This is a genomic window from Pseudoalteromonas sp. RWi3 (assembly GCF_054960735.1).
Genome location: NZ_JBHNYL010000019.1, coordinates 1 through 48403 on the forward strand (window position 1 = coordinate 1; position 48403 = coordinate 48403).

Genomic DNA, 48403 nt, shown 5'->3' on the forward strand with positions numbered 1-48403 from the left:
TTATGGTCAGTACAATTATATGTTTTTTATTTATTTTCAGTTTATTTCCCCCAAATAAGTTCGTCTATTTCATTCCTTGTATACTATAATTTTTTGCATTTAATTGTTGGGTTTCGTTGCACTCAACCCAACCTACGAATAATCTGGCTTACGGCTTACGGCTTACGGCTTACGGCTTACGGCTTACGGCTTACGGCTTACGGCTTACGGCTTACGGCTTACGGCTTATCGCTATCCCGACAACCCCCATTAACACCACAACGGCCCACACTGGCCAGTTACCATATTGGCTATAGATACTATTTCCTTGAATGAGTTTAACATCGGCTTTTAATATGTCGGCTTCAAACTGTGGCATGTTGACTTGTGTTTGATTGATAGGGTCGTAGACACCACTGATACCGTTGTTTGTTACGCGAATAAGCGGGCGTTGTAATTCAAGGGCGCGCATGCGGGCCATTTGCATATGCTGGTGGGGTCCATGTGAGTCGCCAAACCAGGCGTCATTACTTACCGTAAACAAGATATCAGAGTCGCTGCGGTAGTTACCACGTACTAAATTAGCAAAAGCAATTTCGAAGCAAATAGCAGGGAGAATATTTAAGCCGTTCGCACGTAAATTGCTTTGCACTTCATCACCACGTGAGAATGATGACATAGGTAAATCAAACAGGGGGGCGATAGGGCGTAAAATATCTTCAAATGGCACAAACTCACCAATAGGGAGTAATTGATGTTTTTGAAAGCGGTTTTTGCCTAGGTATTGATAGTGGCCGTGCTCGTCGTCACGCTCTTTATTACCCAGCACTATCAGTGTGTTGAAGATAGTTTTAGTATCAAGCTGATAGTCGACAATACCCGTAATAAGGGCGGTTTTATTAAATGAGGCTGCGCTATCAAGGCCGGCTAAAAAGTTGTCAGCAAGGGCTTCTATTTCAGGCACCGCAGCTTCGGGCCATACGACCAAGTCAACGTCCCAGTGGGGCCGTGTCATGTCTTGGTACTTACTCATAGTGGTCCAAAACTCACTGGGTTCAAACCGTAGGTTTTGCTTTATATTACCTTGCACTAGTAAAGTGCTGATGGTTTTATCGTTATAGTGAGGGCTTTGACTTAAATTGCTAACCAGCGAAATGAGCGCTATTAAAGACGTCGTTGCGATCGCGCTCTTTAAACTACGCTTAAATAGTAATTGGTAAAGTGAGAATGCAATGGCAATACAGATTAAGGTTAAACCAAACTCACCGATAATGGGTGTGAGGTAATTAAGTGGGCTATCTGTTTGAGTATAACCAAAACTGAGCCATGGGAAACCCGTCAAAACAACACCACGTAAATACTCAGTGATAGCAAAGCCAGTCAACAATAATAGGCCATAGCTATTAGGACCGCTTGCAAAGCGTGTAGCAAACATAAATGCAAGAGCAGGGTAAATAGCTAGATAAACGCATAGTATCGCCATTAAGAGTAATGAGGCTAATAGCGGCATACCACCAAAGGTCGCAATAGACACATGCACCCAACTGATACCAGCTCCAAACCAACCTAAGCCAAAAATAAAGCCATAAATGGCCGCTTTTTTACTGGCTTGCTTACCATATTGATGAGTATGTGTAGTGTAAATAGCCAGCGCAATACTGGCAAAAGTGAGAGGCCAAATTTCAAATGGGGAATAACTAAAAGTTAAAAGGAGGCCCGCAACCAGTGCGAGCCATGCTTTTTTATCTTTTGCTAAGTTTAGGCAATTAGTCAGTATTTTCTTCACTATCGCTGTCATCAGCCTTAGGTACAGTAACTTGTATTTGCAACAAACGGCGGCTGTCTGCATTGGTTACTTTAAATTGTAGGCCATCAATATCGATGGTTTCTCCACGCCCTGGCATATGACCAAACGCATGTAACACAGTGCCGCCAATAGTATCAGCGTCTTGTGTGCTGTAGCCTGTTTTAAACTTTTCGTTAAAATCATCAACCGGCGTAAGCGCTTGGACTACGTAAACATGCTTGGCTAGTTGACGAATATCTTGCAGTTCTTCTTCTTCATCGTGCTCATCTTCAATTTCACCTACGATGATCTCTAAGATATCTTCAATGGTGACTAAGCCTGAGACACCGCCATATTCATCAATAACAATCGCCATGTGATAGCGCTGTTGGCGAAACTCATTCAATAATGTATCGACACGTTTACTTTCAGGCACAACAACTGCTGGGCGTAAGTAATCGCGCAGGGACGGAAGTTGATCGTCTTTATTTAGTATTAACGGCAGTAAATCTTTCGCTAGCAAAATTCCTTCAACATGGTCTTTGTCTTCACATACCACTGGGAATCGTGAATGCGTCGAATCAACCATCATTGGGATTAACTCTTCTAGCTTTGCATCAACCTCAAGTGTGATCATCTGTGAGCGCGGGATCATGATGTCGCGCACTTTAAGCTCAGATACACCGAGCACACCTTCAATCATTTCTTTGGTTTCAGGGTCTATGACATCCCGTTCTTGCGCATCGGCAATTACTTCAACCAGCTCTTCTCTATTCTGGGGTTCCCCTTGCAACATTTGGGTAATTTTACCCAACCAGTTCTTGCTTGAAGAACCCTGGCTAGTCTGCGAGTTATCGTCGCTCATTGCGTCTATCTGCTCCGTTAGTTTAAATATCGTCCCGATATGGGTCTGCTATGCCTAGATCAGCAAGTAACTGCTTTTCTATGCTTTCCATCTCATTCGCATCTTCTTCCTTTATATGGTCAAATCCAAGTAAATGCAAGCATCCGTGAATCACCATATGGGCAAAATGGTCGTGAAAGGTCTTTTCTTGTTCATTTGCTTCGGCTAAAACAATCGCTGGACAAATTATCAAATCACCTACAAGAGGGAGTTCAATCCCCGGTGGCGCCTCAAACTCAAATGATAGTACGTTTGTTGGCTTATTCTTACCACGGTAATCATTATTAAGTTGCTGACTTTGTTCTTCATCAGCAATAACGATGGTGAGCTCAGATTCATCACGATACTGACTCAATACTTTATTAGCCCAAACAGCAAATTGTTCAAGGCTAGGTAAGTTGTCAAACTCGCAGGCAATTTGTAAGTCAAGTTCTGTTGTCAAAGGTTTACTCATTATTATCAGTGGCCGCTTGCTCAGAATTTGCTAGCAAATCTTTCGCTCGTTGTTTTTCTGCGCGTTTAAGTCTATCTGCTTCATCATTACGTTCGTAAGCTTCAACAATGCGGGCTACAACTGGGTGGCGAACAACGTCGTGCGATTGGAAAAAGTTAAAACTAACTTCTTCAACATCACTGAGTACATTGATGGCATGTCGAAGACCAGAGCGAGCGCCGCGCGGTAAATCAACTTGGGTGATATCACCAGTTATAACTGCTTTAGAATTAAAACCGATACGTGTTAAGAACATTTTCATTTGTTCTACGGTTGTATTTTGGCTTTCATCTAAAATAATAAAGGCGTCATTAAGCGTGCGTCCACGCATAAAAGCAAGAGGTGCTACTTCAATAACGTTTTGCTCAAGCAGCTTTTCAACCTTTTCAAAACCCAGCATTTCAAATAATGCGTCGTATAATGGACGTAAGTATGGGTCAATTTTTTGGCTTAAATCACCAGGTAAAAAGCCTAACCTTTCACCAGCTTCAACAGCAGGGCGTGTAAGCAATATGCGGCGTATTTCTTGACGCTCTAAGGCATCAACAGCCGCTGCGACTGCGAGGTACGTTTTACCTGTACCAGCAGGTCCAATACCAAAGGTAATATCATGACGAAAAATATTTGATACGTAATGACCTTGGTTATCGTTGCGCGGTTTAATTACGCCACGACGAGTTTTAATCACCACTTCTTTACCGTATTCGTTAAGTTCGTCTTGTTCAAGAGCGGTTGATTCAGAAATAGCTAAGTGAACAGTATTAGGTTCAATCTCCTTAACCACACCACGCACAGGTTGTGTTTCAACATACAAATCTTTGACGATTTCCATAGCAGCGAAAGCACTGGTGGTTTTACCTGTTATTTTAAAGTAGTTATCGCGATGAGTGATTTCAACGCCCAAACGGCGTTCAATTTGTTTGATATTTTCATCAAACGGTCCGCATAAAGATGTAAGGCGTTTATTGTCGGAGGGTTCTAAATAAATCTCTAATTTTTTTAACTGATTACTCAAAATGGCTTCCTGTTGTGGTGTGCCAGCCGTTGCTGGCACTGTCATTGTCGCCTACGGAACGAATGTAGTAACACCAATTTCATTAGGTGTTGCTTGAGGTTCAGGCTGCGCTGCTTTACTAAGAATGTCAGCAGGGGCGATATCACGGCGTAAATTCATTTCTGATTCTGTACGAATCAGGTCACCACGTAAAGAATTAGGTAGTGCTTCTGTTATACGTACATCAACAAATTGACCGATCACATTGTGTGGCCCTACAAAGTTTACTACGCGGTTATTTTCAGTACGGCCACGCAGTTCCATTGGGTTTTTCTTTGATGGACCTTCAACGAGTATACGTTGCTCGGTATCAAACATTTGGCGGCTGATTTGCTGTGCCATTTGCGTAATACGATTTTGTAATAAGTATAAACGCTCTTTTTTCTCTTGCTCAGAAACGTCATCTGGTAAGTCTGCAGCAGGCGTACCAGGGCGCGCACTGTAGATAAAGCTAAAGCTCATATCAAAACCAATATCATTGATAAGGTTCATGGTTGCTTCAAAGTCAGCGTTGCTTTCACCTGGGAAACCAATAATGAAATCAGACGACATGCTTAAGTTCGGGCGAATTTTACGTAATTTACGAATAGTTGATTTGTATTCAAGTGCTGTATGGCCGCGCTTCATTAAGTTTAAAATTCGGTCAGAACCACTTTGTACTGGTAGGTGTAAGTGATCAACAAGCTCAGGTACATCTGCGTAAGCGTCAATAATATCCGGTGTAAATTCTACTGGGTGCGATGTGGTATAACGAATACGGTCAATACCATCAATCGCTGCTACATAACGGATTAAATCTGAGAAGTAACAAATTTCGCCATCGTAAGTCTCACCACGGTAGGCGTTAACGTTCTGACCAAGTAGGTTTACTTCACGTACGCCTTGCTCTGCAAGTTGAGCAACTTCAAGTAATACATCATCTAGTGGGCGGCTTACTTCTTCACCACGTGTATAAGGTACTACGCAGAAAGTACAGTATTTAGAACAGCCTTCCATAATTGATACAAATGCACTTGGGCCTTCAGCTTTTGGCTCAGGTAAGCGATCGAACTTTTCAATCTCAGGGAATGAAATGTCAACTACAGAGCTACCTTTATTGCCTTGCACTTGCTTGATCATCTCAGGCAAACGGTGCAAAGTTTGTGGGCCAAAAATGACATCAACAAAAGGAGCACGCTGACGAATAGAGTCACCTTCTTGAGAGGCAACACAGCCACCAACACCAATAATCAAGTCAGGTTTGTCATCTTTTAGTAACTTCCAACGACCCAGTTGATGAAACACTTTTTCTTGTGCCTTCTCACGAATTGAACACGTATTGAGTAGAATGACATCTGCTTCACCAGCTTCTTCAGTTAACTGATAGCCGTTGGTTGCATCGAGGAGATCCGCCATTTTCTGAGAGTCGTACTCATTCATCTGACAACCCCAAGTTTTAATATGCAGCTTTTTACTCATTGAAATATAGCCTCGTTTTCAATTCGGTAGTGGCACTAAAATGTGCTAGAAACAGGAGTTAAGTAATGTGAGCTTTAAATGCCCGCTAACTTAAAGGACGCGTATTTTATCTGGATACCCGCCCAGATCCAAGTATAGATTTGATCTTTGTGATTTGAAATCAAACAAACTGCGCAATAGTGCCCCAGAGCATTAAAGCAACTCGCATTTTTTTAACTAAGTACGCTACAATCAACGCCATAGTTAATGACCTAAGTTGTGATCAAAAATATGCACAAAAACAAAGTTATCGTTGTCGGTGGCGGCATGGTTGGCGCCGCAATGGCAGTAAAGTTAGCAAAGCAAGGTTGTGATGTTCGTGTAATAGAGCAACGACCTATCAATGCTGAGCAAGTACTGCAAAGCGAGACTATCGACATTCGCGTATCAGCTATTAACCGATTTTCTGAAAAGCTTCTTGATGAACTTGGTGCAATGCCGTTGTTACGAGAGTCACGCTTGGCGCCATATCAACAACTAGAAGCGTTTGAACGTGTTGGTGATAACCTCTTGTTTGACTGTAATGATATTAACACCTCGCATTTAGGCCACTTAATCGAAAATAAATTAATTCAAGCCAGTTTATGGCAGCAATTTAAACAACATAAAATCGATGTGCTCACTATCAAGTCACCGATTTGTGCTATCGAACAAACCGCGCAAGATATTAGCTTAATTTATGGTGAAGAGCGTTTAAGTGCCGATTTAGTCATTGCAGCGGACGGTGGTCAATCGCAATTACGCGCAAAAGCTAATATAGGTGTAACTGGCTGGCAGTACCAACAACACTGTATGGGGATTTTAATAAAACTTGATGCCCCGCAGCAAATTAAAACATGGCAACAGTTTAAACCTTCAGGTCCTGTTGCATTTTTACCTATGCAGGCACCTTACGCTAATTTAATTTGGTACGACGACGCAGCGAAGTTACAAAATTTAAATAAATTAACCAAAGAGCAGTTAAAACAACAAATAATTGAAAATTTTGCGCCACTAGCAGGTGATTTTGAAATTGTTAATCAAGCGGTATTCCCACTTGCTCGCCAACACGCTAATAAATATTCAGCAGGGCGCTTGGTGTTAGTTGGAGATGCAGCACATACAATAAACCCATTAGCTGGGCAGGGGGTTAATCTAGGCTTTCAAGATGTAGCGGCTCTTGGCGATATTTTAGCAACTGCAGACGACCTTGGTGCTGGGACACATCTTAAACACTACGAGCAAACCCGTCGTAAAGCAAACTTACTGATGATGAGTATGATGGATGCCTGTTATTTTGGTTTTTCAAATCAACTCACACCGCTACAATGGGCGCGTAATCGCTTTTTAAAGATGGCTAATAATACCGGTCCAGTAAAAAACTGGGTTTTGAAATATGCGATTAGTGGTGAATTGAAGTAACTAAATTACATCTGGAGTGGGTGAAAGCTCACTCAAATAATTTTGATTAAAGATTAAAGATTAAAGATTAAAGATTAAAGATTAAAGATTAAAGATTAAAGATTAAAGATTAAAGATTAAAGATTAAAGATTAAAGATTAAAGAGTGGAGTAGTAGGAAATTGGCTGGGATACCAGGATTTGAACCTGGGAATGCCAGGATCAAAACCTGGTGCCTTACCGCTTGGCGATATCCCAACTCTAAATTTGGATGAGTTTTAGTTCTAATTAAGAACATGGTGCGGAAGGAGAGACTTGAACTCTCACATCCTAAGATACTGGAACCTAAATCCAGCGCGTCTACCAATTCCGCCACTCCCGCAGTTCTATATTCTTAAACAACATTTCTTTGGTAGAAGAAGTTGGCTGGGATACCAGGATTTGAACCTGGGAATGCCAGGATCAAAACCTGGTGCCTTACCGCTTGGCGATATCCCAACTAAGAATTATTTGATAGTTTTAGTTCTTATCAAGAACATGGTGCGGAAGGAGAGACTTGAACTCTCACAACCGAAGTTACTGGAACCTAAATCCAGCGCGTCTACCAATTCCGCCACTCCCGCATCGAGCATATACAGGTCATACTGTTTTGGAACCTAAATCCAGCGTCTAATTCAAGACAACTGCCAATTCCGCCACTCCCGCATACAATTTTATATTTTTACTCTTAACAGAGTTTTCTTAATGCAACATTCTTTGGTAAAAGAAGTTGGCTGGGATACCAGGATTTGAACCTGGGAATGCCAGGATCAAAACCTGGTGCCTTACCGCTTGGCGATATCCCAACTAAGAATTGTTTGATAGTTTTAGTTCTTATCAAGAACATGGTGCGGAAGGAGAGACTTGAACTCTCACATCCTAAGATACTGGAACCTAAATCCAGCGCGTCTACCAATTCCGCCACTCCCGCATATTTGTGTAATAAAACACGTGGTAGTTATTTTAAACTCTTCATTGAGTGCAATTTAACTCTTGCAGAGCCACTTCTAAAGGAAGAAATGGTGGCTAAGACGGGATTTGAACCTGTGACCCCATCATTATGAGTGATGTGCTCTAACCAGCTGAGCTACTTAGCCATTGTTGGCTGGGATACCAGGATTTGAACCTGGGAATGCCAGGATCAAAACCTGGTGCCTTACCGCTTGGCGATATCCCAACAGAAAACAATTGATAATTTTAATTCTTATCAAGAATATGGTGCGGAAGGAGAGACTTGAACTCTCACATCCTAAGATACTGGAACCTAAATCCAGCGCGTCTACCAATTCCGCCACTCCCGCATTTCAAATTTTGATAAATCAAAATTGAGGTAGTTATTTTAAACTCTTCATTGAGTACAAAAAAGAATGGTGGCTAAGACGGGATTTGAACCTGTGACCCCATCATTATGAGTGATGTGCTCTAACCAGCTGAGCTACTTAGCCATCTTTTTTGTTAGCACTTCATCGCTGAGTGCGGGGCGTATTATGCTGATATGACCCAAATCCGTCAACACCTTTTTTGCAAAAAAACACTTATCAGGGTTTGTTTGCAGGAAAATTAAGCTAAGCGGCTATTTTTTATTAAAAATGGTGTTTTTTTAACAAGTCTGAAAGCAAAAATCTTCGCGTTACTATTATTCGATAATAGCACAAAAACAAAAAAGGCTCGTAAATACGAGCCTTTAAAATCATTGCCACACTTTATATGGCGAAATAATAACTATACGTTGAACAAGAAGTTCATTACATCGCCATCTTTAACGATATATTCTTTGCCTTCTTGGCGCATTTTACCTGCTTCTTTTGCACCACTTTCACCTTTAAAGGCAATATAGTCATCATAAGCAATAGTTTGTGCGCGGATAAAGCCACGTTCAAAGTCAGTATGAATCTTACCAGCAGCTTGTGGTGCAGTTGCACCTACAGGGATAGTCCATGCACGCACTTCTTTTACACCCGCTGTAAAATAAGTTTGTAGATGAAGTAATTCATAGCCACCGCGGATAACGAGGTTTAGACCTGGCTCTTCTAAACCAAGATCGGCCATAAACTCAAGTTTATCTTCATCATCAAGCTCTGACAGTTCAGACTCAATTGCTGCACACACAGGAACAACAACAGCATCTTCTGCGGCTGCAATTTCACGTACACGGTCTAGGAATGGGTTATTCTCAAAGCCGTCTTCAGCTACGTTAGCAATATACATAGTTGGCTTGATAGTTAAAAAGTTGATAGAAGCAATGGCTGCTTTTTCTTCTTTAGTTAGTTCTAAAGAACGTAAAGTTAAGCCTTCATCAAGGTGTACTTTTACTTTTTCAAGTACTGCGTTCTGTTCTTTCGCGTCTTTATCACCGCCTTTGGCTTTTTTAGCATTACGGAATAAGGCTTTTTCAGCACTGTCCATATCAGCAAGCACAAGTTCAGTATTAATTACGTCGATATCGTCAGCTGGATCAATAGTACCTGCAACGTGGATGACGTTTTCGTCTTCAAAGCAACGTACAACATGGCCAATTGCATCCGTTTCACGAATATTTGCTAGGAATTGGTTACCTAGGCCTTCACCTTTTGATGCGCCTTTCACTAACCCTGCAATATCTACAAATTCCATACTAGTTGGAAGAATACGCTGAGGATTAACTATTTTAGCAAGTTCGTCTAAGCGAGCGTCAGGAACCGGAACCACACCTGTGTTTGGTTCGATGGTACAAAAAGGGAAGTTAGCGGCTTCAATGCCCGCTTTGGTTAATGCATTAAATAGTGTAGATTTACCAACATTTGGTAAACCAACGATACCACATTTAAAACCCATAGTAAGATACCTTGTTTAGATCCGTTTAACCGATTTAATAACTATGTTACTAGGGTTTAAACGAATGAAGTCTGTTTTGTGCTTTTAACACACCGTCTTTTGCAAGTATTTCCATACAACGAACTGCTTCATCTACAGCTGCATCCATTTTCACTTGGTCTTCTTTGGCTGCTTTTCCAAGCACCCAACCGGTGACCATTTCACGATGTCCTGGATGACCGATACCAACGCGTAAACGCATAAAATCTTTTTGATTTGCCATTTTTGCAATAATGTCTTTTAAACCATTATGACCGCCATGTCCGCCGCCTTTTTTTAATTTAGCAACGCCTGGGTCTAAATCCATTTCATCATGTGCAACTAAGATGTTTTCAATAGGGATTTTGAAAAAATTGGCTAAACTACTGACCGCCTTACCACTTAAATTCATGTAGGTGGTGGGGATCAATAATTTGAATTCTTGGCCTTGAATGATCACTTTGCCGGTTAGGCCGTGATATTTAGGATCGTGTTTAAGCGTACAGTTGTAGCGTGCTGCGAGTTGCTCGATGAACCAAGCACCTGCATTGTGGCGTGTGTTTGCGTATTCGGGGCCTGGATTAGCCAGGCCCACAAGCATTTGAATAGAATTCAAGGTGCAAGACCTTAAATATTATTCTGCAGCGTCTGAAGCTTCGTCTTCAGTTGGAGCTGCTTTGTTAGCTTTAACAGTAACTACTGACTGATCATGGCCTTCACCTTTAGCAAGTTCAACTGATTGAACGCCAGCAGGAAGTTTAAGCTCAGAAAGGTGGATTGAATCACCAGCTACTAGATCAGAAACGTTAACTTCAACGAATTCTGGAAGTGCTTTTGGAAGACATGTGATTTCAACTTCAGTTAACTGGTGAACAACAGTAGCACCAAGTTTAGTTACTTTATCTTCGCCGATGAAGTGAAGAGGAACTTTAGTATGAAGTTTATGAGTAGCGTCAACACGTTGGAAATCAAGGTGAGTAAGCTTAGGCTTGAATGGGTGACGTTGGATATCTTTTAAGATAGCTTCAACAGACTCGCCGCCAATGTTAAGCGTAAGAATGTGAGTGTAAAAACCTTCGCTTTCTTGTGCTTTGATCATATCTTTATGAGCAAGAGTAAGCGCTACTGCTTCTTTTTCTGCACCGTAAAGGATTGCAGGTACTTTGTCTTCGCGACGTAGGCGGCGGCTCGCACCAGTACCAGTTTCTACGCGAAGTTCAGCGTCATAAGTGTAAGTTGTATCAGACATAATGTCTCCAATAATTTAAAAGTGTAGGGCCTTTGCGACCAAGGTCCCTAGCCAAAAGGCGCGCTATCATACCACCACCTATTGACAAAAGAAACACAGGGTAAAAAAAAAGCGCCAAATAGGCGCTTCAATCACGATAAAGTATCGATATTAATGTTCAAACATTGCAGAGATAGACTCTTCGTTACTAATACGACGAATCGTTTCAGCAAGCATATCTGCTAGTGTAAGTACTTTGATTTTTTCAATCGATTTTAATTCATCAGATAATGGAATTGAGTCAGTAACAATTACTTCGTCAATTACAGAGTTACGAATGTTCTCTGCTGCTGCACCCGATAAAACTGGGTGCGTTGCGTAAGCAAAAACACGTTTAGCACCATGCTCTTTTAATGCTTCAGCAGCTTTACATAAAGTTCCGCCTGTGTCGATCATGTCATCTACAATAATGCAGTCACGGCCTTCAACATCACCGATGATATGCATTACTTGAGAAACGTTTGCTTGTGGGCGGCGTTTATCGATAATAGCAAGGTCAGTGTCGTTGAGAAGTTTTGCAATAGCTCGGGCACGAACTACACCACCAATATCAGGTGATACAACAACAACATCATCAAACTGACGTTCTTTCATATCTTCTAATAAAACGGGGCTACCAAATACGTTATCCACTGGCACATCAAAGAAACCTTGAATTTGCTCTGCGTGTAAGTCAACCGTTAGAACACGGTCAACGCCGACACTAGATAAGAAGTCAGCAACAACTTTTGCGGTAATTGGTACACGAGCAGAACGTACACGACGGTCTTGACGAGAATAACCAAAATAAGGAATGACGGCTGTAATACGACCTGCAGACGCACGACGTAATGCATCAACCATAACGATTAACTCCATTAAGTTATCGTTAGTAGGGGCACAGGTTGATTGCACAATAAAAACGTCCGAGCCACGAACATTTTCATTAATTTGAACACTGATCTCACCGTCGCTAAAACGGCCAACAACAGCATCGCCAACTTCAATATATAAACGTTTTGCAACTTTTTGAGCTAACTCAGGTGTTGCGTTACCAGCGAAGAGCTTCATGTCAGGCACGGTAGGGTTCCTCAGGCACTGAAATTTGGGACTAACAAACGAGGCAAAAGCGCCATTTGTTAACTTAAATTGTATTTTACTTGTACGTTACTTCATTGCTTAAATGAATTGCGTTCAACTGCGTATGGGCAGGAGAGATATTAACGCTACTGGCAATAAAACCATTCCAATCACTTGGAAGATTTTCAAGAACATGAAGTGCCTCTGATTGCGATGCAAATTCAGCAAAACAACATGAGCCTGTGCCAGTCATCTTAGACGGGGCGTATTTTAGCAACCACTGGAGGGTTTTTTCAACCTCAGGACAGAGCTTTTTAACTAATGGCTCACAATCGTTGCGCAAAACTTGTTGTTGCCATGGACCATTAAGCTTGGGTGTATCTCGAGTTAAATCGGGATGGGTAAAAATTTTAGCGGTACTTACATGTTCACTTGGGTGAACAACGCAATACCATTTTTGTTCAAGCTCAACATCGCTTAGCTTCTCACCAATCCCTTGCGCTAGTGCGCTTTTACCGTTTATGAACACGGGTACATCAGCACCTAATTCAATGCCGAGAAGGGCGAGCTCTTTTAAAGAAAGGTCGCAACACCATAATTTATTGAGCCCTAAAAGTGTTGTTGCGGCATCAGATGAACCACCACCTACACCTCCACCCATAGGCAAAATTTTAGTTAAATTTATTTTTGCTCCCAAGGTCGTTTTTGTATGCTTTTGCAGTAATACAGCAGCTTTGTAGATCAAATTTTCTGTTAAAGGGATGTTATTTGTATCACCTGTTAACTCAATGCAGGAGGTATTTAACCGAGTAAACACCAAATTGTCACCATAATCCAAGAAAGTAAACAGGGTTTCAAGCTCATGGTATCCATCATCACGACGGCCATTTATGTGTAAAAATAGGTTGAGTTTTGCAGGTGCAATAAGTGAAAATTGAGGGGCAGAATCTAACGTCATATTAATTAAAATACCATCGGTAAAGTTGAATTTTAAGTCTAATTTTTTTGTGCTTTAGTGTCAGTTTTTTTGGTAGCCAAAACCCAGCATATTGTTGATAGTCGCCATAGGTAATATCCCATTTTTGACCGTTGTTTGATTGCCACGTAACGGTTTTGGCGCGAGCTAATTCATCAACGCGCAACGAATCGTTAGTGACAGTCCCTTTTAACCAACTATCGGCATCTTCAATCGGGATAGTAAAACCAGTTAACCGTTGCAGTAAACGAGAAGCACTTGCATCTTGGTATATTTCATCGTCAAATTCGAGTTTTGCACTGTGTGCGTCATGTTCTAACTCGAGTATTCGAATCCCCATAAATGTTGTAAGTACTAATTGATTCAAATCATCTTGCTGTTGCCAATTTAAGTTTGCAGACTGGCGCTCATCAGGACTAATAAACGCCAGTTTACCTTCAACTTGCCATGTCTTTTGTGCAGATAACTTTGTCTTCCAGTCATCATAAAGACGGGTTTGAGGGTCAATTCGATGCGCACAACCACTTAAAAATAAAAAAAATGTGAGTAAAATCAAATATAGTCGAATCAAATGTCGTTCCTTACTTTCCATATTCCGTTGATTTTTGATAAAATTATGCCTTTCGAGCATCGCTTAGCAATATTTGGCACATATGACCATAGTAGCACTGGGTATAAATCATAAAACCGCGTCTGTAGAACTGCGTGAAAAGGTCGCTTTTTCACCAGAACAACTTTCAGAAGCCTTACAGCAATTGAGTGATCATGATCAATTCAATGAGGCTGTTATTGTTTCAACCTGTAACCGTACTGAAATCTATTGTAGCCTTGCCCAGCAAAATTCCCAAATACTGTTGCAATGGTTAGCCAGTTTCCATGGTTTAGATGAACAAGAACTGAGCAATAACATTTATTGCCACCAAGATAACGCAGCTATAAACCATTTGATGCGAGTCTCTTGTGGTTTGGATTCGCTTGTTTTAGGTGAGCCACAAATACTTGGTCAAATAAAGCAGGCTTATAATAGTGCAAAAAACCATAACTCTGTTGATGTGGTATTTGACCGTTTATTTCAAAAAACGTTTTCAGTGGCAAAACAAGTGCGTACTGAAACTGATATTGGGGCAAGCGCTGTATCTGTTGCATATGCCGCAGTTAACTTAGCAAAACACATATACGGTAAACTTGATAAAACCAAAGTATTACTTATCGGTGCAGGTGAAACTATTGAGCTGGTTGCCAAACATTTATACCAAAATGAACCACAACAAATTACGGTTGCTAATCGAACTATTGAGCGTGCGCGCGCTTTGGCAGAAGACGTATCTGCGGATGTAATCGCTTTAGCACAGTTACCGGAACGTTTGCATCATGCTGATATTGTGATTAGCTCTACCGCCAGTACGTTGCCTATTATTGGTAAAGGTGTGGTGGAACAAGCGCTTAAACAACGTCGCAATAAACCAATGCTATTTATAGATATTGCGGTTCCACGGGATATTGAAAGCCAAGTAGGGGAGCTTGATGCTGCCTATTTATATTCCGTTGATGACTTACAAGCCATTGTGAGCGAGAATATCGCATCACGCGAGCAGGCAGCAGAAGAAGCGCAAGATATTATTACACATCGCAGTGCTGAATTTGCCATGTGGATGCGTTCGCTTGATTCTGTCGATCTCATTCGCAGTTATCGTCAAGATGTACATGATATAAAGTCTGAGCTGGTTGATAAGGCTATTAGCCAATTAACAACCGGAAAAGACGCAGAAAAAGTAATTTTAGAGCTGGCCAACAAATTGACCAACCGCTTAATGCACGCGCCTACCCGTGCAATCCAAGATGCGGCGAAAAAAGGTGAAGTTGACCAGTTAAGCCAATTAAAGAAAATGTTAGGTATTGATCAGGAATAACAGTTACATGAAAGAGTCCGTTTATCGTAAATTAGAAACCTTAGTTGAGCGTTACGAAGAGGTGCAAGCGCTACTAAGTGACCCCTCTGTTATCAGCGATCAAAATCGCTTTCGTGCTCTTTCAAAAGAATACTCAGAGCTTGAAGAAATAGTAAAAGCATTTTTATCGTACCAACAGTCACAAGACGATGTTGCAACCGCTGAAGAAATGCTAAAAGATTCAGACCCTGAGATGCGTGAAATGGCGCAAGAAGAATATAAAGAAGCAAAATCACAGATTCAAATTATTGAAGATCAAATTCAAGTATTAATGCTACCAAAAGACCCGCGCGATAATAATAACGTGTTTCTTGAAGTGCGTGCGGGTACTGGTGGTGATGAGGCAGCTATTTTTGCGGGTGATTTATTCCGTATGTATACCCGCTATGCTGAGACGAAAAAGTGGAAAGTGGAAGTGGTTAGCACCAACGAAGGTGAACACGGCGGCTTTAAAGAAGTCATTGCTAATATCAGTGGTGAAGGTGTTTACGGCCAACTTAAATTTGAATCAGGTGCGCACCGCGTACAACGTGTGCCAGAAACTGAATCTCAAGGGCGTGTTCACACATCTGCCTGTACAGTCGCGGTAATGGCGGAAATTCCTGAAGCTGAAGCAATTGAAATCAATACAGCAGATATCAAAGTTGATACGTTTCGTGCATCAGGCGCCGGTGGTCAGCACGTTAACAAAACTGACTCAGCGATTCGTATCACGCACATTCCAACAGGTGTCGTGGTAGAGTGTCAGGATGAACGCTCGCAGCATAAAAACCGTGCCAAAGCGATGTCAGTACTTGCTGCACGCTTACAACAAGCAGAAGATGAAAAGCGCCATGCGGCAGAAGCTTCGGAGCGTCGTAACTTAGTTGGTAGCGGTGACCGTTCAGAGCGTATTCGTACTTATAATTACCCGCAAGGGCGTATTACTGATCATCGTATTAACTTAACTCTTTATCGCTTAAATGAAGTGGTAGCTGGTGACTTAGGCTGTGTGGTTGAGCCACTAATGCAAGAACACCAAGCTGATTTACTCGCTGCGATGGGCGATGAATAACGGTGACTGATACGGTTGAATCGGCAATACACAGTGCTACTTTGCTTTTGCAAAATAGCACTGACAGCGCCAAGCTGGATGCCCAAGTATTACTGCTTGAGGTATTAAACAAACCCCGTAGCTATTTATTTAGTTGGCCTGAAAAGCAACTTACGGCGGAACAACAACAGTTGTTTGATAGTTATTGTCAGCGTCGCTTAAGTGGTGAGCCCGTCGCGCATATCACCGGCACGCGAGAGTTTTGGAGTTTACCACTGCAAGTAAACCCTACAACCCTTATTCCTCGCCCTGATACCGAAACCTTAGTGGAAACGGCGCTAGAATTACCTCTTTGTGATAATGCCAGTGTACTTGACCTTGGTACCGGCACTGGTGCAATAGCGCTTGCATTAGCTTCAGAAAAACCCCATTGGCAAATAACAGGGGTTGACCGCATAGCGCAAGCAGTTGCATTATCTACATTAAATAAACAAAGGTTAGGCTTAGATCAAGTAAACTTTTTACAAAGTAATTGGTTTAGCGAAGTTGAAAATCAAAAATTTGATCTCATTGTGAGTAATCCACCTTATATTGAGCATGATGATGAGCATTTGGCCGAAGGCGACGTTCGTTTTGAGCCACTTTCAGCTTTGGTAGCAGAAGAAGATGGTATGGCTGACATAAAACATATTATTTCTCAGGCAAAGGATTATTTAGTGCCTAATGGCTATCTTTTGATTGAGCATGGTTTTGAACAAAGTATTAAAGTGCATCGTTTTTTTGCACAAATGGCATATATAAATATACTTACAGTTAAAGATTTAGCAGATAACGATCGTGTAACATTCGCTCAGTGGCCAAAATAACCAAAACAGCACTGTGAGAATCTATGCAAATGGCCAAAAGGACCGAGTATGATGGATGATTTTTTGTTTTCAGATGAAGCGCAGGAAGAAGTAAGTAATATTGTTCGTGGCACATGGAAGGTTATTATTGTTGATGACGAGCCAGAAGTACATGCCGTAACAAAGCTTGCACTGAGTGACTTCGAGTTCCAAGAAAAGCATTTGGAATTTATTAGTGCTTATTCAGGCGCTGAAGCAAAAAAAATCATTGATGCTAACCCTGATGCTGCCATCGTATTACTTGATGTAGTAATGGAAACGGATGATGCCGGTCTTAAAGTCGCGCAATACATTAGAGAAACAGCAAAAAACAATCATATCAGAATTATTCTACGTACCGGTCAGCCAGGCCAAGCGCCAGAAAGGCAAGTCATCGTTAACTACGATATAAACGACTATAAATCTAAAACAGAGCTAACGGCGCAAAAATTATTTACTGTTGTAATGTCTAGCTTACGTTCATACCGCGATATCTTGTCTATTGAACAGTCTCGCCAAGGCCTAGAAAAAATAATTAAAGCCTCACGTGACATTTTCGCTGCACACTCTTTAGAGAGTTTTATTGAAGGAGTAATGCAGCAATTAACGTCCTTATTAGGAACCGTTGACAAAGCCATGTATGCAACGAGTTTGGTTGCAAGCAATCCTGAGGATAACCAAAAGAAGTTAGTCGTTTTTTCTGGTAGTGGCGACTTTGAACGCAGTGAAGGTAAAGCGATTGAAGAAGTACTTGATAGTGAGCAGTTACTAGCTTGTAAAAAGGCGCTGCAGGGCAAAACAATCGTTTATAAAGATAACTACCTATTTGCTTATTGCTGTAGTGAATATAACCACAATTCAATGTTATTTATTTCTGGCATACCCCAGTATCTGACAGATACACAGCGCCATTTAATTGAAATATTTTCGCAAAATGTGCAATTAGCTTATGAAAATGTGCAGCTGCAAGCTGAAATCGAAGCCACTCAGCAAGAGCTTGTGTTTAGATTAAGTGAAGCACTCGAACAGCGATCTACAGAAACTGGCAACCATGTAAAACGCGTATCCCACATTTGTAACCTGTTGGCACTGAAGTATGGACTTTCAAAACGTGATGCTGAATTAATTCGATTAGCTTCCCCTTTACATGATGTAGGTAAAGTGGGGATTCCAGACGCTATTTTGAATAAACCAGGCAAACTTAATAGCGAAGAATGGGAAATAATGAAGACCCACACGCAAAAGGGAAATAAAATACTCGAAGGTTCAAAGCGTGATATCGTGACAGCGGGCGCTGAAATTGCGCGTGATCATCATGAGAAGTGGGATGGTACTGGCTACCCCGAAGGAATTTCAGGTGAGCGTATTCATATTTTTGGTCGTATAGTGGCGCTAGCTGATGTTTATGATGCATTACGCCATAAACGATGCTACAAGGAAGCGTGGTCATTGGATGATGTGGTTAATGAAATTAATCTACAAGAAGGTAAACATTTTGAGCCTAAATTAGTGGATGTATTTAATGAGAACATTGACGATTTAGAAAAAATCCTCGCGCTATATCCAGATTAAGTTAGTTTGGGTATAAAACACCGTCATTTTAATAAGAGTAAATAGGAAACCATGGATTATTTAGCAGTAAAACACACACATATGGCGATAGCTGTACTAAGTATTATTTTATTTTATGTACGTTCGTTTTCGCGCATGGGCAGTGGCGTAATTGCGAAAAATAAAGTTGTTTTTATTGGCAGCCATGCCACTGATACATTTTTGTTAATATCTGCAATTGCTGTTATGGCCATGGCAAAAATTAATCCACTTGAGCAAATGTGGTTACTTGAAAAAATTATTTTAGTAGTTGCCTATATTGCATTTGGTATAGTTGCTAGCAAACAAAAAGCGATGATAGTTAAAGTAGGCTTTTTGGTTGTAACAACCGCTGTTATCGCTTTAATTGGTAAGCTTGCTGTAACCAAGACCCCTTTGATCCTCTAATATTGTCGCTCAAAGGTAAATCTTCATACCTTTGAGCGATATTCACGTTGGTATCTGATTTAAAAACTAGGTAAACTAACCCCTCGTTTTAATAAAAGATGTTGTAGTATTGATGACCGCTCCTTGGTTTGAAGATGAAAATGAGACCTATCAAAATGAACCTTACGATGAATTTGCTCCAGATCCACTATACCGCTGCATAAGTGCCGAGGCTAAATGGGATCCACAAGCTAAGATAAGCGAAAGTTTTGCAACGCTCAGTGAGTTTGAAAACTTAGTTATGCAAGTTTGTCAGCAACAAGAAGATATTCATGAGCGGTTAGATACCTTAATAGACATGTTCTACACTCAATGGTTGTTTAGCGTGTCTAGCTTAAAAGTCCCTGAATACACACTAAATAGTTTCAGTTATACATTATCAATGCGCAGTGGCTCTCCTACCACATTGGGTATTTTATTATGCCATCTTTTATGCCACGCTAATTACGACGCCAGTGTGTGTATTTCTAATAATGATGTAAATGTGCATATCGCTATTAGTGATGAAGAGGGCTATGTTTTAGAGCCCAGCAGCGGACATCAAAGCTGGTATATTATTCCTGAAAATGCAAGCGAAGAAAATGGCGACGATCAAGAGCCATTAGAACTGATTTATGGGGATGATGTTTATAAACTTTATTTAGCTCAGCAAAAGTGGGCATTTATAAGTGAAAATAAATTTGGTCATGCATTAACCTGTGTTGAGTTGTTGATGGATTTACTAGGCGACGATCCTTACGAGCGTAGAGACCGCGGATACCTTCTGAATCAATTAGACTGTCCAAAAATGGCCAGAGATGACCTACAATTTTTTATTGATGAATGCCCTGATGATCCGGCAATTGAAATTATTCAGCATCAAATAGAAGAACTCGAAGATAATAATAAAACTCACCATTAAATTTAAGGAATCAACATGGCTGACACCCATACTGCATTGATCACCAATGATGCCGTAGTATTTGGCTTATTGGCGATAATACTTGGTTTTATTTTTAAAACATCCCACAGTGAAAACAGCACACTAAAGAAGTTTTACAAATATGTCCCAGCATTATTGCTTTGCTACTTTTTACCTTCACTTCTTAATACCTTTGGTATTGTTGACGGTCACTCATCGAATGTTTATTACGTTGCATCACGTTATTTACTTCCAGCGTGTTTAATTTTATTAACAATCAGTATTGATTTGCGAGCCATCATTAACCTTGGGCCCAAGGCACTGATAATGTTTTTAACAGGCACCGCGGGCATCGTTATTGGTGGGCCCTTAGCCATACTTGTGATGAGCGCTGTTTACCCTGATGCAGTAGGTGGACATGGTCCTGATGCTGTATGGCGCGGTATGACAACTATTGCTGGAAGCTGGATTGGTGGAGGCGCGAATCAAGCGTCAATGAAAGAAATGTTTGAAGTGGGCGGTGATATTTTCTCTGCCATGGTGACAGTTGACGTCATCGTCGCCAATTTATGGATGGCGGTACTGCTGCTTATGGCTGCGAATCACAAAGCAATAGATGCTAAAACAGGTGCTGATACTAGTGCCATTGAAGATTTAAAACAGCGTGTAGAAAAATACCATGCTGAACATGCCCGCATGCCTACACTGAATGATTATATGACAATCATTGCCATTGCATTTGGTATTACGGGGCTTGCCCATTTTTGTGCTGACTTTTTAGGACCTTTCTTTGGTGCGAATTTCCCATGGGCACAAGAGTACAGCTTAAATAGTAAATTTTTCTGGTTAATAGTTATCTCAACAACCATAGGTATTAGTTTATCTTTTACAAAAGTACGCCATATTGAATCATTTGGTGCATCTAAAGTGGCCTCGAGCTTTTTATATATTCTCGTAGCATCGATTGGCCTACATATGAATATTACAGCTATTCTTGAATCACCTATGTATTTTGTTATCGGCTTAATTTGGATGTTAACTCATGCGAGTTTGATGTTGATAGTAGCCAAAATTATAAAAGCGCCACTGTTTTACATGGCAGTAGGCTCACAAGCGAATGTAGGCGGCGCGGCATCAGCACCTGTGGTTGCATCGGCGTTTCACCCATCACTTGCGCCAGTGGGGGTTTTATTGGCTGTCATGGGTTATGGTGTGGGTACTTATATGGCCTATATTTGTGGATTAATGATGCAAGCTGTTGCACCTTAAGGACTAACGATGAACAATCATTTAATTAAAATTAACAACATTGAACTTGCAAACGATAAACCTTTTGTTTTGTTCGGTGGTATGAACGTATTAGAGTCGCGTGATTTAGCAATGCGCATTGCTGAGCATTATGTAGAAGTGACCAGCAAACTTAATATACCGTATGTATTTAAAGCGTCTTTTGATAAAGCAAATCGCTCGTCAATCAACTCTTATCGCGGTCCTGGTATGGAAGAAGGTTTAAAAATTTTTGAGGAAATCAAAAATACTTTTAACGTACCTTTGATCACCGATGTACATGAGCCGCATCAAGCTGCACCCGTTGCTGAGGTTGTTGATGTAATTCAGCTGCCGGCGTTTTTAGCCCGTCAAACTGACTTAGTTGTTGCCATGGCAAAAACAGGTGCTGTGATCAACGTTAAAAAACCACAGTTTTTAGCACCTCATGAAATGCGCCATATCATTACTAAGTTCAATGAGGCTGGCAATAATAATATTGCATTATGTGAGCGTGGTTCTAGCTTTGGTTATAACAACTTAGTTGTTGATATGCTTGGCATGGATGACATGAAACCGATGGCTCCTGTTATTTTTGATGCAACTCACGCTTTACAGCGCCCTGGTGGGCGTGCTGATTCAGCTGATGGACGTCGCGCTCAAGCCGCTGAACTTGCACGCAGCGGCATGGCATTAGGGCTTGCTGGTTTATTTATTGAAGCTCACCCAAATCCTAATGAAGCAAAGTGCGATGGACCTTGTGCCCTTGCATTAAGTAAATTAGAAGGCTACCTAAGCCAAATGAAAGCGGTTGATGACTTGATTAAAAGCTTTGCACCACTGGATACCAGTGCCAGCGATTTATAATATTAAATAATATTTAAAAAGCGGCTTATGCCGCTTTTTTTATGTCTCGAATATACACATCCGTGGCATGGGTATATAATCCACTCATAAGAAAAACTAATTCTAAGAGTGGTTAATATGTCTCGTCGCGTCCCGCCATTAAATGCCCTTAAAGCATTTGAAGCAGCTGCTCGTCACTTGAGTTTCACCAAAGCAGCTGAAGAGCTTTATGTCACACAGGCCGCAGTGAGTCATCAAATTAAAACACTTGAAGAGCACCTTGGTTTAAAGTTGTTTTTGCGTAAAAACCGCTCATTGTTATTGACTGAGGAAGGACAGGGTTACTTTTTAGATATAAAAGAAATCTTTACCCAATTAATCGATGCCACAGAAAAACTGCTAGCGCGAGGTGCAAAAGGTTCCCTAACAGTCAGCTTAACCCCGAGTTTTGCAATTCAGTGGTTAGTACCCAGACTTAGTTTATTTAATGAGTTACATCCTGAGATTGATGTACGAATAAAGGCGCAAGATCAAGACGAAAACTCACTCTCTGATGATGTTGATGTGGCTATTTATTATGGTCGTGGTCATTGGAGTGGGGTGCAAACACATAAACTACACACCGAATACCTTGTACCCTTGTGTAGCCCTATGTTGCTAACAGGACCTAAGCCCCTTGATCAACCAAGCGATTTAGCTAATCACACACTGTTGCATGATACTACGCGAAAAAACTGGAAAACCTGGATGAAAACCGCCGGTGTGCGTAATGTACAAGTAAACCAAGGCCCTATTTTTAGCCACTCTTCTATGGTGTTACAGGCTGCGGTTCATGGTCAAGGCGTTGCAATTGGTAACAGTGTTTTAGCAAAACCAGATATTGACGCCGGACGCTTGGTGATCCCCTTTAGCCATAGTTTAGAAAGTAAAAATGCCTACTACTTGGTTAACCGTGAATCACAATCAGAGCTGGGTAAAATAGTCTCCTTTAAAGAATGGATGCTAGCGTTAGTAGAGCAAGAACAAGAGTTTTAAAATGACAATACAATGGATAAAAGCGAAACAACCTGCCCACGCACAATTTATTTTTGCTCATGGTGCAGGCGCAGGCAGTGACTCTGAATTTATGCAACAGATGGCAAGTTTGTTAGCTGAGCAGGGCGTTAATGTAGGCTTATTTGATTTTGAATATATGCAAATCGCCAAACAAACTAATAAGCGCAGACCACCTGAACGAGCCCCTAAATTACTCGCTTATTTTGCCCACGTAATTGAACAAACAGACCCAACATTGCCATTATTTATTGGTGGGAAGTCAATGGGTGGAAGAATGGCCAGCATGCTTGCGTGTGAAACAGATAAAAAGGTTAACGGTGTGTTGGCTTTTGGCTATCCATTTCATCCGCCGGGTAAGCCCGAGAAGTTACGTATTGATCATTTCGGCGATATTCCATGTCCATTTATGGTGCTCCAAGGTGAGCGCGATACATTTGGTACGCGTGAAGAGTTAGAAGCGCTCACGCTTGCAAAGCGTCCAGAGTTTATGTGGTTAGTTGATGGTGAGCACTCTTTGAAACCACGCAAAAAAAGTGGTGTTACACTTGAGCAAAATTTACAAGTGGCAGCTGATCACGCAAGTAAATTTATTAAGCAGCATTGTTAGTTGAATTAAAGGAGAGTGCTATGATCAAATTATTCCTCATGGCTGGTAGCTTGTTTTGTATGTTGTCAGTGGTACTTGGCGCATTTGCTGCTCATGGTTTAAAAAGCCGAGTATCTGAATATGCTATCGGCGTATTTAAAACCGCTGCTGAGTATCAAATGTTCCATGGCCTTGCACTTATTACTGTGGCTATTTTAATAAAGTGGGGCTTAAATTTAACTGCCGCTGGCTGTTTTTTTATCGTAGGTATTTTACTCTTTAGTGGGAGTTTATATTTACTCGCAGTGACAGGCTGGAAGTGGCTAGGGCCAATTACACCTCTAGGCGGACTGTGTTTTATTGTTGGTTGGTTGATTATTTTAGTGCAAGTGGCACGGTTTAAATTTTAACAAAGAATATCGCGCAGAATGCGCAATTTAAGGGTTTTTATGTCAAGCGTAGTGATTTATTGTCGTAGTGGGTTTGAAAATGATGCCGCAGCAGAAATAACCTTTCATGCTGCAGAGCAAGGTTTTGCCGGTTATGTGAAAGCCAAACCTAACACTGGTTATGTGGTTTATGAGTGCTTTGAGGCATCACACAGTGACGAAATCATCAAAAAAGTTGATTTTAAAAACATGGTGTTTGCACGCCAGTGGTTTGCCGGCACATTACTTGAGAATATGCCCGTTGAAGACCGCGTGGGTGAAATTAAAACAGCAGCTATAGATTTTCCGCTGTGCTCAGAACTACGTGTAGAAACCCCTGATACTAATGAAGGCAAAGAGCTTTTAACGTTTTGTAAAAAAATATCAACACCCCTCAAAAAAGCATTAGAAAAACAAAACACCGTATTGCGTGAGCCCAAAGCTAATCGTCCGGTTATGCATGTGATGTTTTTGACTAACAATACAGCCTACGTGGGACATTCATACAGCTACAATAACTCACCATTCTTTATGGGCATTTTGCGCTTGCGTATGCCAAGTGATGCGCCGAGCCGCTCGACTTTAAAGCTTGATGAGGCATTTAATGTATTTATACCACCTAATGAAGTTGAGTCACGGGTACAAGCAGGAATGCGTGGCGTAGATTTGGGCGCATGCCCAGGTGGATGGACATATCAACTAGTGCGGCGCGGTATGTTTGTCAGTGCTATTGATAATGGCCCAATGAATGATGATTTAATGGAAACAGGGCAAGTGAAACACTTTCGGGCCGACGGTTTTAAATACCGCCCAGAGAAGCGCAATATTCAATGGCTCGTGTGTGATATGGTTGAAAAACCAACTAAAGTAACAAACTTGATGATTGATTGGGCAGTGAATGCCTACGCAAAAGAGCTCATCTTTAACTTGAAGCTGCCAATGAAAAAGCGCTTTGATAGTGTGTATGAATGTTTAACTATGATCAAAGAAGAGCTTGATAAATACGGTATTACCTATGAGCTTCAGGCAAAGCATTTATACCACGATAGAGAAGAGATTACGGTGCATTTGAATGTCACTAAAGTACCACAGAGTTTATATAGTTAAGTAACCTGAACTCAGGATAATAAATCTATCTCCCGCGGCTACTTTCAACGCTAACTGCGTTGAATTTACTTGCAGTAGGCTAGCTATTGACGCGTAAATTCGCCTTGTTATCGGTAAAAGTTTCCGGCTGGAGACTAATAAATATATTTGTGATTTAATATCAATACATTAGTACATCTCTTAACCAGAGTTCAGGTTAAGTAAGTTTAAAACGTAAAAAGCACAGCGAATGCTGTGCTTTTTTATAGTGGATTGAGTTAATCTCGGTAATTAGGTCGGTAGTTATCAACCCAAAGGCGCGTTGCACCACAAACAGCCACAGGCATAACAATTAGATTAACGATTGGAATAGCCGTCAGCAGCATCACAGCAAGACCAAAACCGTAGGATAAGCCCTGCTTTTGCTTTAAATCTTGTTTCATCTGCTTAAAGCAAATTTTGTGGTTATCAAATGCATAGTCTTTATATTGCACCGCATACATCCAGCAAGTAAACAACACCCATAGCACTTGGCCGATAACAGGTAGTATCCATAATAAAATAAAGAAACCAATTGCCCGGGGTAGGTAATAACATAGCTTAGTCCACTCGCGGCCCAGCATGCGGGGAACATCTTTGACCAAATCAGCAAAGCCATCATCGTTAACTTTTTGACCGGTTAAATAAAGCTCTACTTTTTCACTCAGTAAGCCATTAAAGGGCGCGGCAATAAAGTTAGTTATTACGCTAAACAGCATACTGTAACTAAATAGAATAACTAAAATTGCAATGGGCCACATTAACCATTCTAGCCAACTCAACCAGCTTGGCAGCATATTGTTTAAATAGGCAAACCCTTCAGTTAGCCAGCCGTATAAAAAAAACAGTGAGCTACCAAATAGTGCAATATTGATTAATAAAGGAATAAATACAAAACGTTTGAGACCTTTTTGAGTGATCAACTTAAAACCGGAAAAAAAATACTCCATACCTTGAGTAAACTGCACGCTAAATACCTCAGATCATTTTTATCATTAAGCGCAGTATAAATCGCTCAGTTTTATTGAACAGTATTTTTAGGTAACAAAGTATTTTTTATTTCTTAAAGAGGGGAGAGAAGCGGATTTTAGCGGTGTATAACGTTAAAAAATTTAATATGCGCAAATACTATTATAGAGTTTAGTAGGTTTAGCTCGATGATCCCGATATACTAATGCTCCTTCTTTTTGAGCAATAAGCATGTCTAAAATCTTTATTATTGGTTTACCACGAACCGGAACAACCAGTATAAGTGTCGCTTTATTAGAGTTGGGTTTAAAAGTGGCTCATACTGCTTTTACTAAAAAGGCCTTTGAAGTGGCTGATGCGGTATCGGATGCACCCTGTTTTAGCGATTATAAACAGTTGGATGCGCTATTTCCTGGGTCTAAATTTGTGTATTTGAATCGCGATTTAGATAAATGGATCCCATCAATTACCATGCTACTTGAAAAAATGGCACCGCATTTAGAGCTAAAAAATGGGCATTTTAGCCCAGTGCTTAAGCGAAGCTTTCATCAAACTTTTCCTAATATTCCCCCTTTATGTACAACAACCCTAACTCGTCATTTTATTGAACACCAGCAAGGTGTTTATACTTATTTTAAAAATCGTGATGACTTTTTATCGATTGATGTTAGTGAGCCAGGAAGCTTTTTAACATTAAAGCAATTTTTAGGTTTACCCATAGAAGGGGATTCTGATTTTGCGAAGTTGAATGTGGGCCGCAATGTTGCAAATTGGCGTGAGTATAAACACCCAAATAAAGTGAATGCTAATTTAGCAGGGCTAGAGCATAGAAAGTTTTTTGATTATTATTAAACATATCCTTGCAAGTGGCACTATTCATGTTATGTATCAAAGTTATAAGTTTAAAGTGATAAAAAATAGGGCGAACAAGGTTGTTCATTTGTTACAATTCGGTATAGTTTGACAACAAATTTTTAATATAAAATTGAGATGTTCTATGCAGTTAGTCGATTTAAACCCCAATGACCAGGATGTGATTAATGTTTTTACCGATATCGACCGACTTATTTGTTCCTTATACCCAGTGGCGACCGCGCAATCTCTTACCTTAGAAGAACTAAGCTTAGATAATGTGTATGCCATAGGCCTTAAAAACGAAGATGGCATTGTTGCCTGTGGTGCTATTGTTATGCAATTAGACACCCCCCCTTATGGTGAAATACGCCGCTTGTATGTAAAACCTAGCTATCGTGGTAAAGGTTTATCTCGGCGCATAATGCAGATTTTGTTGCATCATGCTGGCGAAGAGCAGATTCCTTTAATTCGTTTAGAAACAGGGCCTAAGCAAAAAAAATCAATTAGTTTGTATGAAAATTTAGGCTTCCAATCCTGTGGCCCGTTTGGTAACTACAGTGAAAACCCTCAAAGTTTGTTTATGGAACTGGGCCTGAACCAATATTGACGATTGAAATAACTCTCCTAATTGATTGGTGCTTATGTAGTTTTAAGCACCTAACCATTTCTTTTTCTCCTTTTGCTTTAGGGTCTGTTGACCTTTGCGGATTAAAATTTGTTCAAACTAGGAGCGATTTAATCGCGGCGCGAGGTTTGTAACCTAGTGGGCTAAGTCAAAACTGAGCTACAAAGAGTAAATCGCTCCTAGGCAGAACCCGAAGGGCAGCGCTTGTTTGGCATTGATGCTGCGTTATCACCTATTTATGGGGAACAACCACACCACATAGGTGCTGCCTTGCCTAAATACCAAACAGGCTGCTGCAAATTTAACCTTGAAAGGTCAACAGACCCTAGTATTTTAAATTTCACTCGTTACGAGTAAAAATACTTGTTGGACACAATAGTCTTTTTTTCTTTTAATGCGCGCAATTAGCCGACAATGATCTCGGCATCATTAAATAACAGAGAAAGATAAATGAAAGATACAACATCACTAGAGCAAGCTCGCACGAGTTACAATGTTCGTCATTGGAGCCAAGGTTTTTTTGGTATTAATGATCAAGGTGATGTGTATGTTGCACCCAAGGCTGATGCTCCAGAGCAAACCATTGCATTAATTGATATTGCCAAACAGCTTGAAGATAAAGGCTTGAGCCTGCCTGCTTTGGTGCGTTTTCCGCAGATATTACATCATCGCGTTCATAGCCTATGTGCAGCTTTTAATACTGCAATTGAAAGCTACGGCTACCCGAAAGATTACTTACTGGTTTACCCAATAAAAGTAAATCAACAACGTGAAGTGGTAGAAGAGATAGTCGCAAGCCAAGCAAATATTGAAAAGAAACAATTGGGTCTGGAAGCTGGTAGTAAACCTGAGCTATTAACTGTGCTTGCCATGGCAGAAAAAACCAGCGCTGTGATTGTATGTAATGGCTATAAAGATAAAGAGTACGTGCGTCTTGCATTGATTGGCGAAAAACTAGGTCACAAAGTCTATATCGTGCTAGAAAAACTTTCTGAGCTGGATATGGTGTTAAGCCAAGCTAAAGAGCTTAATGTAAAGCCACGTATTGGTATTCGTGTGCGTTTGGCATCGCAAGGTAAAGGTAAATGGCAAGCAAGTGGGGGTGAAAAATCTAAATTTGGTTTATCTGCATCACAAGTCTTGCATGTAGTTAATCGTTTAAAAGAATCCGATCAACTTGATTTAGTTCAGCTTGTGCATTTTCACTTAGGTTCGCAAATGGCTAACATTCGAGATGTACGCTTGGGTGTTAGTGAGGCGGCACGCTTTTATTGTGAACTACGCAAGTTAGGAGCGCAAATTGAGTGTTTAGATGTCGGTGGCGGTTTAGCGGTTGACTACGATGGAACGCGAAGCCAATCCCATAATTCAATGAACTACAGCCTGGCGGAATATGCGAATAACATTGTTTACACCATAGGTGATATTTGTAAGCAGTATGAACAACCATTTCCGACGATTATTTCTGAGTCAGGGCGTGCGTTGACGGCACACCATGCTGTGCTTATTTCAAACGTGATTGGTACCGAAAGTTATGTACCCGAAGACATTGAAGCACCGGCTGATGACGCGCCTTTATTACTTAAAAATATGTGGTTATCTTGGCAGCAATTACATGTACTTACTGATGACCGTGCGTTAATTGAGATTTATCATGATAGCCAAGGTGATTTAGCTGAAGCGCATAACCAATTTGCAATGGGATTGTTAGATTTAATTCAGCGTGCGTGGGCGGAGCAAATTAACTTACGTGTATGTTATGAGCTTAACAAACATATGGATAATAAAAACCGTTTTCACCGGCCTATTATTGATGAACTCAATGCACGACTCGCGGATAAGTTTTTTGTTAATTTTTCATTGTTTCAGTCATTACCTGATGCGTGGGGAATTGACCAAGTGTTTCCGGTATTACCATTAAGTGGTTTAACTGAAGCACCACAAAAGCGTGCGGTGTTGCTTGATATAACTTGTGACTCTGACGGTGCACTTGATCATTATGTTGATGGTCAAGGCATTGAAAGCACATTACCTGTGCCAGAGTTTAGCCCTGAAAAACCGTATTTAATGGGCTTTTTCTTAGTGGGTGCTTACCAAGAAATACTAGGCGATATGCATAATTTATTTGGTGATACCCACAGTGCAATGATCACTATGGATGAGCAAGGCGATGCCAGTATAGTAGAGGTAAACCAAGGTGATACAGTGGCAGACATGATGCGCTATGTCCACTTGGATGTTGAAGGCTTTCAGTCTTCTTATGCGCAGCTGGTGGCCAGTAAATTACCTGCAAGCGAGCAGCAAAGTGTGCTTGATGAATTAAAAGCTGGTTTAGACGGTTATACTTATTTAGAAGAGCTTTAATATGACGACCTTGTTTGATCATACCGATCACTCATTGTACTCCAACGGCATGACGTTTTTACGCCAGCCCATGGTGCAAAATATCACCGACATTAATGCAGATGTGGTGGTGCTTGGTTTACCGTTTGATTTGGCGACGTCGGGTCGACCGGGTGCACGCTTAGGGCCTGATGCAATTCGTCGTGCATCAGTGCATTTAGCGTGGGAAGAAACAAAATACCCGTGGACGTTTCCTTTGTTTGAGCGTTTAAAGTTAGCCGATGCTGGGGATTTTACTTACCCAGTTGGCGACCCTGAGTATTTTACTGCGCAACTTGAATTAGCCGCGGAGCAAATTTTACGCCAGGGTAAAACATTACTCGGCCTAGGAGGGGATCACTTTGTTACTTTGCCGTTACTGCGCGCCCACGCTAAACGCTTTGGCAAAATGGCTTTAGTACATTTTGATGCTCATACAGATACCTATAGCAATGGCTCACGTTATGATCACGGTACTATGTTTTATCATGCGCCAATGGAGGGGCTAATAGATGTAGAGCACAGTATTCAAATCGGTATTCGTACTGACTTTGATCAAAGCAAGCATGAATTTGCCGTCATTGATGCCATGGCAGCGAATGATTTATCGGCGCAAACTATTGCTGAACAAATTTTAGCACGGGTGGGGGAGTTACCTGTGTATGTTACTTTTGATATTGATTGTTTAGATCCGGCATTTGCGCCAGGTACAGGCACACCAGTTTGTGGCGGACTGAGCAGCGATAAAGTGCTTAAAATCTTACGCGCTCTCAAGGGAATAAATATAGTGGGAATGGATGTTGTAGAAGTGTCGCCGTCGTACGATCAAAGTGAACTCACCGCGATAGCAGCTGCGACCATTGCTAATGAATTACTGCATTTATGGACGTTAAAACATAAGTACTGATTGAGCACTGTAATAAAAGCGCCATGTAGGCGCTTTTTTCATAACTCACTTGAACTTCATATTATGTTTTTTTGCATAGGTCAAACACACTGGAACTTCTATGAGTATGTAGGTTAAAAAAGTGAACCAAAACCAATTTACCTTAAAGATTAACCAACTAAACTCAACGCCAGAATCATAATAAAGACTCCCAGCAACGACTAATGTGATGGTTGTTGCGAACAGGTCTTGGCTTGATACTTTTACAAAATCATTGCCAGCAAAACGCGGGTAAATAACCCCATAACCGAGTGCGATTACGGTAATAACCAATGTGATTAATGTTAACTCAGGTGTCATTATGGTGTGTACTGCCTCGCAAAATCAATGCGCTCTTGAGAACTAGGATGTGTAGATAAATATTTAAGCCACGACTCATCAAATTGAGCTTGTTCATCTAATTTGTTTTGCAGTGCTTGTATGGCATCGGCAAAATCATCATTAGAATAACCTAAAGCAATTAATTTCTCGATAGCGTATTTGTCTGCTTCACGTTCCATATCTCGTGAAAACGCTTGCTGTAAAAAAGAAGAGCTAGAGCCAAGTACTACTTCAGTGATCCCTTCTAAGTCTCCAAAAATAATCGCTAATACAATGGTACTGGCAGTTGCTTGCGCCGCTAGTCGAATACCATGGTGGTACTCAACATGGCCTATTTCATGAAGCAAAATTGCACGCAATGCATCCGGTTTATCATTGAGTAAAATGACTAATTCATCGGTAACAATGACTCGGCCATGGGGTAACGCGAATGCATTAGCAGAAAAATAATCTGATTGATAAAATGACAGCCTAAACTTTTTTTTATCTAACTGAAGGTCATCAAGCATAGTATTCCACTGTTGTTGAATAAGCGCTTGTTTCTCACTCGGAAGCTGAGTGGGCTCTAACGCTATTTTTTCAATTACTTGTAAACTTTGTTCACCCATAGCTTCTACCATTGAAGGAGAGGCTAAACCCACACTGTATACAGCAATAGCAGGTATGCCACGATAGAGAATAAACCACAGCAACAACGGTATTAAAATTACTGAGGCCAAAATAAGTAGTTTATTTTTTTCTAATTGCTGCGCTATGCCATGGCTATGATGAGTAAACGGCCATTGAAAATTCATATCATCAGGTATGAATCGCCCACCATCAGCAAAACACACAGCAGTTGCAATACCTGGCAATGGACTATCAAATGAGCAATCTAGATTTGAAACCGAAACTATAGAGTTCGTCTGGTTATCAAACAATTGTATTTGCTCGTCATTAATTACAGCGCTGCACTGAATATGTTGGCTGCGACTAGGGTAATAGTAGCAGCCTGTTGTTTGGGTTTGATTCATTAGGTAAGCGATATATCAATGTCGAAAACGTTTGCAGCTTCTTCTGCAAAGGATGACTGCTGTTGCTCTGCAGTATCAATAATAGCTATTGCGCCATGATAAATGGTTACATCAGTAGCGGAGCAAAGCAAACGGGCTTTTCGTATTTTCGCCCATGGGTAAGCCATTCCTAAAGTAAAAATGATAGCAAATGCATTGGTAAACAACAGCATGGCGTATTGAACAGCTTTTAAATCTGATTTAAAGCTCGCCACGTCTTCGAATTGGCTATTGTTTAAAATATGATTGCGGATAATAGACTGATAAACAGCACTCACTAAGGTCAAAAATGCTACATATAATGCTGCGATTAAAACAGGGAAAATTATAGTTGATGGGTGAATATTTTCGGCATCGATAGCACCAATGCCCATTGCTGTGCCTGTCAAACCTAAAATTAGACCAAAAATAACCAAACCGGCTATGGTAACGCCAATGGTTATTAAAGCAGCCATGTAGTATTTCTCACCTTGAAGATTGACTGTAATTGGCTTGTTACCGTAGCTGATGTTTTCGTGCATATATTGATCAATGCGTTTTAGTACGTATGGCAGCAATAGGTAGAGAGTAAAGATACTCGCAATGGGTAATATAATAAAATTTATAAATGCTTCACCGTAGTTACCGGCAAAAGCAAACCGCACATTACGATGTCGAGTCATTCGCATGTTAAACCTAAGGCCCTGATTAATAATCCAAGGCATCGCGAACAATAAGCCAATTGCTAATAAAATACCAAAGGTTGGAAAAAATTGTATAACAAGACTGTAAATCACAAACACAGCAACAGCCAATATACGGCCTTTTAATATTTGTATAGGCGTTGCCAAGTAGTCAAAGCTGTGGCCGTCTATTGATGTATTACTATAAAAATATCGATAAGTACGTACTTTTGCCCAAGCAGAGTAAATACCTAAGGTGAGTATGCTCAGTAGAATATTCACTGTCCAAATACCAAAAAACTCACCAGCTTTACCACTGAATTTTACTCTGTCTTGAGATATTATTTGTGGTGAAGGGGCATGCGTTGTATTGACTGGAGGGGTGGTTGTGTCCATGTTATTTCCATATCCTTAAATTAGGTCCAGAAATCTACTAAATAATTGCCTTTTTATCAATCAAATTATACTGCAATGGCTGATTTACAGTATTTTTTTGAACTTTTCAATTTTAGAACTCTCCCCTAAACCTGTTATACTAGCTGCATCATTTTATGGGGCTGTTATGATTTCAAAAAACCAACTCAAGTTAATTCGTGCATTAGGGCAAAAAAAGTACCGAAAGCAATACAATCAATACCTTGTACAAGGTGAAAAAAATGTGCTTGAGTTGTTAGCGAGTGATTTAGCGGTTGTTGATTTATTTGCTACGCCTGCGTTTATTAATCAGCATCAGGCTCAATTTAATAAAGTGAGTATGATTGAAGCGGATGAAGACACCTTAACAAAAGCCAGTACTTTGGTTTCGAACAATGCGGCGATTGCTGTTGTGGCGATGCCGAAAGTGGAGCTACCCAACGCGCAAGGGTTAATTTTAGCCCTTGATGGGGTTTCAGACCCTGGTAATTTAGGAACTATTATTCGTGTTGCTGATTGGTATGGTATAAAACATATCGTGGCAAGTATCGATAGCGCAGACCCCTACAACCCAAAAACAATCAGTGCCACAATGGGTTCATTTGTGCGTGTTGCAGTAAGTCAGGTTGATTTACCTTCTTATTTAAAAACGCTTAACTTGCCTATATATGGTGCATTTTTAGAGGGTGAAAACCTACATAAGACTGAACTATCGCAATCAGGAGTGTTACTTATGGGCAGTGAATCTCATGGAATTCGCAGTGAGTGCGCTGAACTGGTAACAAACAAAATAACCATTCCTGCGTTTGGTGCGGCCGAATCGCTCAATGTCGCGATGGCTACAGGGATTATTTTAGATAACTTTAAACGCCAAGCTTAACCTTTTGTCTCAAAATAGGTTAGATTAGTACGTGATAAATAATAATAACAATTGGTAAACCAAATAGATGCGTTTGAGCACCATAAAATTAGCGGGCTTTAAATCCTTTGTAGAGCCCACTAAAATTCCATTTCCTGATCAAATGACGTGTGTCGTTGGCCCCAATGGCTGTGGCAAATCAAACGTGATTGATGCAGTGCGTTGGGTTTTAGGTGAAAGCTCTGCAAAAAACCTGCGTGGTGACGCCATGACCGATGTTATTTTTAATGGTTCCACTAACCGAAAACCTATCTCTCAAGCATCAGTTGAGCTCATTTTTGATAATACTCAAGGCCATCTACCTAATACCTTTGCTGATCGTAACCAAGTTGCTATTAAACGTTTAGTTACTCGTGATGGTCAATCGCTGTATTTTTTAAATGGTAGCAAGTGCCGTAAACGTGATATTACCGATATATTTTTAGGCACAGGGCTTGGCCCGCGCAGTTATGCGATTATCGAACAAGGGATGATCTCGCGTTTAATTGAGAGTAAGCCTGCTGATTTACGTGTTTTTCTTGAAGAAGCAGCAGGAGTATCAAAATACAAAGAACGGCGTCGTGAAACCCAAACCCGCATTAAAAGCACCCGTGAAAATCTTGAGCGTTTACTTGATGTGCGCCAGGAGCTGCAAGCGCAAGTTGATAAGCTCGCTTTACAATCGGTTGAGGCCAAAAAGTTTAAAGAGTTAAAAGCCCAAGAACGCACATTGAAAGGGCAAATTGCGGTGTTAAAGTGGCAAAAGCTGCACCAACAACAAGTAGATAAAAATCAGCAAATAGCTAAATTAAATGAACAAATTAATTTTTATAAACAAGCCAATGCAGGCCATGATGACGTATTAACGAGTCTTGAGCTTCAAGTACAACAACGCCAACAGCAGTTAGCTGATGCGCAACAAGCGCAACATAATACCCATACCCAACTGACACGCATTGAACAACAACAAATCAGCCTAAAGCAACAGCATCAAACATTAAGTCAAAGTTTAATTAAGCAGCAAAACCTTCAGTTGCAAAGCCAAGAGCAGCAATTGCAGCAACAAGGTCATACAAGTGAGTTGGCTGAGACCTTACAAAATGCCATAGAACACACACTTATCTGTGATGAACAAGTGACGCAAATTGCTGAGCAAGTAGAGCAATCTCAACAACAAAAAAACCTTGCAAATAGCCAGTATCAAGAGCTAAACGAGCAACTTCAAACGGTATCAAATAACCATAATAAAGAACTCAACACCCAAGCACAGCACCAGCAAAACCTGCATTATATCATTAAACAATTGGATGATATTGAACAGCAATCGGCAGAGCTTGCACAAAATTCAATTGCAAAACAGCTAGATGAACAACATACGTTAATGCAATCTTTAACCAAAGAACTTGCAGCAAAACAAAGCGCACTAAACAAGACAACGCTCAGTGCTCAATCCGCTTATGATGCATTAACACAAAGCCAAATTGCGCAGCAAAATGAAGCGCAAGCAGTAAATGAGAATAAAGCCAAAATTGCCGGCTTAAGCAGTATGCTTAAGGGTGACAATAACCAAGATACAGGCACTTTATTAGCGCAACTTGAGGTAAAGCCTGGTTATGAACAGGTAGTTGAACAGGCCCTTTTGAATTTAACACACTTAGCTGTTAAACCAGCCGCTGATAACAATAGTGTTTGGCTCAGTACAAACAATGCTAAAGCGGGTTCCGTTGCATCACTAATTGAGTGCGGTGTATACCCTGATTTATTAGAACGTATTGCTTTTGCAGATAATTTTGAGTCGAGTATATTGGATGATGAGTTTTGGCTTGCTGTTATTGACGGTAATGCCAATATAAGTGGGCGTAACTGGCATTTAAGTAATCATAGCGATGCTGATAGTTCTTTGCTGCTCAAAAACAAGCAGCTTAATGATGCAAAAGAGTTGGCTACCTCATTGCAATCACAGCTTGAAAGTGCGCAAACAGTTGTAAGCGAAAATAAATCCGTTCACAGTAATCTTTTAATCCAAGTAGATGACTTAAAAGATGCTGTACACCAATTGGCAAAAAAAATAGCTGCAGCCAGCACTCGCCGCGATATGCTAAAAGAGCAATTAACTCAGTTTCAATCCCAACAAGAAAAACTCTCTACTAAGCGTCAAAGTTTACTTGATGAACAAGTAACTATTAACGCAGCTATGCAGCAGCAACAACAGCTTATCGAACGTATAGAACAACAACAGCAACAATTATCAGCACAACGTGAACAAGCCAAACAGACACAGCAACAGTGCGATAATGAATACCAGCAGCATAGTCGTGTATTTGAGCAATATAAGAGTCAAGCGCATCAAGCTAACTTAGCGGAGCAAAGAGCGCGTAGCGAGTGCCAACTAAGTGAAACTAAGTTACAACACGCTTTGAGCGCATACAACACTGCCAGTGAATCGGTAACAGAGTTAACTAATCAAATTGAAGAGTTAGTGCTCCCACTTGAAGAAAGTGCCGAGAAAATACTGTTACTTCTTGAGCAGCACCAACAAGGAGACGCTGAGCTTACTAATCTAAAAGCTGGTTTAGCGGATGCAAAAACGGCGCTTTTGGACAAGCAAACAGCACTCAAATCATCACAAAGTGAATTGAGTAGTTTACAAGAAAAACTCCAAGCTTTAGCCCTTGAAGAGCAAAGCCTGATAGTAAAAGCGCAAGCCGCGCTTGAGCCACTGGCTGAACTTGAGCAAAATTTAAAAGCAGTATTGGCGCAATTACCAGAGTCAGCTAATTTATCGTCAATGCAAGCACAGCTTAATCGTATAGTGCAAAGTGTGAATGAATTGGGCGCAGTAAATTTAGCGGCAATCGATGAATTTGACCAAGCTAAGCAACGCAGTGAGTATTTAGAGCAGCAACTGGAAGATTTAACGAATGCACTTTCAAGTCTTGAAGGAGCAATTCATAAGATTGACCGTGAAACGAAAACGCGTTTTAAAGCAACGTTTGATCAGGTTAATCAAGACTTCGGTGAGTTATTCCCCAAAGTATTTGGTGGCGGTAGTGCATACCTTGAATTAACCAGTGATGATTTACTCGAAAGTGGTGTTAGTATAATGGCACGGCCTCCGGGCAAGAAAAATTCAACAATTCACCTGTTAAGTGGTGGAGAAAAAGCGCTGACCGCATTATCATTAGTGTTTTCAATATTCAGGCTCAATCCAGCTCCTTTCTGTATGCTGGACGAAGTTGATGCACCACTTGATGATGCGAATGTTGGCAGGTTTTGCCGTTTAGTAGAGGAAATGTCACAATCGGTGCAATTTATCTACATTAGCCATAATAAAATTGCCATGGAAATGGCAGGACGATTAACTGGTGTTACAATGGCTGAACCGGGCGTATCGCGCATGGTTGCAGTTGATATTGAACAAGCAGTGCAGATGGCACATGCATAATACAATTTTTGATAGAATAAATAATAAAAGGTGAGGGGATGGCCGAACAATTAAGATGGGTTTTAATTATTATCAGTGTAATAGTCATTGGTGGATTATTAATACATGGCCTATGGTCAGTTCGTAAAAAAGAGGCACCCACGGCTACGACGAATGAGCGTGTTGAACCAACTGAGCAGCCATCAGTAGAGCAGCATTCTGAGCCTTTACAAGCAGCCCAAACAGATCGCGACGAGCCACAATTTGGCGACCTCAGTTTTTCAGCTGATGACGTAAATGAAGCTGAGCAATTGAGTGAAACTGATATTCAGAGCTCAGATGAGTCAGTTGATGAAGCTCAAGCAGAGCAAGAGCAAGAAACTCCTCCTGCTGATTTTATTATTGTTCACATCCAAATGCCTGAAGGCATGGCTATGGAAGGCAGTAAATTATTACCTGCAATCAATACCCTTGGCTTTAAATATTCAGAAGAAGGCTTTTTTAATCGCCACCTAGACCCTGCGGGACTTGGCCCTGTACTTTTTCGCTTGGTAAATATGTATAATCCAGGTACGTTTGATATTGATAATATGGAACAATTTAGTACCGCCGGTATAAGCTTATTTATGACCTTACCATGTGATGGTGACGGATTAGCTGCATTTAATATGTTGCACAGTGCTGCAAAGAAATTGGCGGATGAATTTGGTGCCACAATCTTAGATTCTCAACGTGAAGAGATGACTGTTGACAGTGTTCGCGAGTATGTTGAGAAAGTGAGAAGTTTCAGCGCTTAATAGCTTATTCAATAAATTAACTTTTTAAGAATTTTTTAAGCCACTAGGCGATAACTCGTTTAAGTGGCTTTTTTATGTTTTAGAGGCCAGTATGTCTACTCCAGTTTTAACGCAAATTAGTGCGCTTCGTCAGCAATTAGATGATCATAACTATAACTATTATGTGCTCGATACCCCTTCTATTCCAGATGCTGAATACGATCGCCTGTTACGAGAGTTAAGTGCGTTAGAAACCGCTAACCCTGAGTATTTTAGCGCTGACTCTCCAACGCAAAAAGTTGGTGGAGCTGCCCTTGCCAAATTTGAACAAGTTGCTCACCAGGTGCCCATGCTTTCACTTGATAACGCCTTTAGTGAAGAAGAGTTTGCCGCTTTTAACCGCCGTGTAAAAGAGCGATTAATGGATAACAGCGAACTTACTTTTTGTTGCGAGCCAAAACTAGATGGCCTTGCTGTCTCTATTTTGTATCGGGATGGTGTGCTTGTTCAGGCCGCCACTCGAGGAGATGGCCAAACGGGTGAAAACATTACTCAAAACGTAAAAACGATTCGTAATGTACCGCTTAAATTACGCGGTACTGATTACCCACGTGAAATAGAAATCCGGGGTGAAGTATTTATGAATAGCGCTGGATTTGACAAACTCAATGCTGAGGCTGAAAAGCGCGGCGAAAAAGTGTTTGTTAATCCGCGTAATGCTGCTGCTGGAAGTTTGCGCCAATTAGATTCAAAAATAACGGCAAAGCGACCACTGATGTTTTATGCCTACAGCATTGGCGTTGTGACTGAAGGTGAGCTACCGAGCGATCATTATCAACAATTGGCTAAGCTTACTGATTGGGGACTACCACTTTGCCCTGAGACCAAGCTGGTGGAAGGTGAAAAAGCTGCGCTTGATTATTATCAAGATATTTTAGAGCGTAGAAGCAGCTTGAAATATGAAATTGATGGTGTGGTAATTAAACTTAATAATAAAGCCATGCAAGAGCGTTTAGGTTTTGTGGCTCGCGCACCGCGATGGGCAATTGCTTATAAATTCCCTGCTCAAGAAGAAATTACTCAGCTACTCGATGTTGAGTTTCAAGTAGGGCGTACCGGTGCAATCACTCCTGTTGCGAGACTTGAACCGGTATTTGTCGGTGGTGTTACAGTGTCGAATGCGACATTACATAATGGTGATGAAATTGCGCGCTTAGGTGTAAAAGTGGGCGATACCGTTATTATCCGCCGTGCTGGTGATGTTATTCCGCAAATAACGCAAGTTGTACTTGAACGCCGACCTGATGATGCCAAAGACATTGTTTTTCCTAAAGCGTGTCCTATTTGTAACTCGCACGTTGAAAAGGTCGAAGGAGAAGCCGTTGCGCGTTGCACGGGAGGCCTTGTTTGCCAAGCACAGCGCAAACAAGCGATAAAACACTTTGCTTCTCGTAAAGCACTCGATGTGGATGGCTTGGGCGATAAAATTGTTGATCAGTTAGTCGATAGAGAGCTGGTTAAAACACCTGCTGACTTATTTATTTTAAAACAAGGTCATTTTGAATCACTTGAGCGTATGGGGCCTAAGTCGGCTAAAAATTTGGTTAGTGCTTTGGAAGATGCAAAGCAAACGACGTTAGCTAAATTTTTATACTCACTGGGTATACGTGAAGTGGGTGAAGCAACGGCGCAAAACTTAGCGACTCACTTTTTAACCCTCGAAAAAGTAACTCAAGCAAGTATTGAAGCCTTGGTTGAAGTGTCCGATGTAGGCGAAATTGTTGCAAAACATGTGAGTAGTTTCTTTGCAGAACCACATAATACAGACGTGGTTAATGCGCTTATTGAACAAGGTATTCATTGGCCAGAGTTAGCGCCTGTAAGCGTTGATGAGCAACCACTTGTGGGATTAACCTATGTACTCACCGGCACACTCAACGAACTGAACCGTAACGATGCAAAAGCACGTTTACAAGCATTAGGTGCTAAGGTCTCTGGCAGTGTTTCAGCAAAAACAGATGCACTTATTGCGGGTGAAAAGGCGGGCTCAAAGCTTACTAAAGCACAAGATTTAGGCATTGATATCCTCACTGAAGATGATTTAATTGCGCTACTGGCAAAACACAATGGATAGCGCACTTACTGTATTTGAAAGTACAACATTGAGCTTTGGCCAGTGGCTAAAGCCGTACATGTATAACATAGCTTTATTGTTGGTTGTGTGTTTGGTATCTCTGTATGCTAATGACATTATCAAGGTAACTAAACGCTTTGTTGCAAGGCGGCATTTTTTTGTCAGAGTCGCTGTATTTGTTTTAGTTACCGGTTTTGGTTTTGGCTTTCTGGTGGTATTTGCAACACCTCTATTGAGTAAACTGTTATTGTTTTTTGGTACACAGTGGTTAGGTCTTATGGTTATATGTGCTTTTACTGTATTAGGTGTTATTGCTGATAAGAAGAACCAATTGTAATGCGTTATGGTCCAGAATATTGGGATAAATACGGCGCTTACCGCACGCCAGTTGCGTTTCACCTAAGTTTGCTGGTGTTATTAAGAGCTTATTTTATTTGGATAATTGCGGCATTAAGCCGCCGCCCTGAATTAGATATTATGTCTTTGGTTTTTCGCTCTAAACATGATTTTTTTAGTGCGTTGGCTATTGGCGCTATTGCTATTATACCAGCGGTAATATTTTGCTTGCGTAGGCCACAAAAAAATGTACAAAGTGCAGTACGGTTAGCGAAAATATGGCGTTTTATGCGTTGGCCTTTACTTGCCTGTGCCGCACTTGACTTAAGTTGGTTAGTTATTCAGGCAGCCCATAGTTATTATCAATTTTCGATGTTTTTGGCGTTACAAATGGTGGTCATACTATGGGTACTACTTTATTTAGCAAAAAGCCGTTATTTGACAGTGTTTTTTAATGATTGGCCTGATCCAATTACTGAAAAAAAAGCAGAGTAGGCACAATGAATAAGATTAATCTACGTATTGCCTTTGTGGTTGCTATTGTTGGTTTATTACTCGCTATAATAGCAACGTTTACAGCAGTATTGCAGCAACCGTGGTTTATTTTTGTTGTTGCTTTGTGGGGATTCATCTTCTGCTCAGCCTGCTACCGACTTACATCGCTTTTTAAAAAGCGTAACCCTGCCAGTGAGTTTTTAAAGCGAGATACGCAACATCTAATGGTGTTCAGTCTCAATGGTTTTTTTGATAGTAAAAGCGGCCCACACTGGCTGGTAATTGACAGCATTAAACGTATTGAGACAAAAGATAATTATATTTGTTTTTATAATCATGATGAGAGTGACTTTATTGTGAGCTTACCCGCGAGTAAAGCTGAACTAGACCATTATTTGCATCGTTTTTTTACCCAAGAAGAATGGCAATCAATTACCTTATATTGAAATGAACAGCAAGTATGGCCGGTATAATAAAGAGCTACTTTATTTATTCTCTATTAAATAGTAAATCGACTTTTTAGGGGCATTCCCATGCGGCAAACAGTGGGGTTGGGTGGAAGTTGCCATTGGTGTACCGAAGCTATTTTTGCTTCCTTGATAGGCGTTGTGCGAGTTGAACAAGGCTGGTTTAAAATAGCTGATACCACTAGCAATTTTAGCGAAGCGGTCAGGGTCACATTTGATTCTGAGGTTTTAAGTTTAACAGATTTAATTGCTATCCATATTGATACCCACAGTGCTACTGAGGTGCATAGTATGCGTCATAAGTACCGTTCGGCAGTTTACACATACAGTGAGCAGCAAGCTCTACAGGCAAATGTTGCCATTCATGCTAAACAGGATGACTACAGCAAACCCTTGATTGTTCAAGTGCTTGCGGCAGGTGAGTTTAAACATTCCCCCGCAAAGTACCAAGATTATTATTATAGTAATCCACATAGGCCTTTTTGTGAAATGCGGATAAATCCTAAATTATCAAAATTATTAGCGCATTATCGTGATAATGTAGACCGTAATAAACTTTCTCATCTAATTTTATGAGGTTAACGATGTTAAATTGGAATGATATTTTAAATTTTGCTAGTAAAGGTAACCCCGAGCCAAGTCGAAAAGTTGAGAAGACTGATACTCAGTGGCGTGCTCAACTAAGCGATGAAGCCTTTTATGTTACACGTAACAAAGGAACTGAGCGGCCACATAGCTCAGACAGCTGTACTTTATTTGAGCCTGGTGAGTATGCCTGTGTATGCTGCGATAATGTGCTATTTGAAGGGGATGAAAAATTTGATAGTGGCACTGGCTGGCCATCATTTACACAACCTGCAAAAACAAACTCAATTGCCTACATTAGTGACAATAGTCATGGCATGCAGCGAATTGAAGCTGTATGCAATGTATGTGATGCGCATTTAGGGCATGTATTTCCAGATGGCCCAATGCCTGGTGGTTTACGCTATTGTGTTAATGCTTTATCACTTAAAAAACTTTAAATAGTGTTTAGTCGGGAGGCGTTATTAGTTGAGCAATAGTAAAAATTAAATGCTCCCGACAAATAGGCTTTGTAATGCAGTAATCGGTTAATTGAGTAAATTCAAGTTGTTCATTTTTCAGTGCTGAAGCGGTTACTGCAATGATAGGAATATGTTTATATTGTTCATTTTCACGTAAGGCTCTAGTAGCCTCAAGCCCCCCCATAACCGGCATTTTCATATCCATGATGATGAGATCAGGCGGACATTGAGTTATTTTTTCTAAAGCAACTTTGCCATTTTCAGCTTCTTCAATTTGAAATGGCCAACGAGATAAAAACGACACTAAAAAATCACGGTTGTAAGCAATATCATCAACAATTAATATTTTATTTGGGCCAAACCTATAGCTCGCGATTGCTGGAAAGTTATTTTGGGTTGCGATTGCCTCATGTTGCGCGTAAGCAACATCAGGAATTTCAATAGTAAACTCGCTGCCTTTATTGGGCTCACTAATTACATTAAGAGTGCCGCCCATAAGCTTAATAAACTTAAGTGATATAGTAAGCCCTAAACCGGTGCCACCGTATTCATCACTTTTTTGACCTTGCGCTTGCTCAAATGCATTAAAGATATTTTGTTGTTGATCTTTGGCAATGCCTTTTCCTGAATCAATCACTTTTATAATTAAACTAACATGATCGCCGGTATTATTTACGTTAGCATCAAAAATTGCCCGTACATAACCTTGTTGGGTAAATTTTATAGCATTACTTAGTAAGTTAATCATAACTTGGCGAAGTTTGTTGCCGTCAAGCAGAAGGGCTTTTTTGGCATTAGCTGTACATGTAATAGTTAGCCCTAAGTCTTTTTGTGCGCATTGTTGCATAAACATCATAGAAAGCTCATTACTCATTGAACTTAGTTCTACATGATCAAGTTCTAGGTGCATTTTACCCGCATCAATTTTAGAGATATCCAAAATATCGTTGAGGATATTCAACAGCGAATTACCTGAAACAGTAATAGCCTCTAAATAACGTAATTTGGTTACATCAATTTCTCTATCTTGTAAAAGCTGACTAAATCCAAGCACCGCATTTAAAGGGGTACGAAGTTCATGCGACATATTGGCCAAGAATACACTTTTAGCCTGATTAGAGTACTCCGCCTGTTCTTTTGCAGCTAAGTACTCTTGGGTACGTGTTGTTACTATTTCTTCAAGCACCGATTGTTGCTCATGCATGTTATTGATTTGCTCTCTTACGGCGGCTCGCATCATTTTAAACCCACTTGCCAAAGTACCAATTTCATCTTGGCTGTTAATGTGAATAGGGTGGTCTAACTCACCTGTTGTAATAGCGTGCGAGAACTCAACGAGTTTATCGATAGGTTGCAAGATAATTTTGCGAATTATTATATAAGCTATTATTAGTGCGGTGGATAAATAAATGGCAAATAATGAGATAGCATTGGTTATGATGAGCTTTATTTTTTCTGCTAAATCATCACCCGCAAAGCTGACAATTACAGAGCCAATTTTATTTTTGTTATGGTTGTTAACAGGGATCACAACATCATAATGACCGTCTTTACTTAGTATATTTTGTTGGTTCTTCTCAATGGCTTGTAAGAGGGCATTATCAGTAATGACTTTAGACAGTTGTTCTCTATCTATATGCGCGACAATTTGCGCTTTGTTATCAACAAAATATATATTTGTTAAATTGTTAAAGTTATTTTGTGTGATTAAATCAGTTAATGCGATAGCTTGAATCTTAAGCACCCAACTATCCTCATTACTATCAGTTGTTAGCTTATCTATTTCAACAAGCATAGGTGTCACGATAGCTGAGGCTTTTTCGCTCATATTTAATAATGTTTGATTTTTTAACTCAATGACATGCAAACCCGTACTAACACCTAAAACGAGCGTGATGGTAAAGCCAATTATCAATAAGATTTTATGAGCGATTGTTAAGTACATAGGCGTAAAATTTATTCTTTTTTGTTTAGTAGGGAATCAATTTTTTTATTACTGCTATCTAACGTGTTTTGAATATCCGCACCATAAAAAATTTGACTGTATGCATGAGAAATTATTTCACCAATTTCAGGGAATAACGTAATGCCCGACTGTATATAGCTGGGGGTCGCATTTTCAAACACCCACAACATCGTATTATTGAACCCCGGTTTATTTACTAAGTTAAATAACTGCTCCTGCCAAATTTGCATACGTGGAGGTGACCCACCAGTACTCAACAACATGGCAGTTTGAGCACTTGTAGCCCACTGTATAAACAACCAAGCAGCTGATTTGTTTTGCGAGTGTGCGTTTATTGCCAGGGCCCAAGCCCACGGAGAGGTTTCTCTTGAAAAAGGTCCTTTAGGCAGTGGGGCTGCCTCCCATTTGTCCCAAACAATAGATTCATTTTTGGTGTCTATTTCATTATAAAAATGTGACGCAATAAAAGCCGACGCAAGTTTGCCTTCTTTAAACAGCTTACGTATTTGATAAAAGTGCAATGTACGACTATTTGCAGGGTTGCCGTAGCCTGTAACTAAATCACGATAAACTTCAATAGCGTTATAAGCGCTTTGTGAGTTACTGGTTGCTCTAACTTCGTCAGTAACTATCTGTGCACCATAAGAGCGCATGACTGGTAAAACAGTCCATGTATTTAAACCAGCCCCAGGCATAGTTCTTGATGCAAATGCACGTACATCGCTATATTCAGGGTGTTTATCGAGCGCCTGCTGAAGAGTCACCTTGGTTGTTAATAATGCTTCATAGGTGTCCGGAACATCAATATTGAATTTATCAAATAAGTCTTTTCGGTAAAAATATATTGGCGCAGAGAAATCAAAGGGTAGAGATAGAAGTGTACCGTCTATTTGGCATAAAGATAGGCTATTCGGGCTTATATCTGTCATTTTATACCAGCTTTGATCGGTCAATAGTGGGTTGTTTAAAAAACTAGCAAGTGGCTCTAAATAATTATTTGCATGGGCTTGTCCTAAAAAGGTAACGCCCATTGGTATCACATCATATAACCCCAGCCCTTTACTAAGGTCAATCGCTCTGCGATGGCGCATTTTGGACTGTTCTAATGCATGGAATCCAACAGAAATCCCTGTTAGCTTTTCAAATATAGGTAAGTATGGCTTTAACGCCATAAATGCAGGTTGCTCATCTGCAAGAACATTAATATGAGTGCCTTCATATCGGCGCCAATCAATATGTGCTTTTTGCCAGTTGGTTAACGACGTTTTACTTTGTACGAGTTGAAAGGGGTTGGTCAAAGTACAACATGCAAGCAATAGATAGAGTAAATTAAAACGGCGTTTCAATGTATTTCCCCTAATATGTTGTTTAAATTATGGAATGTTTATATTGTCATTAATTAACTATCTTTATCAGTTAATTTTAATCCCATCTCTTGTGCATTATTAACAATCTTATTAAAGCGTTGTTGTTGCTCAGCATCCAAAGATGCAGTTGATAATAGTGTATAGCACTTTTTTGCGGTAATTAAATTAAATGATTGCCCATTTTTTTTATTATCGTCAAATAGGCACTGCAGTAGGTTTAGTGCAATACTCGCATTGCGAGGCATGATTCTAAACGCTTGACTAAATGCCTCAAGCGCCGCATTTAATTGGCCTTTATTAAATTGAGTGACAGCATGATTATTGAGTTCTTTTGGTCCCATTTTTATGTCTCTGCGTTCAACTTGTTGCTGTTGAATATAACGCAAGTAAACGGGGTCACTTATATTTGGGTGACGCTCGCAATGATCAATGATTTGATTAAATAGGTTTTGTGCTTTGACATGAAAACCTAATTCGTGAAACGCTTTTGCTTTATCAAGCGCACCATCAATTGAGCGAATTTGGTTTTCATCATCATCAAGTTGTTCAATTAGCTTTTTAGCTTTTTGGTGCTCATCTTTAAGGTAGTGTAAGCGAGCGTTTAAAACATCAATCTGAGTTTGATTATGACTATTTGGAAATTGATTTTTTAAGTCGCTCAAATATTTATTTGTTTGGCGTGAAATGCGTTGTATTTGATCGCTTTGATCTGTTGTAAGCGCAAAATCAATTCCAGCACGCGCTGCATTTAAATATATATCAGGATGGTCATGAATCGAATACTTAGCGTATTGAGCGATGTCTTTATGTGTTGTGTAGTTTTTTTCGTAGTCATGGTTCAGCATTGCAACGTTACTTAAAGATTTTTGGCGTTTTAAATTAAGTGGGGCAATATCTGCTGCTTCACTTAAAAACTCTTGTGCAGACTCAAATTGATTTAGCTTAACTTCTAAAGAGCCAAGTAAGTTTAATGCTACTAAACGTGTTTCGTTCTGAGTTAGCATTGTTTTAAGCATACGCTGGGCAAGGATATGCTCATTATTTGCAATTAAGGCTTCAACTAAACCAACTTTAGCCCATGTGAACTTTTGAATATTTAGTGCTGATTTAAAAAATGTTTTGGCTTCTTCATGGCGCTTTAGCCTAAGTAGTACATCACCTTTAAGGCGTAATAAAATTGCGCTGTACGTGTTTTGTTTACTCATTAATGATGCATTGATGTTTTTTAATGCTTTTGAATCATTACCATCATCAATCAAATTATATATTTTCTGTAAGTTACTTTTACGTAGCAATATTTTTTCGATACGTATTTTTAAATCACTAATGGAAAATGGTTTAACCAAAAAATCATCAGGTTGGAGTTCAAGCACGCTGTGAACTAATGAGCCGGTTGTTTCAGCTGAAATGAAAATGAATCCAGTGGAGTTTTTGATTAATTGTTTAACTCTGAGCTCTTCATACAATTGGTAGCCATCTTGATGTTTGCTTAAATTAAAAGAGCATACAATAAGTTCAAATTGTTCAGTAAGACAAAGCTCTTTTGCTGCATTTGCATGCTCAGCAAAGTGCAATTGCCGAAAGCCTAACTTTTCAAGCGATTGTTTCATGTAGCTTTGAGCAAGCGGTTGCTCTTCAACTATTAGTATTTTTGCATTAGGAAAAGTCTTTTTCGACATTAAGCTTCGGACCATATGAATGTACCTTTGACTATAATAAACAGTCTAGCCGCTTACAAGGCAATTTAATATTTAATCACAGTAAATAGATCTTTATTTAATTGATAATTAAAAATAACTTGATTGGAAAAAGAAAAAAGATAGTGCATAGGAGGTTGCAGAGAAGTATATCCAATGACATAACACTTAAGT

Annotated in this window: 44 protein-coding genes and 10 tRNA genes; 26 read left to right on the plus strand and 28 right to left on the minus strand. The window is 40.3% G+C overall.

All coding sequences use genetic code 11. The features are described from left to right. Positions 1–211 precede the first annotated feature (211 nt). From lnt to miaB, 5 genes are read right to left on the minus strand one after another with little or no spacing between them, the layout of a single operon-like run. Positions 212–1777, minus strand: a complete 1566-nt coding sequence (gene lnt / locus ACFI4Z_RS17100) for an apolipoprotein N-acyltransferase (RefSeq protein ID WP_462671611.1) — start codon at positions 1775–1777, stop codon at positions 212–214. After that, the gene (gene corC / locus ACFI4Z_RS17105) at positions 1746–2630 is read right to left on the minus strand and encodes a CNNM family magnesium/cobalt transport protein CorC (RefSeq protein ID WP_394192220.1); all 885 of its coding nucleotides are present in this window, start codon (positions 2628–2630) and stop codon (positions 1746–1748) included. The genes lnt and corC overlap by 32 nt, the downstream gene beginning before the upstream one ends. A gap of 22 nt (positions 2631–2652) precedes the next feature. Then, the gene (ybeY, locus tag ACFI4Z_RS17110) at positions 2653–3111 is read right to left on the minus strand and encodes an rRNA maturation RNase YbeY (RefSeq protein WP_394192250.1); all 459 of its coding nucleotides are present in this window, start codon (positions 3109–3111) and stop codon (positions 2653–2655) included. A gap of 4 nt (positions 3112–3115) precedes the next feature. Beyond that, positions 3116–4177 carry a PhoH family protein gene (locus tag ACFI4Z_RS17115; RefSeq protein ID WP_462671646.1) on the minus strand — a complete coding sequence of 354 codons (1062 nt, stop codon included), beginning with the start codon at positions 4175–4177 and terminating at the stop codon, positions 3116–3118. Positions 4178–4228: 51 nt separating this feature from the next. Further along, a complete protein-coding gene (gene miaB / locus ACFI4Z_RS17120) occupies positions 4229–5674 on the minus strand; it encodes a tRNA (N6-isopentenyl adenosine(37)-C2)-methylthiotransferase MiaB (RefSeq protein WP_099296060.1) in 1446 nt (481 codons plus the stop codon). A 270-nt stretch (positions 5675–5944) separates the two neighbouring features. Between miaB and ACFI4Z_RS17125 the strand changes: the two genes are divergently transcribed. Then, entirely contained in the window at positions 5945–7114 is a 1170-nt protein-coding gene (locus tag ACFI4Z_RS17125) for an FAD-dependent oxidoreductase (protein ID WP_462671612.1), read from the plus strand. Between the two features lie 161 nt (positions 7115–7275). Here the strand turns inward: ACFI4Z_RS17125 and ACFI4Z_RS17130 are convergent. The 16 genes from ACFI4Z_RS17130 to lolB form a co-directional block, all read right to left on the minus strand. Then, a tRNA-Gln gene (locus ACFI4Z_RS17130) sits at positions 7276–7350 on the minus strand. A 39-nt stretch (positions 7351–7389) separates the two neighbouring features. Beyond that, positions 7390–7474: transfer RNA gene (locus tag ACFI4Z_RS17135), tRNA-Leu, on the minus strand. Positions 7475–7515: 41 nt separating this feature from the next. Then, positions 7516–7590: transfer RNA gene (locus ACFI4Z_RS17140), tRNA-Gln, on the minus strand. Between the two features lie 40 nt (positions 7591–7630). Further along, a tRNA-Leu gene (locus ACFI4Z_RS17145) sits at positions 7631–7715 on the minus strand. Between the two features lie 147 nt (positions 7716–7862). Beyond that, positions 7863–7937, minus strand: a tRNA-Gln gene (locus tag ACFI4Z_RS17150). Positions 7938–7977: 40 nt separating this feature from the next. After that, positions 7978–8062 (minus strand) — tRNA-Leu (locus ACFI4Z_RS17155). An 89-nt stretch (positions 8063–8151) separates the two neighbouring features. Next, a tRNA-Met gene (locus ACFI4Z_RS17160) sits at positions 8152–8228 on the minus strand. Between the two features lie 5 nt (positions 8229–8233). Beyond that, positions 8234–8308: transfer RNA gene (locus ACFI4Z_RS17165), tRNA-Gln, on the minus strand. Positions 8309–8347: 39 nt separating this feature from the next. Further along, positions 8348–8432: transfer RNA gene (locus ACFI4Z_RS17170), tRNA-Leu, on the minus strand. Positions 8433–8499: 67 nt separating this feature from the next. Then, positions 8500–8576 (minus strand) — tRNA-Met (locus tag ACFI4Z_RS17175). A 277-nt stretch (positions 8577–8853) separates the two neighbouring features. Continuing rightward, complete coding sequence (gene ychF, locus ACFI4Z_RS17180; RefSeq protein ID WP_099296057.1) at positions 8854–9945, minus strand: redox-regulated ATPase YchF; 1092 nt, start codon at positions 9943–9945, stop codon at positions 8854–8856. 49 nt (positions 9946–9994) lie between these two features. Then, on the minus strand, positions 9995–10579 hold the full coding sequence (pth, locus tag ACFI4Z_RS17185) for an aminoacyl-tRNA hydrolase (RefSeq protein ID WP_462671613.1): 585 nt from the start codon (positions 10577–10579) through the stop codon (positions 9995–9997). Positions 10580–10597: 18 nt separating this feature from the next. Continuing rightward, entirely contained in the window at positions 10598–11212 is a 615-nt protein-coding gene (locus tag ACFI4Z_RS17190) for a 50S ribosomal protein L25/general stress protein Ctc (protein ID WP_462671614.1), read from the minus strand. A 150-nt stretch (positions 11213–11362) separates the two neighbouring features. Next, positions 11363–12310 (minus strand): ribose-phosphate pyrophosphokinase, encoded by a 948-nt coding sequence (locus tag ACFI4Z_RS17195; RefSeq protein WP_058560580.1) that lies wholly within the window; start codon positions 12308–12310, stop codon positions 11363–11365. Between the two features lie 76 nt (positions 12311–12386). After that, positions 12387–13268: a 4-(cytidine 5'-diphospho)-2-C-methyl-D-erythritol kinase gene (ispE, locus tag ACFI4Z_RS17200; RefSeq protein WP_462671615.1), complete on the minus strand. Its 882-nt coding sequence runs from the start codon at positions 13266–13268 to the stop codon at positions 12387–12389. Between the two features lies 1 nt (position 13269). Then, positions 13270–13857 carry a lipoprotein insertase outer membrane protein LolB gene (lolB, locus tag ACFI4Z_RS17205; protein ID WP_462671616.1) on the minus strand — a complete coding sequence of 196 codons (588 nt, stop codon included), beginning with the start codon at positions 13855–13857 and terminating at the stop codon, positions 13270–13272. Positions 13858–13939: 82 nt separating this feature from the next. On the opposite strand from lolB, the gene hemA reads away from it, so the two are divergent. From hemA to rlmM, 12 genes are all read left to right on the plus strand, one after another. Beyond that, positions 13940–15196: a glutamyl-tRNA reductase gene (gene hemA / locus ACFI4Z_RS17210; RefSeq protein WP_462671617.1), complete on the plus strand. Its 1257-nt coding sequence runs from the start codon at positions 13940–13942 to the stop codon at positions 15194–15196. Between the two features lie 7 nt (positions 15197–15203). Beyond that, positions 15204–16289 (plus strand): peptide chain release factor 1, encoded by a 1086-nt coding sequence (gene prfA, locus ACFI4Z_RS17215; RefSeq protein ID WP_462671618.1) that lies wholly within the window; start codon positions 15204–15206, stop codon positions 16287–16289. Between the two features lie 2 nt (positions 16290–16291). Next, positions 16292–17134, plus strand: coding sequence for a peptide chain release factor N(5)-glutamine methyltransferase (gene prmC, locus ACFI4Z_RS17220; protein WP_462671619.1), 843 nt, complete (start codon positions 16292–16294; stop codon positions 17132–17134). A gap of 48 nt (positions 17135–17182) precedes the next feature. Continuing rightward, positions 17183–18724, plus strand: coding sequence for a DUF3369 domain-containing protein (locus ACFI4Z_RS17225; RefSeq protein WP_462671620.1), 1542 nt, complete (start codon positions 17183–17185; stop codon positions 18722–18724). A gap of 51 nt (positions 18725–18775) precedes the next feature. Next, the gene (locus ACFI4Z_RS17230) at positions 18776–19150 is read left to right on the plus strand and encodes a SirB2 family protein (RefSeq protein ID WP_462671621.1); all 375 of its coding nucleotides are present in this window, start codon (positions 18776–18778) and stop codon (positions 19148–19150) included. 112 nt (positions 19151–19262) lie between these two features. After that, the gene (locus ACFI4Z_RS17235) at positions 19263–20090 is read left to right on the plus strand and encodes a tetratricopeptide repeat protein (protein WP_462671622.1); all 828 of its coding nucleotides are present in this window, start codon (positions 19263–19265) and stop codon (positions 20088–20090) included. Between the two features lie 15 nt (positions 20091–20105). After that, positions 20106–21359: a DUF819 family protein gene (locus ACFI4Z_RS17240; RefSeq protein ID WP_462671623.1), complete on the plus strand. Its 1254-nt coding sequence runs from the start codon at positions 20106–20108 to the stop codon at positions 21357–21359. Positions 21360–21368: 9 nt separating this feature from the next. Beyond that, complete coding sequence (gene kdsA, locus ACFI4Z_RS17245; protein WP_462671624.1) at positions 21369–22223, plus strand: 3-deoxy-8-phosphooctulonate synthase; 855 nt, start codon at positions 21369–21371, stop codon at positions 22221–22223. 117 nt (positions 22224–22340) lie between these two features. After that, complete coding sequence (locus ACFI4Z_RS17250) at positions 22341–23237, plus strand: transcriptional regulator GcvA (RefSeq protein WP_462671625.1); 897 nt, start codon at positions 22341–22343, stop codon at positions 23235–23237. 1 nt (position 23238) lies between these two features. Continuing rightward, a complete protein-coding gene (locus tag ACFI4Z_RS17255; RefSeq protein WP_462671626.1) occupies positions 23239–23865 on the plus strand; it encodes an alpha/beta family hydrolase in 627 nt (208 codons plus the stop codon). A gap of 20 nt (positions 23866–23885) precedes the next feature. Then, on the plus strand, positions 23886–24254 hold the full coding sequence (locus tag ACFI4Z_RS17260) for a DUF423 domain-containing protein (RefSeq protein ID WP_462671627.1): 369 nt from the start codon (positions 23886–23888) through the stop codon (positions 24252–24254). A gap of 39 nt (positions 24255–24293) precedes the next feature. Further along, complete coding sequence (gene rlmM, locus ACFI4Z_RS17265; protein ID WP_462671628.1) at positions 24294–25379, plus strand: 23S rRNA (cytidine(2498)-2'-O)-methyltransferase RlmM; 1086 nt, start codon at positions 24294–24296, stop codon at positions 25377–25379. Between the two features lie 257 nt (positions 25380–25636). Here rlmM and cysZ read toward each other — a convergent pair whose 3' ends face one another. After that, positions 25637–26347 (minus strand): sulfate transporter CysZ, encoded by a 711-nt coding sequence (gene cysZ / locus ACFI4Z_RS17270; protein WP_462671647.1) that lies wholly within the window; start codon positions 26345–26347, stop codon positions 25637–25639. 250 nt (positions 26348–26597) lie between these two features. Between cysZ and ACFI4Z_RS17275 the strand changes: the two genes are divergently transcribed. The 4 genes from ACFI4Z_RS17275 (at position 26598) to speB (ending at position 31135) form a co-directional block, all read left to right on the plus strand. Further along, positions 26598–27218, plus strand: coding sequence for a sulfotransferase (locus tag ACFI4Z_RS17275; RefSeq protein WP_462671629.1), 621 nt, complete (start codon positions 26598–26600; stop codon positions 27216–27218). 145 nt (positions 27219–27363) lie between these two features. Beyond that, positions 27364–27828 (plus strand): GNAT family N-acetyltransferase, encoded by a 465-nt coding sequence (locus ACFI4Z_RS17280; RefSeq protein ID WP_462671630.1) that lies wholly within the window; start codon positions 27364–27366, stop codon positions 27826–27828. A gap of 468 nt (positions 27829–28296) precedes the next feature. Further along, positions 28297–30210 (plus strand): biosynthetic arginine decarboxylase, encoded by a 1914-nt coding sequence (gene speA / locus ACFI4Z_RS17285; RefSeq protein ID WP_462671631.1) that lies wholly within the window; start codon positions 28297–28299, stop codon positions 30208–30210. A gap of 1 nt (position 30211) precedes the next feature. Beyond that, positions 30212–31135, plus strand: a complete 924-nt coding sequence (gene speB, locus ACFI4Z_RS17290) for an agmatinase (RefSeq protein WP_099296037.1) — start codon at positions 30212–30214, stop codon at positions 31133–31135. A gap of 45 nt (positions 31136–31180) precedes the next feature. Here the strand turns inward: speB and ACFI4Z_RS17295 are convergent, their stop codons facing one another. Genes ACFI4Z_RS17295 through ACFI4Z_RS17305 form a run of 3 tightly spaced genes read right to left on the minus strand, consistent with a single transcriptional unit; the run spans position 31181 to position 33605 of the window. Beyond that, positions 31181–31474 carry a hypothetical protein gene (locus ACFI4Z_RS17295; RefSeq protein WP_462671632.1) on the minus strand — a complete coding sequence of 98 codons (294 nt, stop codon included), beginning with the start codon at positions 31472–31474 and terminating at the stop codon, positions 31181–31183. Beyond that, on the minus strand, positions 31474–32508 hold the full coding sequence (locus ACFI4Z_RS17300) for a M48 family metallopeptidase (protein ID WP_462671633.1): 1035 nt from the start codon (positions 32506–32508) through the stop codon (positions 31474–31476). The genes ACFI4Z_RS17295 and ACFI4Z_RS17300 overlap by 1 nt, the downstream gene beginning before the upstream one ends. After that, complete coding sequence (locus tag ACFI4Z_RS17305; protein WP_462671634.1) at positions 32508–33605, minus strand: YjgN family protein; 1098 nt, start codon at positions 33603–33605, stop codon at positions 32508–32510. Before ACFI4Z_RS17305 ends, ACFI4Z_RS17300 begins: the two co-directional genes overlap by 1 nt. A gap of 166 nt (positions 33606–33771) precedes the next feature. Here ACFI4Z_RS17305 and ACFI4Z_RS17310 point away from each other — a divergent pair, with 166 nt between their 5' ends. The 9 genes from ACFI4Z_RS17310 to msrB all read left to right on the plus strand — a co-directional run bounded on the left by ACFI4Z_RS17310 (position 33772) and on the right by msrB (position 43178). Beyond that, a complete protein-coding gene (locus tag ACFI4Z_RS17310) occupies positions 33772–34503 on the plus strand; it encodes an RNA methyltransferase (RefSeq protein ID WP_099296033.1) in 732 nt (243 codons plus the stop codon). 67 nt (positions 34504–34570) lie between these two features. After that, on the plus strand, positions 34571–37966 hold the full coding sequence (locus ACFI4Z_RS17315; protein ID WP_462671635.1) for a chromosome segregation SMC family protein: 3396 nt from the start codon (positions 34571–34573) through the stop codon (positions 37964–37966). Positions 37967–38004: 38 nt separating this feature from the next. After that, positions 38005–38742 (plus strand): cell division protein ZipA, encoded by a 738-nt coding sequence (gene zipA, locus ACFI4Z_RS17320; protein ID WP_462671636.1) that lies wholly within the window; start codon positions 38005–38007, stop codon positions 38740–38742. Positions 38743–38833: 91 nt separating this feature from the next. Continuing rightward, positions 38834–40855 (plus strand): NAD-dependent DNA ligase LigA, encoded by a 2022-nt coding sequence (gene ligA / locus ACFI4Z_RS17325; protein ID WP_462671637.1) that lies wholly within the window; start codon positions 38834–38836, stop codon positions 40853–40855. Then, positions 40848–41192: a DUF3392 family protein gene (locus tag ACFI4Z_RS17330; protein ID WP_462671638.1), complete on the plus strand. Its 345-nt coding sequence runs from the start codon at positions 40848–40850 to the stop codon at positions 41190–41192. Before ligA ends, ACFI4Z_RS17330 begins: the two co-directional genes overlap by 8 nt. Beyond that, positions 41192–41686: a DUF2919 domain-containing protein gene (locus tag ACFI4Z_RS17335; protein ID WP_462671639.1), complete on the plus strand. Its 495-nt coding sequence runs from the start codon at positions 41192–41194 to the stop codon at positions 41684–41686. Before ACFI4Z_RS17330 ends, ACFI4Z_RS17335 begins: the two co-directional genes overlap by 1 nt. Before the next feature lie 5 nt (positions 41687–41691). Further along, entirely contained in the window at positions 41692–42132 is a 441-nt protein-coding gene (locus tag ACFI4Z_RS17340) for a hypothetical protein (protein WP_462671640.1), read from the plus strand. An 87-nt stretch (positions 42133–42219) separates the two neighbouring features. Further along, the gene (locus ACFI4Z_RS17345; protein ID WP_462671641.1) at positions 42220–42729 is read left to right on the plus strand and encodes a peptide-methionine (S)-S-oxide reductase; all 510 of its coding nucleotides are present in this window, start codon (positions 42220–42222) and stop codon (positions 42727–42729) included. An 8-nt stretch (positions 42730–42737) separates the two neighbouring features. Beyond that, positions 42738–43178, plus strand: a complete 441-nt coding sequence (msrB, locus tag ACFI4Z_RS17350; RefSeq protein WP_462671642.1) for a peptide-methionine (R)-S-oxide reductase MsrB — start codon at positions 42738–42740, stop codon at positions 43176–43178. Positions 43179–43185: 7 nt separating this feature from the next. Here msrB and ACFI4Z_RS17355 read toward each other — a convergent pair whose 3' ends face one another. From ACFI4Z_RS17355 to ACFI4Z_RS17365, 3 genes are read right to left on the minus strand one after another with little or no spacing between them, the layout of a single operon-like run. Next, positions 43186–45144: an ATP-binding protein gene (locus tag ACFI4Z_RS17355; protein WP_462671643.1), complete on the minus strand. Its 1959-nt coding sequence runs from the start codon at positions 45142–45144 to the stop codon at positions 43186–43188. Positions 45145–45155: 11 nt separating this feature from the next. Continuing rightward, positions 45156–46511: an extracellular solute-binding protein gene (locus ACFI4Z_RS17360; protein WP_462671644.1), complete on the minus strand. Its 1356-nt coding sequence runs from the start codon at positions 46509–46511 to the stop codon at positions 45156–45158. Between the two features lie 53 nt (positions 46512–46564). Further along, entirely contained in the window at positions 46565–48211 is a 1647-nt protein-coding gene (locus ACFI4Z_RS17365; RefSeq protein ID WP_462671645.1) for a response regulator, read from the minus strand. Between the last annotated feature and the right edge of the window lie 192 nt (positions 48212–48403).

What these genes read in the sequence shown, in the direction of transcription:
- ACFI4Z_RS17295 (WP_462671632.1), bottom strand. Translation starts at nt 31,474, where the DNA reads ATGACACCTGAGTTAACATTAATCACATTGGTTATTACCGTAATCGCA.
- ACFI4Z_RS17345 (WP_462671641.1), top strand. Translation starts at nt 42,220, where the DNA reads ATGCGGCAAACAGTGGGGTTGGGTGGAAGTTGCCATTGGTGTACCGAA.
- msrB (WP_462671642.1), top strand. Translation starts at nt 42,738, where the DNA reads ATGTTAAATTGGAATGATATTTTAAATTTTGCTAGTAAAGGTAACCCC.
- ACFI4Z_RS17190 (WP_462671614.1), bottom strand. Translation starts at nt 11,212, where the DNA reads ATGTCTGATACAACTTACACTTATGACGCTGAACTTCGCGTAGAAACT.
- ychF (WP_099296057.1), bottom strand. Translation starts at nt 9,945, where the DNA reads ATGGGTTTTAAATGTGGTATCGTTGGTTTACCAAATGTTGGTAAATCT.
- ACFI4Z_RS17305 (WP_462671634.1), bottom strand. Translation starts at nt 33,605, where the DNA reads ATGGACACAACCACCCCTCCAGTCAATACAACGCATGCCCCTTCACCA.
- lnt (WP_462671611.1), bottom strand. Translation starts at nt 1,777, where the DNA reads ATGACAGCGATAGTGAAGAAAATACTGACTAATTGCCTAAACTTAGCA.
- hemA (WP_462671617.1), top strand. Translation starts at nt 13,940, where the DNA reads ATGACCATAGTAGCACTGGGTATAAATCATAAAACCGCGTCTGTAGAA.
- speB (WP_099296037.1), top strand. Translation starts at nt 30,212, where the DNA reads ATGACGACCTTGTTTGATCATACCGATCACTCATTGTACTCCAACGGC.
- ACFI4Z_RS17310 (WP_099296033.1), top strand. Translation starts at nt 33,772, where the DNA reads ATGATTTCAAAAAACCAACTCAAGTTAATTCGTGCATTAGGGCAAAAA.
- ACFI4Z_RS17340 (WP_462671640.1), top strand. Translation starts at nt 41,692, where the DNA reads ATGAATAAGATTAATCTACGTATTGCCTTTGTGGTTGCTATTGTTGGT.
- ACFI4Z_RS17125 (WP_462671612.1), top strand. Translation starts at nt 5,945, where the DNA reads ATGCACAAAAACAAAGTTATCGTTGTCGGTGGCGGCATGGTTGGCGCC.
- cysZ (WP_462671647.1), bottom strand. Translation starts at nt 26,347, where the DNA reads ATGGAGTATTTTTTTTCCGGTTTTAAGTTGATCACTCAAAAAGGTCTC.
- ACFI4Z_RS17355 (WP_462671643.1), bottom strand. Translation starts at nt 45,144, where the DNA reads ATGTACTTAACAATCGCTCATAAAATCTTATTGATAATTGGCTTTACC.
- ACFI4Z_RS17225 (WP_462671620.1), top strand. Translation starts at nt 17,183, where the DNA reads ATGATGGATGATTTTTTGTTTTCAGATGAAGCGCAGGAAGAAGTAAGT.
- ACFI4Z_RS17230 (WP_462671621.1), top strand. Translation starts at nt 18,776, where the DNA reads ATGGATTATTTAGCAGTAAAACACACACATATGGCGATAGCTGTACTA.
- ACFI4Z_RS17235 (WP_462671622.1), top strand. Translation starts at nt 19,263, where the DNA reads ATGACCGCTCCTTGGTTTGAAGATGAAAATGAGACCTATCAAAATGAA.
- prfA (WP_462671618.1), top strand. Translation starts at nt 15,204, where the DNA reads ATGAAAGAGTCCGTTTATCGTAAATTAGAAACCTTAGTTGAGCGTTAC.
- ACFI4Z_RS17240 (WP_462671623.1), top strand. Translation starts at nt 20,106, where the DNA reads ATGGCTGACACCCATACTGCATTGATCACCAATGATGCCGTAGTATTT.
- kdsA (WP_462671624.1), top strand. Translation starts at nt 21,369, where the DNA reads ATGAACAATCATTTAATTAAAATTAACAACATTGAACTTGCAAACGAT.
- ispE (WP_462671615.1), bottom strand. Translation starts at nt 13,268, where the DNA reads ATGACGTTAGATTCTGCCCCTCAATTTTCACTTATTGCACCTGCAAAA.
- ACFI4Z_RS17315 (WP_462671635.1), top strand. Translation starts at nt 34,571, where the DNA reads ATGCGTTTGAGCACCATAAAATTAGCGGGCTTTAAATCCTTTGTAGAG.
- ACFI4Z_RS17275 (WP_462671629.1), top strand. Translation starts at nt 26,598, where the DNA reads ATGTCTAAAATCTTTATTATTGGTTTACCACGAACCGGAACAACCAGT.
- ligA (WP_462671637.1), top strand. Translation starts at nt 38,834, where the DNA reads ATGTCTACTCCAGTTTTAACGCAAATTAGTGCGCTTCGTCAGCAATTA.
- ACFI4Z_RS17330 (WP_462671638.1), top strand. Translation starts at nt 40,848, where the DNA reads ATGGATAGCGCACTTACTGTATTTGAAAGTACAACATTGAGCTTTGGC.
- ACFI4Z_RS17300 (WP_462671633.1), bottom strand. Translation starts at nt 32,508, where the DNA reads ATGAATCAAACCCAAACAACAGGCTGCTACTATTACCCTAGTCGCAGC.
- ACFI4Z_RS17335 (WP_462671639.1), top strand. Translation starts at nt 41,192, where the DNA reads ATGCGTTATGGTCCAGAATATTGGGATAAATACGGCGCTTACCGCACG.
- ACFI4Z_RS17365 (WP_462671645.1), bottom strand. Translation starts at nt 48,211, where the DNA reads ATGTCGAAAAAGACTTTTCCTAATGCAAAAATACTAATAGTTGAAGAG.
- miaB (WP_099296060.1), bottom strand. Translation starts at nt 5,674, where the DNA reads ATGAGTAAAAAGCTGCATATTAAAACTTGGGGTTGTCAGATGAATGAG.
- corC (WP_394192220.1), bottom strand. Translation starts at nt 2,630, where the DNA reads ATGAGCGACGATAACTCGCAGACTAGCCAGGGTTCTTCAAGCAAGAAC.
- ACFI4Z_RS17260 (WP_462671627.1), top strand. Translation starts at nt 23,886, where the DNA reads ATGATCAAATTATTCCTCATGGCTGGTAGCTTGTTTTGTATGTTGTCA.
- speA (WP_462671631.1), top strand. Translation starts at nt 28,297, where the DNA reads ATGAAAGATACAACATCACTAGAGCAAGCTCGCACGAGTTACAATGTT.
- ACFI4Z_RS17255 (WP_462671626.1), top strand. Translation starts at nt 23,239, where the DNA reads ATGACAATACAATGGATAAAAGCGAAACAACCTGCCCACGCACAATTT.
- zipA (WP_462671636.1), top strand. Translation starts at nt 38,005, where the DNA reads ATGGCCGAACAATTAAGATGGGTTTTAATTATTATCAGTGTAATAGTC.
- ACFI4Z_RS17280 (WP_462671630.1), top strand. Translation starts at nt 27,364, where the DNA reads ATGCAGTTAGTCGATTTAAACCCCAATGACCAGGATGTGATTAATGTT.
- ACFI4Z_RS17250 (WP_462671625.1), top strand. Translation starts at nt 22,341, where the DNA reads ATGTCTCGTCGCGTCCCGCCATTAAATGCCCTTAAAGCATTTGAAGCA.
- rlmM (WP_462671628.1), top strand. Translation starts at nt 24,294, where the DNA reads ATGTCAAGCGTAGTGATTTATTGTCGTAGTGGGTTTGAAAATGATGCC.